This window comes from Vibrio anguillarum (assembly GCF_001989995.2).
Taxonomy (GTDB): Bacteria; Pseudomonadota; Gammaproteobacteria; order Enterobacterales; family Vibrionaceae; genus Vibrio; species Vibrio anguillarum.
In genome coordinates, this window is record NZ_JAHGUP010000041.1 from 1 (window position 1) to 57,671 (window position 57,671).

The window sequence follows — 57,671 nt, forward strand, 5'->3', positions numbered from 1 at the left end:
GACGCCTTGGTGCTCAATGATGCCACGACGCACATCAAGCACGACCAGCACCTCACGGTGGATAATGACCAGTTTACGCACGTTAAACATAACCACCACCTCACGGTGGAGGGCGAAAGCCGCGATAACATAACCAAAGATAACAGTGTAGAGATTAGCGGGTCAGTACAGCATAAAGTGGCCAAACTGACCGCGATACAGACAGGGCGCGAAATCAGTCTTAAAGCGGGAGCTAAAATCGTTGTAGAAGCTGGGGCTGAAGTGACTTTAAAAGCGGGTGGCAGCTTTGTCAAAGTGGATGCCGGTGGCGTGCACATCGTTGGTCCTGCGATTAACCTCAATGCTGGCGGAAGTGCCGGCAGCGGTAGTGCTTATGGTGGGCAATCCGCCATGTTGGCAACCCCACTACTTGATATGAAAGCTCCGGTCGAATTACAAGCGAGTGCTATTAGTGCGACCATGCAAAGCGGCCAAGCGAATGTGATCACTCATTTTGAGGCTGCCGCAGTACAATCCGCTGCGCAGAAATCATCTGCATCACCACAAAAGCAGTCAGAATCCAAGGCGGCAGAAAAGAGCGCTCAGGAAGAGAGCCAAAAAGAGGATGCACAAAACGAAGATAAAGCGTCACTGCTACAATCGGATGTGTTGAAAGCTTCAGAAGAGCTGGAAAAATTAGCGAAGAAACAAGCCAGCGCTTTCAGAAAAGGCAACAATGGCGAAGAAGTGAGCTTGATTCAGCAAGCGTTAATCAAAATGAAATTTGATTTGCAAGCCGATGGTGATTTCGGTAATAAAACCAAAACGGCCATCGAACAGTTTCAAAAAAGTTATCAACCTAGTCATCAAACGCATCCGTCATACAGCATTGGCCCCGTTGATGGTATTGTTGGCCAAGGCACTTTACTTGCACTGGATGAAGCTTTGATGGATGGTTGGATTTATGAAAATATTGATGGATATATCTATTCTCAAAATGGTGTCTTTTTAGGTAAAACATTGAACCCATCAAATGTTGTTTACATTGCAGAATCAAAAGATAATTCTGGTAATTATATTAATGCTAAAGAGTTAATAAATATAACTCATGAAGAGTTTCAAATATCGTCCGCAATTGTTAAGCATGAAGGTACAGATGATAAATATCCAGATGAGTATATTTGGATTGCTCATTCAGCTAAAAATTATGCTACAAAAAAAGGTAAATCATTGTACCAGATGCTAATGACGAGTTATTCATCTGTCCCTAAAAGTGAGAAAATACCTCTATCATATTCTAAGGAAGATGTAACTTCTAATTTTGCAAGGAAAGCAGTAGCTAGTGTATATTTGAATCCTGATCCTACTGATGGTGCAACTCTTTGGGATGGAACAGACTTTATTGCATGGGGTCTTAATTCTCCTGATGGAACACCACAAAATAAATTTGAAGAATATTATCGAATTACTATCAATTCATCGACATATCAAGGTTTTCTTTCTTCACAGTTATTAAAGTATAAAGGTGGGAAAGTAAAATATTATGGTAAGTATTATGACATTCCAAGTATGGTTTTTAAAGAGTCTAAAAATTGGACAAGCGGTGACTTTGTTTATGATACAGGCTACTCAAGACGGAAGATGATTGTAGCTACTGGAACAAAAGGGCGGTCTATTTTTTGGAGGGTAATATAGAATGAAGTTTTGTGTATTTTTGATGTCATTAGCAATATCACTTGGTAGTCAGGCTAATGATAAAGTAAGGTGTGATTCTTTAACTCATAGCCCATATGATTTTTATGATAAAGTTCCGTCTATATATCAAGGAGATATTCAAACTATATCACCATATGTTAAGGTTGATGATACTCGTAAAGATTTTCTAAAGATAAATGATAGAGCTATAGATGTATGTGAGTACGTAAATGAAGATAAGGATGAAGTAATTAGTTATTTGATATACTCTGGAGATGATGTTATTTTTTTAAATAATAATGCATTAGGAGATCTGGATTTAGAACAAGGAGTAGTTTTCCGGTATATCCAATATGATGAAAAAGAATTAAAGATTTACTTTGAGTCTTCTGGTGGTGCTAGCGAGGATTATTCATCATTCGAATTTTATTTTTTGCCATATCAAAATGACTTCTTATTAAATAAAGTAATCAATAGCTATAATATTGAGGTTTCAGATGGATTTGATTTAGCAAAAAAAGAAATAATTCTACCCGATACATATCTGAGCAAGTTTAATTTTGAATCGTTTTTAGACAGTTTATAAACTGTATTGTGGAACTTTGACATCCAGAGTTTACTCTGGGTGTCTTTTCTTCTCACAGCAAACAATATTTAACATAAGAACCAGCCTCATTCGCTGTCCAATCACCTTTTGGCTTGTCTTTCATATCTTCACACCACGCGTCGCTGCCAATTTGTGATTGGAAGACACAGTGCTTTGCATAATCCACCGCCTGCCCGGCGTTCCATTCGCCTTTTGGTTTCTCTTTCATATCTTGACACCATGCTTCGCTGCCTACTTCTGAGCAGGCGGCGAGTGAGAATGCAGTAAACAATACCAAGGCTATTTTTTTCATGTTTGAGTTCCAAATGGATGCGATTTTTGTTCGGAGTGACTATACCGAAAATCACGGTCTCAGTGTTAATCCTATGCTAAAAATGGGCATCTAATGACAAATAACTCAGTGATAGTCCTCACTCTTTTTTACTCCTCAGCTCACTAATCAACGATCAAAATCACATTACCTATTTTCGCATCGTGCAAATTATTTTTGCTACGCTAGGATTCATCGAAACGTTTCGATGAGATTTTCTTGAACGATTCAAGAGTGATAGAAAGGTGTCAAAAAGCGAAACATAAAGCCTAACGTGAAGGTATAACAATGAAAAAAAGTACCCTATTAAATTCAGAACTCTCTTACTTGGTGGCTACTTTAGGGCATACCGACGAAATCACAATTTGTGATGCCGGTTTGCCCATTCCTGATGAAGTGCAGCGTATTGATTTAGCATTAACTCACGGTATTCCCGGTTTTATTGACACGGTCCGCGTGATTCTTTCTGAATCTCAAATTGAAGGTGTGATCATTGCTGAAGAGTTTGCACAAGTAAGCCCTGAGCATCACAAAGCACTGCTTGCTGAGCTGAAAGCGGAAGAGGAGTTATGCGAGAAAGCGATTGCTGTCACTTACCTCTCTCATCAAGATTTTAAAGAGCGCACTATGCGCAGCCGCGCCGTGGTAAGAACAGGCGAATGCACGCCGTATGCGAATGTTATTTTTCAAGCAGGCGTCGTGTTTTAAGCCGCGATTGAGGATCCACTATGACTCAAGCAATTTTAGCGCTCAGTGAGATTGAAAAAGCGTTCCCCGGCGTGAAAGCGCTCGATAAAGCTAGCCTCAATGTTTACCCCGGCCGCGTGATGGCGTTGATGGGCGAAAACGGCGCGGGTAAATCAACCTTAATGAAAGTGTTGACGGGTATCTATTCATTGGATGCGGGTTCTATCACTTACCAAGGAAAACCAGCCGCCTTTAAAGGCCCACGAGATTCACAACAAGCAGGCATCAGCATTATTCACCAAGAGTTGAATTTGATTCCGGAATTAACTATTGCTGAAAACATTTTTCTAGGCAGAGAGATAACCGGTGCGATGGGGCGAATTTTATGGAATGAAATGTACCAAGCAGCCGACAAACTACTGGCTCGCTTAAATGTTAAACACAGCTCCAAGACCTTGTTGGGTGACTTAAGCCTTGGTGAGCAACAGATGGTTGAGATTGCAAAAGCGCTCTCATTTGAGTCGAAAGTGATCATCATGGATGAGCCGACGGATGCGCTGACGGATACCGAAACTGAATCGTTATTTAATGTGATTAACGAGCTGCGTGAACAAGGTTGCGGCATTGTTTATATCTCACATCGGTTGAAAGAAATTTTTGAAATTTGTGACGACATTACTGTGTTACGTGATGGCAAATTCATTGGCCAGTGCAAAGTGTCTGACACCAATGAAGATGGCCTGATTGAGATGATGGTCGGCCGGAAATTAGAAGAGCAGTACCCACGTATTGAGGTAAAGCACGGCGACACTTGCCTTGAAGTGATAGGCCTCACGGGTTCAGGTGTGCATGACATTAATTTTACGCTCAAACGAGGTGAAATCCTCGGTGTCTCGGGTTTGATGGGCGCAGGGCGCACTGAATTAATGAAAGTGATTTACGGCGCGCTGCCCAGTGAGCGAGGCGTGATTAACCTTGAGAACAAAACCATCAACCCAGTCAGCCCACAAGATGGCCTTGCAAACGGTATCGCGTATATTTCGGAAGATCGCAAAGGGGACGGTTTGGTTCTTGGCCTGTCGGTGAAAGAGAACATGTCACTGTGTGCGTTGAATAAATTTAGCAAAGGTGTACAGATTCAACACAGTGATGAAGTCATCGCAGTGGAAGATTTCATTCGCCTATTCAACATCAAAACGCCATCTCGTGATCAAATCATTGGCAATTTATCCGGTGGCAATCAGCAAAAAGTAGCGATTGCCAAAGGGTTGATGACACGCCCTAAAGTCTTGATTTTGGATGAACCCACACGCGGGGTTGACGTGGGAGCCAAAAAAGAGATTTACCAATTGATTAACCAATTTAAAGCCGAAGGGATGAGTATTATTTTGGTCTCGTCAGAGATGCCAGAAGTGCTAGGGATGAGTGACCGAATTTTGGTGATGCATGAGGGTCGAATCAGCGGCGAATTCAGTGCCAAACAAGCCAACCAAGAGATTCTACTCGCCTGTGCGGTAGGCAAAAAGATCAATGAGGAAGCAGCATGAGCAGTAACAGCATGAGTAATTCAACCCAAACTAACCGCAGAAAATGGATCAGTAAAGAGTGGCTCATTGAGCAAAAATCACTGATTGCTTTGCTTTTTTTAGTGGTCGTTGTCTCTTTTTTAAACCCTAATTTCTTCACGGTTGACAACATACTGAACATTTTGCGCCAAACCTCAGTCAACGCCATTATCGCTGTGGGGATGACCTTGGTTATTCTAACGGCAGGTATCGATTTGAGTGTTGGCTCGGTACTGGCGTTGTGCGGCGCTTTTGCTGCAACCATGATTGGTCTTGAGATTCCTGTCATTATCGCAGTCCCTACAGCGCTACTTGCTGGCGCGGCACTGGGTGCGATTAGCGGCATCATTATCGCCAAAGGTAAAGTGCAGGCGTTTATTGCCACCTTAGTCACTATGACCTTACTGCGTGGTGTGACCATGGTTTATACCGATGGGCGTCCAATTTCGACAGGTTTTACCGATACTGCAGATGCTTTTGCTTGGTTTGGTACAGGTTACGCATTGGGTATTCCCGTTCCGGTGTGGATGATGGTGGTAGTCTTTGCTGCGGTTTGGTACTTACTCAACCATACACGTTTTGGCCGCTATGTTTACGCGCTAGGTGGCAATGAGTCTGCGACGCGATTGTCAGGTATTAATGTGGATCGCGTGAAAATTGGTGTGTACGCCATCTGTGGTCTATTGGCTGCGCTGGCTGGCATCATCGTCACGTCTCGCCTCTCTTCTGCGCAACCGACTGCTGGTATGGGTTATGAGCTGGATGCCATCGCTGCCGTCGTACTTGGTGGTACCAGCTTGATGGGTGGTAAAGGACGCATTATGGGCACGTTAATTGGGGCGCTGATCATCGGCTTTCTTAATAACGCGCTGAACCTGCTTGATGTCTCTTCTTACTACCAAATGATTGCGAAAGCCGTGGTTATTTTGCTCGCGGTACTCGTGGATAACAAAAATAAGTAACACGATAGAAAACCTCCGTTTTAAAGCGAGCCATATTAGCTTTAAAACGGCCCCTACAAAAAGGACTATAAAGATGAAAAAACTTGCAACTTTAATCTCTGCTGCTCTACTTTCCACCACTGCCTCTGTGGCTGCGCATGCGCAAGACACCATGGCGATTGTACTATCCACTCTGAACAACCCATTTTTTGTCACCATGAAAGATGGCGCAGAAGCGAAAGCGAAAGAGTTAGGCTACAACCTGATCGTCTTGGATTCACAAAATGATCCAAGCAAAGAGCTATCAAACGTAGAAGACTTAACCGTTCGTGGCGTTAAAGCGATTTTGATCAACCCAACCGATTCTGATGCCGTCTCTAACGCCATCCGTATGGCCAACCGCGCTAAAGTGCCAGTGTTGACACTGGATCGCGGTGCAAGCCGTGGTGATGTTGTGAGCCACATCGCTTCTGATAACGTAGTCGGTGGTGAAATGGCCGGTCACTTTATCGTCGAAAAAATCGGTGCAAAAGCCAAAGTTATTCAACTGGAAGGGATTGCTGGCACATCGGCCGCTCGTGAGCGTGGAGAAGGTTTCATGAACGCGGTGAAAGGCAGTGAAATGGAACTGCTTGCTAGCCAGCCTGCTGATTTTGACCGCACTAAAGGTTTGAATGTAATGGAAAACCTGCTAGCGGCAAACCCAGATGTTCAAGCCGTATTTGCCCAAAATGATGAAATGGCATTGGGTGCACTTCGCGCCGTTCAAGCATCAGGCAAAGAGGTGATGATCATCGGTTTTGATGGTACCGACGATGGTATCGCGGCGGTAGAACGCGGCCAACTTGCTGCGACTGTTGCTCAACAACCAGACATGATCGGTGCACTTGGCATTGAAACGGCCGATAAAATGCTAAAAGGCGAACAAGTGGATGAGTACATTCCGGTTCCTCTAAAAATCATCAGCAAATAATCTTTGCTGTAGGTAGCTCTTTACTGGCTCGTAGAGAGCTACCTCTTCTATAACCCCTCAGCCATTAATAACCAGTAATCAGGCTCGATAGGTTTGTTTTTTCAGGTGAAGCCACAAAAGCCAAACCTCTCCAGCTCTATTTCAAACATGTTCACTCATGAACAAAGGACAAATTATGAATCAGTTAGTGGTATTAGGTAGTGTTAACGCTGACCATGTTTTGCAAGTGCCTTCATTTCCTCGCCCGGGCGAGACGCTGCATGGTCGTCATTATCAAGTTATTCCCGGTGGTAAAGGGGCCAACCAAGCTGTAGCGGCCGCGCGATTAAAAGCGGACATTGGTTTTATTGCCTGCGTGGGTGACGATGCATTCGGTATCAATATTCGTGAGAATTTTAAGCTCGATGGTATCAACATTGCGGGAGTTAAAATGCAGCCCAATTGTCCGACGGGCATCGCGATGATCCAAGTCTCGGACAGCGGAGAAAACAGCATCTGTATTTCGGCAGAGGCGAATGACAAGCTGACGGCTGATGCCATTGAAGCGGATTTAGCCGCCATTGGCGCGGCCAAATATTTGTTGATGCAACTAGAAACGCCAATCGATGGCATTATTAAAGCTGCGCAAATCGCCAAACAAAATCGTACCAATGTGATTTTAAACCCAGCGCCTGCCCGAGATCTGCCTGATACTCTGCTAGAATGTGTCGATGTGATCACGCCAAACGAAACGGAAGCGCAGCGCTTAACGGGGATCACGGTTGATGATGATCACACGGCGCAATTAGCGGCCAATGAACTGCATAAAAAAGGGATTGAAATCGTCTTGATCACCTTAGGTGCAAAAGGCGTTTGGCTAAGCCAAAATGGACGTGGTCAACTGATTGCTGGTTTTAAAGTCGATGTGACAGACACCACCGCGGCAGGTGATACGTTTAACGGTGCTTTGGTAACGGGTTTGTTGGAAGATATGCCTTTAGAATCAGCCATTAAATTTGCGCATGCTGCGGCAGCCATTTCTGTTACCCGTTTTGGCGCGCAAACCTCAATACCCACCCGAGTAGAGGTGGACGCGTTTCTCGCTCAGAATTAATAGAATAGGAAAAACAGACATGGCGACAATGAAAGATATTGCAAGATTAGCCGGCGTATCCACGTCTACCGTCAGCCATGTCATTAATAAATCTCGCTATGTGAGCGATGAAATTGCTGAGCGTGTCAATAAAGCCGCGCAAGATCTGAACTATGCCCCGTCAGCATTGGCTCGCAGTCTCAAAATGAACCGAACGCGCACCATTGGTATGTTAGTGACCACTTCGACTAACCCCTTTTTTGGCGAAGTGGTCAAAGGGGTAGAGCGCAGTTGCTATCACAAAGGTTATAACCTTATTTTGTGTAATACCGAAGGAGATAGCCAGCGGATGCAAGCCTCTATCAACACGCTGCTGCAAAAGCGCGTTGATGGCTTACTTTTGATGTGCTCCACCTTAGAAGGTGAGCGGATTGACGTTTTTGAACGCTACCCAGATATCCCTGTCGTGGTGATGGATTGGGGCCCAATGCTCTTCCCTAGCGATAAAATACAAGATAACTCTTTACGTGGTGGTTATATTGCGGCGAACTATTTGATTGAGTGCGGTCATAAAAAAATCGGTTGCATTACCGGGCCATTGATTCGTCATCAAGCTCAGATGCGTTATGAAGGTTATAAGCGCGCTGTCTTGGAAGCAGGTTTGGACATTCACCCCAATTGGATTGTGGAATCCGATTTTGAATGTGAAGGTGGCTACGAAGCGTTCAATAAAATGTTAGCCAAAGGGCCATTGCCGAGTGCGATTTTTGTCTCTAATGACATGATGGCAATGGGTGTGATTAATGCAGTTAATGAAAAAGGGATCCGCATTCCTGAAGATCTTTCGCTGATGGGGTATGACGATATTCACATCGCCCGTTTTATGTCGCCAGCTCTAACCACTATTCATCAACCCAAATATCGTTTAGGTAAAGCGGCAGTTGACACCTTACTTGCCCGTTTAGAAAACGAAGCGCTCGAACCGCAAATTGTCCAATTAGAGCCGACTTTAGTGGTGCGTAAAAGCATCAAAATGATGAACAAGTAGATGGAAAAATCCCTCTCTTTACTAAAGAGAGGGATGAGGCACTAATTACTGAGTCATCTTTTTCCAGAAATCAGCCCATTGCTGCGGTCGATTATAGAAATGGCTAACAGATACGGTTCGCCATTGCCCCTCTGCTTCATACACAATCGAGGGAAAACCAGAAAGCTGATATTGCGCCATTAAGCTTTGCGTCTGCTCTAGCTGCTCTGGTAACTGATCTTTGGCTTGCTCCATCGCTTGTTCCCATTGATTTGGCTCTAGGTCAAGCGATTGGGCTAACAGTGCCAATGTGTCAGTATCGGCCACAGGCAAACCTTGCTGGTAGTGCGCTTGTTGAATGCTTTTGAGCATAACACTTGGCGATACACCGAGTAATTGCGCTGCAATAATGGCTTGAGCAGTAACGTATGAGTCCAATATCACGGTTTCGCCACTTTTGATTTTGGCGATGTAACCTTCCCCAAATACGGCTCCTGTTTGCTGAGCAATGCGCTGATCAGCTTGCAGTACATGTTGGCGAAAACCATCTGAAAGAGGCGATCGCTCGATCATTCCACCCGGATGAAGGTGCAGTTTGACTCCGCTCATTTCATTCAACTGCTGAATCAGAGAGGTTGCTCCGTAACACCAGCCACACATTGGGTCGAAAATATAGTGGACGTTTACCATTTCATCTCACCCATGTGAACTTTGGCACCAATTTCTAAAGCCATTGGTAGGCCAGCATTAGGGTAAAGGTTTTGCATGGTTTGAATTAACTGAGCGCTGTCTTTGCTGTTTGCTTTCGCTTTAGCAAAATCCATAAGATATTGTTGTGCAAATTCAATTGAAGAAGCATCAAGCGCTGTTCCAGAAGTCATATGCCCCGGGATCACTACGTTTGGTTTGAGTGCTTTCATTTGATCAAGTTGTTGCGCCCAAGCTTGGCGGCTCGCATCACTTTGTGCATCAGCCATCCATAAATGAACATTTCCGTATACCGCGACGTTACCTAAAATCGCTTTATTGGCTGGTATCCATAAATAAGGACGATGCGCTAATTCTCCATCCGCATCGCGAATTTCAATAGTTTGCCCATCAATGGTTAAGGTTTTGCCATTATAAGCCGTTGGTAGTATTGGTTTTACAGGGGCATTTGCACCCATTTTGGGAGCCCAAAATGCCAGTTTACCTTCGAGTTTTTCTGCAATCGTTGCACGTACGCCAGGAGTCGTCAGCACTTTCGCTTGTGGAAACATGTCATGCAGTACTTCAGCGCCAAAGTAGTAATCAGGGTCAGCTTGGCTAATAAAAATCGTGGTTAAGTTTTTGCCAGAGTCTAGTACTTTTGCTGCAATACGGAGTGCGTCGGCTTTAGTAAAGCCAGTGTCAACCACCATCGCTTCTGTTTCGCCATAAACCAAAGTGGAGTTGACATGGAAGCTATTGCCATCTGCATTGTAGACGTCAAGTGTCAAAGGTTGTTGTGCTGCAAACGCGGTGCTGCTGATGAGTGTGGTTGCTGTAAGTAGAGTCATTGTTTTCATGATTATTTATCCAAAGAGTATGTTATCGGTTCGGGAGCTATCATACGAATTAGATTGGTTCGGATATATAGCGAATAACCAACATCATTGTTTCTTAATTTGAACTAATGATGAATAAATTAACCAACAAACGAGAGTTTTTGGATATAGAATTCGCTTAACGCGTTCGGACTATAGCTACAGTTAAATGGCAGAGGTTTATCGCTAGCAGTACAAGCTTTGATTGAATGTCAGAAAGAGTATTTCGTGAATCATGATTGGCAAACGATATGCCTATAGATGAGGTAGAGAGGAGTGATAAGCAGAGCGTGTTGCCACACTCTGCTTATGGATTATGCTACTGCGCCTTGTTTCTGCGCTTGTTGCACTAATGCCTGACGTTGAGCTTCCATAGCAGATTGAACTTCATTTTCCCTATGAGTGTCTTCTTCCACAGCCTGTGGGACAAATACATAGAACTTATTGATGGTCATCTTTGGATCTCATGTAGTTTTGGAAACAAAAAAATAGAGGATGTTAACCTAGTTAACATCCTCCATGACGGTCAAATTATAGGCGTAGATGAAGGGGCTTAGCTAGTCCTTTTTTCATCGTAAGCCGAATTTTTTATACGTCGTAAGTGGTAGACGCCGTATCGCCGCCTGTACCGGTCCAGTTTGTGTGGAAGAATTCACCACGTGGACGATCAGTACGCTCATAAGTGTGAGCACCAAAGTAATCACGTTGTGCTTGCAGTAAATTAGCCGGTAAGCGAGCGGTGGTGTAGCCATCTAAGAAAGTGAGCGCGGAGGTCATACATGGCATTGGAATGCCGACTTCCATTGATTTGGCCGCTACTTTACGCCAAGCCGCTAGGCAGTTATCCAAAATGCCCTTGAAGTAGGCATCTGAACCTAAGAAGGCGATTTCTGGGTTAGCTTCGAACGCATCACGAATGTTGCTCAGGAATGCGGAGCGGATGATACAACCACCACGCCACATCAATGCCACGTTACCGTAGTTAAGATTCCAACCATTTTCGTTAGACGCTTGGCGCATTAGCATAAAGCCTTGTGCGTAAGAGATGATCTTAGACGCAAGTAGCGCTTGACGAAGTGCATCAACCCACTCTTGTTTATCACCGTCGATCTGCATATTGCTCTTACCAAACAGCGCTTCGGCAGCAACGCGTTGATCTTTCAATGCTGAAAGGCAACGAGAGAAAACTGACTCAGTGATCAGCGTCAGCGGAATACCCATATCGAGTGCGTTAATGCCCGTCCATTTACCTGTGCCTTTTTGGCCAGCAGTATCGAGGATTTTCTCAACCAGAGCTTCACCATCTTCGTCTTTGTAGCCTAAGATATCAGCGGTGATTTCCACTAGGTAGCTATCGAGCTCGGTCTTGTTCCAATCAGCAAACACTTTTTGCATTTCATCATGGTTTAAACCCAAGCCGTCTTTCATAAACTGATAAGCTTCGGTAATTAGCTGCATATCGCCATATTCGATACCGTTGTGTACCATTTTAACGAAGTGGCCCGCGCCGTCGTTACCCACCCAATCACAGCAAGGCTCACCAGCTTCGGTTTTTGCTGAGATACCTTGGAAAATTGGCTTCACGGCTTCCCAAGCTTCAGGTGCGCCACCTGGCATGATAGATGGGCCAAAACGTGCCCCTTCTTCGCCGCCAGAAACGCCTGTACCGATAAAGTGAATACCTTTTTCACGCAGTGCTGCAACACGGCGGTTGGTGTCTGGGAAGTTCGTGTTACCACCATCGATAATGATGTCGCCTTTATCGAGTAGCGGAACCAGTTGGTCGATGAAATCATCCACGACTTGGCCCGCACGCACCATCAGCATCACTTTGCGAGGTGTCGCCAGTTTGTCGACTAACTCTTGCAGTGAATAAGCACCAACAATATTGGTGTCTTTCGCTGGACCTGCTAGGAACTCATCGACTTTTGCCGCGGTACGGTTGTGAGCTACCACTTTAAAACCGTGGTCGTTCATATTTAGGATAAGGTTTTGGCCCATCACTGCTAGGCCGATTACACCGATATCACCTTTCATTTATTTCTCTCCTTCACGCAATCTTTGTTGCGGCATCTGAATCTAAAAACCACTCTGTTTCGCCAGTTGTTGATTTAACTTTGGCAGCCGGATAAGGAAGATCCTCGGCTTTCGTGGTGTGAATTTCGTGTACGATCTCGGCTTTACCTGCGCCAAGAACGAGGTAACTAATGCGTTTTGCAGCTTCCAACACTTTCGCTGTTTTAGAGACACGAAGTTGGCCTGATTCCGGATGCGTTGCCACTAAAGATAAATTCTCATCCTCGTAGTCGGTCACATTAGGGAACAGGGATGCCGTATGGCCATCTGCGCCAACACCGAGCAAAATCCAATCAAAAACAGGAGTACCGTTGACGGATGGAATGACTTTTGCCATCTCATCGGCAAAGCGCTTAGCTTCGGTTTGTGGATCATCTTCGCCGCGAATACGGTGAATATTTTGAGGTGGAATGTTCACTTGGCTAAACAGCAGTGTATTGGCTTCACCAAAGTTGCTTTCGGCATCGTCAGGAGCGACACAGCGTTCATCACCCCACCAGAAATGCAGGTTTTGCCATGCAATCGCCTGTGCATAAGGTTCACTGGCCAATAATTTGAATAGCATTTTGGGTGTGCTGCCACCGGAAAGGGAGATATGAACTGGCTGACCTTGCTCGCTATAGCGTTGCATTTCATTGGCGAGCGTTTCAACCACCTGTTCTGGGGTTTGACAAATTTTATGATTGATCATAATTCGCAGTAATCCGTATCGGTCAAGTTTTTACACGGGAAGCGCCACGCGCGGCCATCATTGTGTAGCAGCAAATCGGACTCTTTTGGTCCCCACGTGCCACAGGCATAGCCAAACAGCGATTGAGGGTCTTGTTTGAAATCCAAAATAGGTTGCACGAACTTCCAACACGCTTCTACGGCATCGGTACGCGCAAATAAAGTTGCATCACCGTTGAGCGCATCCAAAAGGAGCCGTTCATAAGCGGTCAACATCTTGGTTTCTTCCAGTGATGTGTAATGGAAGTTCATGGAGACTTCTTTGGCTTTAAAGCCCGCACCTGGCTCCTTCAAACCAAAGCTCATTTGAATGCCTTCATCGGGCTGAATGCGGATGATGAGCTTGTTTTCAGGGGCATTTTGCCCAAAAACAGGGTGTGGCGTACGCTTAAAGTGAATGACCACTTCGGTGACGCGCGTTGGTAAACGTTTACCTGAACGCACATAAAATGGCACACCATTCCAGCGCCAGTTATTAATAAACATTTTCAAACCGACATAAGTTTCAGTGCGCGAATCTGCTGCCACACCATGTTCATCACGGTAACTGGGTAAAAACTGGCCACGAACTTCCGATTCCGTATATTGCCCCAGTACGAGGTTGTGGCGTAGGTCATCATCAGAAAGCGGTTGCAGGCTTTGCAGCACTTTATTGACTTCGTTACGAATTGAATCGGCATTAATGGCGGCTGGTGGTTCCATGCTAACCATAGCTAACACTTGCAGTAAATGGTTTTGGAACATATCACGCACCGCACCAGAACCGTCGTAATAGCCACCGCGTTCTTCGACGCCCAAAAATTCTGCGCCTGTAATTTCGACATAGTCAATGAAATTGCGGTTCCACAAAGGTTCGAACATCCCGTTAGCAAAACGGAAAACCAACAGGTTTTGTACCGTCTCTTTGCCTAAATAATGGTCGATACGGTAGATCTGGTGTTCTTGGAAATGGCGATGAATTTCGATATCAAGGCTTTGAGCCGATGCGAGGTCATAACCAAACGGTTTTTCGATGATCAAACGCTTCCAACCTTGCGCTTCGCTATTTAATCCATGCGCTGCGAGATTGGCCGGGATGACGCCATAAAGGCTCGGCGGCGTCGCGAGATAGAACAGAGTGTTGCGTTGCGTGAATTGGTATTGATCAGCCAAAGAGTCAAGACGCGTGGCGAGCTGCGCGTATTCTGCAACATCTGAAGTATTGATCGCTTGATAATGCAAGTGCTCGCAAAAGGCGTCGAGAATATCTGGGACGGTCTTTTCCATTTCCTGAAGAGAGCGCTTTAATTTTTCACGGTATGACTCATCGCTGTATTGGGTTCGGCTGACACCCAGAATAGCAAAGGATTTCGGCAGTTGATCACTGGCGAACAAGTGATACAGAGCAGGTATAAGCTTGCGATAGGTTAAGTCGCCTGAAGCACCAAAAATCACAATACTGCTGTTTTCAGGTATTACCATCATCTTTCCCTTAAAAACGAGGTATTTAGCATGCGCCAACGGTAGCAGCGTCATGCAAAAATAGAAAATAGGCTCTAACTATAATGTCGATAGTTAAAACCAATGCGCTCCTCCAAAAGTGCAGAACGCAGTCCAGGGATCGCCCCTAGACTCGGGTGCGTATTGTCTACGACAATTTGACATACATCAACTATTGATAACGCAATCGATTAAATTCTCATGCCATCTCGACACATTTTCAGGGTGAGAGGTTAGGTTCTGCCTAAGTCTCATCCCCTGACTACAGCACGTTACTTATAGCGGCTGTGAATGATGCTAGGTGGTCAGTCTTATCCGGAATGGTAACTCTATGGTGATTATTCAGTTGAACAATGACAGTTTGACGACGGAACTTGAGCCTGTACTTGGTTATAACGTTTGAGTTGGTTGAAATAGTGGTGCGCTTTTTGTACGTGTTCGAACTCCAACATCCAAGTCGCACTGCGCTGAGCTGAACAAAAAGCACTCATATGTTTGAGCAAGTCATCGCTTTGTTTGGTGAGTACGTTGGCAAGGCGGTTAACCAAGGCATTGGGCTCAATCGCAGTAAACTGCAGCAGAGCATAAGATTGATTTAAGACATCAAAGGCTTGTTTATGCTGGCCCAAGTGGTTGAAAATTTCAGATTGAGAAACGGCAGCATCACATAGCCCAGAGATCAAGCACACCAACTGGCAAGGTTTTGTATGTTCGCAGTTTAGCGCTGATTGAATATGACTTGGCATATGATGCAGTACATCTTCAAACAAACAGTGTGCTTGTGGCCAATGCCCCTGCGCTAATAGTTGTTCAGCCTTGAGATAGCTTGTCCAGCACTGTTGTAAGTCCATACTCAATTCTCCAGAATGACGGCGTTCACTTATTTAAATGCAATTTATTATCAAATGCAAATAATTGTTATTTGCGATTTTAAGTGTGGTGATTGTTTATTATTTGTTCGGTTAAACGCGAATAAGGTGTAACTCGCTAAAATATAAATGAATTGCTTCTACACTTAGGTCAAACTACAACAAGAATCCAAAAGCTAAGGAGCGGAGTGATGGCGATTCAACGATTGAATGCAGAGCAGCTCTACCACGTTGCCCAGTTAGAAAAACTCCCTTGTAAATCAACTAAGGAGTTAGACCCAGTTGATGAGATTGTGGGGCAAGAACGGGCGCAAAAAGCGGTCGAATTTGCAATGTCGATCAAAGAGAAGGGTTACAACATCTACGCTATTGGCCGTAATGGGTTGGGCAAACGTACGATGATTTTGCGCTATTTAAACCGCCATCAGCATGATGTCGATGCGTTGTTTGATTGGTGTTATGTGGCCAATTTCAGCGATATTCGAACCCCAAAAGTGCTGAAGTTACCTTCGGGTATTGGGGTTAAACTCAAGCAAGACATTGAAAAGTTAATGAATAAGTTGGTCAATGCGATCCCGTTAGCTTTTGATAACGAGATTTACTTTGCTCGTGCCGATAAACTGAAAAATCAGATGGCACAAAAACAGCAAAGTGAATTGGATAGCATCAGTAAAGAAGCCAAAGATAAAGGCATTAGCTTAACCATCACCACTCAAGGCGACTATCAATTTGTTGCGATGAACGGTGAAGAGATGCACACCGAAGAGTCCTTTGACGCCTTGTCTAAAAAAGAGCAAGAGCACTTTAGCCATACCATTGATGAGCTAGAAATCAGCCTACGCAATATGGTACGTCAACTGACCGAATGGGAAGACTCCTACAGTGAGAAGATCAAAAAGCTCAATGATGAAGTCACGCTTGGCGTTATTACCCACTTTATTAAGCAGCTTAAGCAAGATTATTCTGGCTACCCAGACATCAAAACGTATCTCACGGAGTTACAAAAAGACATCGTCGATAATGCAGACATTTTCTTAGATGAAGACAGTGAGCAAGGCGAAGTCGCGACAGCTTCTTTAGATAAGCGTCTGCCGCGTCGCTACAAAGTCAATGTGCTGGTCAGCCAGCCTTCAGACAAGCTACCGATCGTGGTAGAAGAGAACCCGAACTACCACTCTCTATTTGGTTATATCGAAACGGCGACTTTTAAAGGCACAGTATTTACCGATTTTTCGTTGATTCGAGCGGGTAGTTTACATAAAGCCAATGGTGGTGTGCTGTTGATGGATGCGGTGAAAGTGCTTGAACAGCCCTATGTTTGGGACGGTTTAAAGCGCGCGCTGCGTTCACGCCAAATGAGTTTTACCTCTTTGGAAAAAGAGGTCACGCTAACAGGGACGGTTTCACTTGATCCAGAGCCTATCCCGCTAAATGTGAAAATCATCCTATTTGGTGATTACCACACTTATCAGCTGCTGACTCATTACGATCCTGAATTTAGCGAATTGTTCCGAGTAACGGCCGATTTTGAAGATGAGATGAAACGTACGCCCGATACCGAGCTACATTACGCGCGTTTTATTTCGAGCATAGTGCACGACAACAATATGCTGCATTGCGACCGTAAAGCGATTGCACGCATCATTGAACACAGTTCACGTACAACGGGCGATCAAGGCAAACTGTCACTTCATTCGGCGCATATTGCCAATTTGTTACGCGAATCTAACTATGTGGCGAAGCAGGCGAATTCAAACATGATCCGCCAGAATCATGTCGAAGAGGCGCTCAGCAACCAAGAGATGCGAGTGAGCCGCCTGCAAGACAGTGTGATGGAGTCGTATGTTAACGGTACAACGCTAATCCAAACGCAAGGCATGGCGGTCGGGCAGGTGAATGCGCTGTCGGTATTGAGCACCAGCGATCATATGTTTGGTGCGCCAAACCGTATTACCGCCACCACTTCCTATGGCGATGGTGACATTATCGATATCGAGCGCAGTGTCGATCTGGGTGGCAGCATCCACTCTAAAGGTGTGATGATTTTATCCGCGTATCTCTCTTCGGTATTTGGCCGTACGGCGCGCGTACCACTCACCACGACCATCACATTTGAGCAATCATACGGTGGTGTGGATGGTGATAGTGCCAGCATGGCCGAATTCTGTGCGATTGTGTCTGCGTTTTCTAAACGGCCTAATCGCCAAGATATTGCGATCACAGGTTCGATGAACCAATTTGGTGAGTCGCAGCCGATTGGCGGTGTGAATGAGAAAATTGAAGGTTTCTTTGATGTGTGTGCAATCAAAGGGCGCACCAGCCAGCAAGGTGTCATCATTCCTCGTTCAAACATGCACAATCTGATGTTACGCGCTGACGTTGTTAAAGCGGTCGAGAAAGGGGAGTTCAATATCTGGGCTATTGAACATGTCACTGAAGCGGTTGAGCTCTTTACTGGCAAACCCGCAGGCGAAGCAACAGAAGATGGCAGCTACCCGGTTGATACCATCTTCGGTTTAGCACAAGCCAAACTGAATGCGCTTAGAAAATAGCCTTATCGAAGAATAAATTCTTCAGTACTAACCACCTCAATGACCACCTAGAAAGTGGTCATTTTTCTTCATAAATCATCATAATTTAACTTATATTGTCTTATTGGTATCTAGTCATTGTTTTGACGACCATATGCTCATAACTATATGAATTGCATTATATTATTTCATGGACAAAAATGTGAATTTTGTCTATTGTTTGCTCTTGTTTAGTCCGTGGGATTAGTCCCAAGGCATGGATGCGAATGTTATTTTAATCGAGGCTTTTAAATGCATTTTTCACTGGAAAATTTGTCAATTCGCGTACAAGTTTTATTACCCGTTTTGTTAACCACTTTCGCTTTACTTATTGCACTGTGGATAACCAAAAGTAATCTCCAAAATGAACAAATCAAAGTGTCGAACAGTACTGATCGGCTCGTTGAATATAAAGATGCTCTTGCCAGTGTGGACGATACTGTTTATCCGCTGCGTATTAGTGCGGTATACGCTATTTATGATCCCGCTCGTCGCGCCACATTCTTAGCTGAGTTAAAAAATGGCCTGGAAGAAGTAGAGCGCAATTTGAGCAAAATGCGACAAGATGAGCTTTATCGGAGCGATGTTGAGGTAGTTCATAAAAGCATCGAACATTACGTTGATATGTCGACGAAAATGGTGGAATTTTTTAACCGTCGCGATCAAGGGATGACCTCTGAAGCTGAATACACAGCATTTATTGCGCAATTTCGTCAAAGTGGTGAGCAAATGGTCAATGCGATAAATGATCTTTCGCAGCAAGTGAACCAACAAGCGACGCAGTCATTGGCTCAAAGCGACAAAGACAACATTCGCGTTATGAACACGGCTATGGTCACTGTTCTGTCTGTACTTTCGCTCTCTCTTGCGATGGCTTGGATCCTTTCAAATATGATTGTGGCCCCGATTCAGAAGCTGCAAGCTGTAATGCGTGAATTAGCGCAGGGGAACTTAACCATTCGCGCTGATGCGGATGGCGAGAATGAAATCTCAAAGTTGGGTAAAGATGTCAATACGACTACCTCTCAGTTACATGCTACGGTAGATCATTTAAACCGTATTAGTGAAGAAGTGGCGTCAGCTTCAACCGAGCTGGCTGCGGTGATGACGCAAGCAGAGTCAAATGCACAACAAGAGTTGAGTGAAATTGAACAAGTTGCGTCGGCGGTGAATGAACTTGCGAGCACAGCAAACAACGTGAGTGATAACGCAACGGTCGCTGATTCAACCGCTCGCGAAGCGGATGAACTTGCTAAATCAGGCTTAGCTATTTTTAAAGAGAGCGCCCAAGCGAGCTTACAAATGTCAGAAGCGCTGAATCATGCTGCGAGCGTAGTTCTGCGTCTAAAAGAGCAATCAGAGCAGATCAACGATGTCGTTGAAGTGATCCGAGGTGTCTCTGAGCAAACCAACTTATTGGCACTGAATGCGGCTATTGAAGCGGCACGTGCAGGTGAGACTGGTCGTGGTTTTGCGGTCGTGGCTGATGAAGTTCGCATGCTTGCTGCACGTACTGAGAGTTCAACTAAAGAGATTCGAGTTATCATTGAAGAGCTGCAAAGCCAATCGATTCTTGCAAACGATAGTATGCAAACCAGCATTGAGATGCTTGCGCGTAACGGTGAGTTAACGCAACGAGCAAATGATGCACTTGTTGGGATCACGGAATCGGTTTCAGACATCAATGATTCAAATACCCAAGTGGCGACTGCGGCAGAAGAGCAGTCGCAAGTCACGCAAGATATTAACCGTAACGTGGTTAATATGTCTGAGCTTGTAAATCAAAACGTAACGGGTATCAGCCAGAGCGCCAGTGCCAGTGCCGAACTGTCACAATTGGCCGAGAAGCAAAAAGCGCAGCTCGCCTTCTTCAAACTATAAATCGACTATTATTTCCTAGTCTCAACCGCATAACTCGAAAGGTTATGCGGTTTTTTTATGAATCAAAGAATATCTAACCATCCGAAATAACTAGGTTTTTTTGGGTTAGCTGCTTGTTTTTATGATTCGATCCCCCTCGTATAAAAAACACTATCTTTATTAACATTATCTTCATATATTGACCCAATAAGAACTAGAAATGTGATGTTCATCGTGTGAACGCATGGTCAAGTGGCTGAAAGTAAGGAGTGTTTTTATGGCGAAAGAGGAAAGCTTATTTCGTTTAGAAAGGGTAAAGAGGTTTAATTTTTCAGTGTGGACGGTATTAACCGGAACATTGATTGCTCGTACCAGTTTTTTCATGGCATGGCCATTTTTGATCGTGTTCCTTTACCAAGATTATGGTGCATCGCCGATTGAAGTGGGTGGAATGCTGGCGACCTCTGCTGTTGTAGGAGCAATTACTGGGCTGTATTCAGGGTATCTTTCCGACAAATTTGGTCGCAAGTGGGTGATGGTTCTTGGCAGTGTGATGGCTGCATTTGCCTACAGTGGCATTGGTGTGGCTGATCAAATCTGGCAGTTTTACGTGCTTATTGTCCTTACCGGTTTAATGCGACCAATGATTGAAGCGCCGGGCAAAGCGGTGATCGGTGATAACTTGCCGAATTTGAAAGATCGCGAGCTGGCGCTCAACATCCGCTATTTCCTACTCAATCTAGGTGGTGCCATTGGGCCACTGCTTGGGATTACATTTGGGCTTTCTCACCCACAAACTCTCTTTTTCTTTACCGGCGGCACGTATTTATTGTTTGGCTTTTGGCTGCTGCTCGGTATTGAACGTAAAGGGCGCTACACCAAACCCGATCGCTCTGGTTTGCCTAATTTTTCTTCGACGCTAAGAGTGATCAGTAAAGATAATATTTTTGTGAAGTTGATGGTGGCGAACTTCATCATGATGTTCATCTATGGGCAGGTAGAATCGTCTATTCCACAAGTGATTGTACGCACCAGTGCCGCCGATGCAGCGCAAATTGTCGCAGGGTTAGTGCTGGTAAATACCATGACCATTATCATCTTCCAGTTCCCAATGCTGAAGTGGTTGGAAAACGTCCCGCTGTTTGTACGAACTCGGATCGGCATGTTATTGATGGGGCTTGCGCAACTCGGCTTTCTGTTTACCCCTGCAGATTTACCGATTGGTTGGGCGCTCGCTTGCTTTGTTTTGAGTATGGGAGAAGTCATTGCTTTTCCAACCTTAAACGTACAAATAGACCGCATGGCTCCCGCCCATTTGCGTGGTTCTTACTTTGGTGCCGCCGCGCTTTATTCGTTAGGTTTTGCGATTGCACCACTGGTTGGGGGGGCGGTGATTGGATACCTCAATTCAAACTGGCTGTTTGGCCTTTGCTTTGTGCTGTGCCTAGTGATGATTTGGCTTTACTGGGTCGCAGAGCATCAGCCCGATACGGTCGAGCGTGAACCCATTACGTAAGCTTAATTTGTTCTTTTTATAAGGCTCTCATCGAGAGCCTTAACATCGCTATTTTTTTATCGCTACGCCAACTTCCAGCTTATCTAGCCATTCCAAAAATCGTTGAACATCATCGCCCCGAAAAATAGCGCCATGTTGCGGACACATCATCTCAATATCTAGCTGGCTGACTCGCTCAATCCAATCACTTTTGGCGCGGTTAGATGGCATCCAACGTTGATGAAAATAAGTCATTTTTGGAATATGGCTTTGAAAATCTTCTACAAAAAAAGAGGCGTTAGGGCTGTCGAGCGCGGCACCAATATCGCCAGACATCAATATTTTTGCATCAGGGTCGTAAACCGAAAAGTTACCAGAAGAGTGCATGTAATGTGCTGGGATAAAGTGCAGGTCGTGACCTGATAAGGACACTTTTCCACCTTCATCTTTGATGGGGGAGAATTGAATTGACTCCATACCAAAATGGCGGATAAACCCTTCCCACAACCAAGGTGAATGTAATGTTGCACTGGGCAGCGCTTTATCCCATAAACCGAGGGAAGAGATGATGTCTGGATCTTGGTGAGAGGCAAAAAGATGCTTGATATGTTCAATCGGCACTTCTTTCACGACGCAACCGAGCATCGCCGAAAACAGTTCAATGCCACCGGGGTCTAGCAATATCGCTTGATCACGATTGACTATCATATATTGGTTGGTATCAATGATTTTTTCTGGTTTGTTTGGATCGCGAGCAAACATCACCCAGCGATGATGGCCGCGTTCAAATAGTATTTTTGATTGCATAGTTCACCTGAGAAAAGAGAGAGAATGTTTTGAGCGATAGCATGACGTGAGCTTGAATTTCTTTTGCCAGTTCAGCGACGTTATTCGCAATGCTTTGCAGTTGGGCTTGATATCGCTCATCTGCTTGAGAGGCTTCCACGCTCAGCATGATCGAGATGATTTGTGCAATGCGCAGGTTGTCATACAAGGTTTGCAATAACTCGTGTAGGTTTTGAGCTTCAGAGTAGAAACTGTGACTGAGTTTGCTATATTCCTCTTGGTTCTGATGATGTACGACATCCAAACTGTGTAAATGCCGAGCGTTATGCGCTTGTATATACACATTTTCAAAACGTTCAAGCGCAGCGCGTGCACGAGTCCTTGCGGTTGCGAGTTGGCTGATACGCTGCGCTTTTAAGTTGATGGTGTGCGACGCCTCTAGCGTGACGCGGACTAAATCGTCAATCGAATCAGTAATTGGCCGAAAACCTGCGGCACTTTCGCCCGCACGCAGAGCCAGAGCTCTGGCATTGCTGGCGACAAGCAGTAATTTTTTTGCAATGAGTACGCTTTGGTTTAGCTCTGCTGCCACTTCCGCCGCAATTACGAAAACCGGTTTGTTGTCCATAGTTATCGAAAATATTCATCAACTTAACGTGTGTTAACTATAGACCAGATTCATATTTTTGAGACTAGATTGCTCGTTTTGGCTCTGTGTTACCTAAACTCAATGGTTTTTCTGCTGCTCAACTTGCCGAAGTGCACGTTGGTACATCGCCCACGCGGCAAGGCCTGCGAGGATGTTACCGACCAACGCCCCGATAAACAGGCCATGCAGTGCCGCTATTTGAGCGCCAACCCATAAACAGGGCAAGAAGAACACAAACAGGCGCAGCGCGGAAATGGTTAAGGCGGTGTATGATTTTGCTAACGCATTAGAAACCGAGACCATTAACATGCAGATACCAAGCGGCCCTAAACTGATTGGCACGATCATTAAGTGCCAGTGCAAAATGGATTCGACACTTTGTTCGCTGGTCATCAGCACTGCAAGGTGGCCGGATAATAGATAGGTCACCACGGCGATGATGAGCTGAAACCCAAGAATAAATTGGCACGCAACACGAACCAATTTTCGAATGTCTTGCAATTGGCCTGCGCCAAGCAAACGACCCACCATCGGTGGCATCGACATAGTTAATGCCAATATTGCGACCATCGCAAAAAACTCAAAACGAGATCCTAACGCCCAGGCCGCGACAGCTGCGGTGCCGAAACTGGCCAATAGTTTGGTTGCCAGCATCGAAGAAAGCGGTGGAAGAAGCTGGCTTATCATGGCCGGCCCCATGATATGGCTGATAGAGCGAATACTTTTCCCTACATCCAAATCTGACCAATCAAACAGCATCCAGTGTCTTTTCGACACCTTGGGCGCAACCACGAACACGCCAATCCCAAAGGCTAGAATGGTCGCCAGCGCTGCGCCTTCAATACCCAAATCAAAAGTGAAGATAAAAATAGGGTCTAAAATCAGGTTTAAAATGCTGGTGACCATCATCATAGTACCCGGCAACATAGTATTACCATTGGCTCGACACAGACTGTATAAAAAGTACAGCACCGCGCCCACCCAAGCACTGATTAACCAATAAATCCAGTAGCTGTCGACGATCTGATACACCGATTCAGGAGCGCTGAGTAGCGCTAAGATGGGATGACGCAGTAAATAGATAATCACTGAAAACAGAGCAACCCCAATGCTGCCAATAGCGACGACTAACCCACCAAGCTGCTTCGCGTAGCGAATTTGGTTCGCACCCAATGCGCGAGCAATCACCGCTGTGGTCGCGATGCCAAGCCCAACCTGAAGGCCGATGATGATCATCTGAATGGGTAATGTAAACCCTTGCGCGGCAAGGGGTAACACGCCAAGTTGGCCGATAAACGCACTATCAACCAGTTGGAAGCTCATAAGGGACAGCACACCAAACATCATCGGCCAAGTCATTTGCAAGAGTTGGCGTGTGAGTGAAGGTGGAGATAACGGGGTGGTGTTTGACATTGCTCGGCTCAACTATATGGGTAGAGGTTTTAATATGTGGCCTCTGCGGTGAAAAACAAGCTCAGTATGGTTTGTACGTTATGTGCGTTGAGTATGTTAACAGCTATACATGAAGAGAGCGACGTCCATCCCCAGTCTAGTTGCTCTGTGCAATGACATGAAAATCATCATATTTGTGAAATATTTCATAAAAACCTAACCATTTGGTGAATACTTGAGCGTTAATCTCGTGATGAACTCGTCCTATTTCTATGAAATGAAACCGATTTCATTTCTGTTTTGTGAATCAATTTGCGTTTAATGTATTGATGGTGTTAATAAAAAATAACAATAACGCTCTTCCTCAGTTTCATCGCCAAAAGCAGTCGAGCGCGCTGTGAAGCGACACCTAATTTTCACTTGTTTCATTTTTTAAACTGACCACAGAACAAAAACAAACCAAGTGATTAATAGGACTTAACATGAAAAATTATAAGCTTCTACCTCTATCCCTAGCTGTGGCTGCCGTACTCTCTTCTGCTCCTTCTTTTGCCAACGATCCAATGCCAAATCCTGAGGTGTTGGATAAAGAACAACAACCGCTGGTGCTGACGCCGGATATGAAAGTTCCCGCGGGTATCGTATTTTCTGGTTATGCTCGTTATGGCGCAGCCTACCAAAATGGCGATGTCAAACTGGTTGAAACCAATGGCCGTTTAAACGGTAACTCAACAGGCCGTTTAGGTAACGAAGGTAACGGTGGTGAGTTCCAATTTGGTAAAGGATTCGTCAGTGACAGCGGTGCTATTTGGGATGTGGTGGTGATGTTCAACCATTGGGGTGATGAGGTGGGTGTGCCTAAAGCTTACGCTGGCGGAACCAACATTTTTGAAAGCCAACCTGAACTTTATGTATGGGCTGGTCGAGACTTTCACCAACGTATTTCAACGAATTTGAACGACTATTTTTGGATGACGCATGATGGGCAAGGTGGTGGTTTCTACAACCTTAATCTAGGAGGCATTAAATTCGACGCCAGTGTCGTCAGTGCAACGGGGGCTTCTCCTAGCGATCATCCAGATGGTAATTACGCATTGACCACCAAAATCCACGGCATTCAATTTTCTGATACAACCAATCTCAGCATTTATGCTAACTACGGCTTTGATGACAATTCGGATCCAACGGCCAAAAAACTCAACGCGTTTCAAGTGGCGGGTGAATTGAAGTTTGGGGATGACCGTTTGGTGGTGCGTTATGCTGATAACGCCAAAGACAGTGTTTTTTGGAAAACGGAGAATCAATCAGCGTTGTTGGTGAGCTTTGATGGGAGTAAGGCGCTGGGAGACAATACGGCGATCGAATACCTAGCGGCTTATCAAGCCTACGAAGATGGCGCATATAAACAGTATGACCGTACTAACTACAACGTGTTGGTTCGCCCGATGTATTTTTGGGATGAGACCAACTCAACGTGGTTAGAAGCTGGCTATGATGTTGTAGATTTTGACAACATCGACGCCACCAACTCTTCTTGGAAAGTGACACTATCGCAGAACATTTCGTTTGGTAAAGGTGCAGGCGCTCGACCAATGCTCCGTTTCTATGCCACTTTGGGTGATGCCGATAACGAAACTGTGATCGACAAAGACGGCCTATTTAAAGCCGCAAGTAACCCAGATACGGTAACGATTGGCGCGATGTGGGAAGCGTGGTGGTAACCCCATATTTGATCATTAACTGTCCATTCTTTTTTCACGGCTCGCTCGATGCCTGCCGTGGTTTTTAACCTCCAGCGATACACTTACGCTTTCGGGTCACATTAGTGGCCCTTTTTTATTTACGGTAATCGGCCATCATCTTTTTCTCTCTTCCGATTGCCATGAAACAGTTTCATGGCTGCCTGGGAAACTGCTGTGGCTTTCAATGTTTAGATAATAGTCATTTGTGTGCCTAGTTCGATGTGATTTCTCTCACGCTAAAGCGAGGGGATATCTTGAATACTAGCTCATGAAAGCGGTTTCTTGTTGGTTTTGTCAGTAATGTTGTGAGGCGAGAGTGGCGACAATTAAAGATGTGTCTGATCATGCAGGTGTATCGCAAGCGACGGTGTCGCGGGTGATTAATGGAACTAGCCGTGTTAGCCACGATAAAAAACTCAGAGTCGAAAAGGCGATTAAAGATCTTGGTTACCGCCCCAATTCTATTGCTCAAGCACTGGCCTCAAGCCGTACGGGGAGCATCGGCATCATAGTGCCGGAATTAGGGGGCCCTTTTTATTCAAGCATTTTGCACAACATTGAAGAGCAATTGCGTAAGTTTGGCTACCACGTCGTCGTGACGGCAGGCTCGAACACAGAGCAAGGACAAAAAGAGTCGGTGCAATTTCTGCTAGGTCGCCGAGTCGATGCATTAATTCTCCATACTCAACATCTAACCGATGACTACTTGATTGAATTGGATCAACAAGGGGTTCATTTGGTGCTAGTGAACCGTTTTATTCCTGAAATGGCCAGCAGTTGTATTGACATTGATAACGAGATAGGTGGCTTTTTGGCGACACAGTATTTACTCAGTCAGGGTCATCAACGAATTGCTTGCATTACTGGGCCATTGGATAAATCTGATGCGCGAGGCCGTTTGCAAGGCTACCGAAAAGCGTTGGAAGAGGCTGGGCTTGACTATGAAGAAGCGCTCGTGTCTGAAGCTGGTTTTACCGAAGAATCCGGCGTCAAAGCGATGCGCAAATTACTGATGCGTCACTGTGAATTTAGCGCTGTATTTGCTTCAAACGATCATATGGCATTTGGTGCATTTGAAGAGTTGCGCCGTGTCGGGTTGCAAATACCACAACACATATCCTTGGTTGGATTTGACGACATTTTATTCGCGCGTTACCTCACCCCAGCGTTAACGACCGTGAATTTCCCTCTTGAACAGATGAGCTTAGAAGCGGTTCAGCTCGTTATTCAAAAGCTGCACAAAAACAAACGCGACGTGAACTTCAAATTATCCCCTTCGTTGGTGATACGAGACTCCGTCAAAAATTTACTCAACACCCTATAAACCTAACAATAAAGATATTAAGGATGAATCATGAAATTTAAGACCTTAGTGCTATCAAGCGCCGTGGCTTTAGGATTTTCTTCGCTTACATATGCTGCCGACCACACCATCCGTTTAGACGGTTTCCCCGACTTTGATAGCAGTTTGAAAGTCTTATTGCCGGACTTTGAACAAAAGAGTGGTATCAAGGTTGACTATTTAATGAATAACCACGGCGACCACCACACCAAGCTGACGACGAACCTCGCCACAGGATCCGGAGCGGGGGATGTGATTGTGGTTGATGTAGAGAAAATTGGTCCCTTTGTTGCCTCCGGTGGCTTAGTCAATTTGTCGGAAAAATATGGCGCGGACAAATTCCAAGACCGTTTCGCACCTTATGCTTGGGCACAAGGTAAGGGTGGTGATGGCCATATGTACGGCATTCCTGTCGACCTTGGCCCAGGCGTGATGTACTACCGAACCGATGTGTTTGAAAAGGCGGGGATTGACATCAATCAAGCGATAAAAGATTGGGACTCCTACATCAAAGCCGGTGAAATATTGAAGAAACAAAACGTACAGCTGATTGCATCCGCCGCTGATGTAGCACAAGCGATCATTTTTACCACGGTTCCTGACGGCGAAGGATTGTATTTTGATAGTAAGGGAAATTCAGTCGTCACTTCCGAACGTTTTGTACATGCATTTGAAGTGGCAAAAACGATTCGTGAAAAAGGGCTAGATGGCCGAATTTTGGCATGGTCTAACGAATGGTATGAAGGTTTCCGTAACGGTACTTTTGCCACTCAGCTTTCTGGTGCGTGGTTACTCGGACATCTGAAAAACTGGATTGCGCCAGATACAGCCGGCAAATGGGCCGTATCAAACCTTCCTGATGGTATTTACGGCAGTTGGGGCGGTTCATTTCTCTCAATCCCTACTCAATCAAAACATCAAGATGACGCGTGGAAGCTGATTGAGTACATGACAACCAACCGTGATGTGCAGCTTAAAGCGTTCGAAACGATTGCCGCGTTCCCCTCTAATGTCACGACTTACGATGACCCAATGTTCAAGGAAGAAATTGAATTTCTAGGTGGCCAAAAAGCGCGGTTGTTGTTTGCGAATGTGGCAAAAAACATCAAACCAGTCGCGCCTGCGAAAGGCGACCATGTGGCTCGTTCTATCATCTTAGAAAATGCACTGATGGAAGTGTTGGATGAAGGCAAAGACATCAAAGCCGCACTGAAAGATGCAGAACGTTTAATTCAGCGTCGTACCCGCAATATGCAATAGCACTTTCATCATTAAAAAGAACCGCCAGCGGTGCTGGTGGTTCACTAAGCGTAAGTTATAGAAGGCATGATGTTATGCCTAAGAGGTCGTTATTATGAATCACGTTACGAGCAACGCTGTGCAAGCGCCATCGGGTCGACGTTTTTTTTCTCACCTGAGTTTGAAAGCGCTTACACCGTACGGGTTTCTATTGCCGTTTTTGATTATTTTTTCTGTTTTTGGAGTTTTTCCTCTCCTGTTTTCTGTCTATCTCTCTTTTCATGCGTGGAACCCAGTCGAAGGGGTTGCCGCCATGAATTATGTGGGATTTGATAACTACCAAGTTGCATTGACCGACCCTTGGTTGTGGCGTTCATTAAGCAATACATTGTGGTTGGCGATAACCTCGGGCGTCGCTCAACATTTAGTGGCTATTCCAGTGGCCTATATTTTGGTTTCATTGGGCGATCGGCTGCGTCATTGGCTGACATCCGCTTATTTTTTGCCATTCATTACCTCAACGGTGGCGGCGTCGCTCATCTTCTTCAATATGTATTCACCCAATTCGGGCATCATCAACCAAAGCTTAACGGTTTTAGCTGATAGCAGTGTCTTTGGCTGGGCATTTTCTTGGCTTAATGACTATCAACCTATCCGTTGGTTAGATGATGCCAACATGATCAAACCCTCGATTGCCATCATGGTTTTTTGGAAATACACCGGTTTTAACATCGTGTTGTACACCACAGGTTTAATGACCATTCCCAAAGAAATTTTAGAAGCCGCGCGGATGGATGGCGCTAACGCTTTTCGCCGTTTTTGGAATATCTCACTGCCGATGATTCGCCCTTTCGTTTTCTTTGCCGTCACCATGACCATCATTGGCAACTTACAACTGTTTGAAGAACCGTTTGTATTAACGCGCGGCACCGGAGGCGTAGGCCAAGCAGGCTTAACCATCTCAATGTATCTCTACAAAGTGGGTTGGGAGTGGCTAGAGATGGGCACGGCATCCGCTATTTCTTGGCTGCTGTTTGCGCTGATTGCAACTTGTACTGCGATTCAGTTTTTCTTGTTTGGTAAAAAAGGGTTAGGGGAGTAATAGCATGTCAATCCACGCTTTAAAACTCAGTGATCGCAGCATTGAACTCATCACTAAAGTAATGATGGCGCTACTGGCGGTTGTATTGATTGTCTCGGCGTTGATCACAGTTTTCCCATTTTTGTGGTCGGCGCTGCTATCAACGCGCGATCGTACGGAAATCTTCGGTTCAGGCATCAGCTTTGCCATTGGAGATAGTTTGGCCATTAACTATGCAAAGCTGTTGCAGATTATGCCGTTTTGGCAGGCGATGTTTAACTCTATCTACATTGCCTTTTTAGGCACCACTATCTCACTGTTGTTTTGCAGTATGGGCGGTTACGCGTTTGCTGTGTTTCAGTTCAAAGGTAAGAACGCGCTATTTGGCATGTTGGTGGCTTCCATGATGATCCCACCCGTCTTGAGCTTGATCCCCTATTTTATGATCGTGAAATTTCTGGGTTTGATGGATAACCACATGGCAGTTTGGCTGCCGTTTACCACTACTCCGTTCGGGATTTTTCTAATGCGCCAACACGTGATGGCCTCTATTCCTAAAGAGTTATTAGAAGCGGCCAAACTCGATGGCGCGGGAGAGTTTCGTACTTACTGGAGCGTTGTTTTGCCGTTGATGAAACCAGCGTTGGCAACACTGGCGATTGTACAGTTTGTCTTTTTCTGGAACAGCTTTATGAATCCGTTAGTGGTGCTCACATCGCCAGAAAACTACGTCATTACTCAGGCGTTACGTAGCGTGCAAGGCATTCCAAATACGCCTTGGGGTGCGGTGATGCTTGGCACCACCATTTCTATATTGCCGCTGGTGACTATCTATCTCTTTGCGTCCAAACAGATGATAAGCGGCTTAACATCCGGTGCAGTAAAAGGCTGATTAGCCTTCAATCCCTCATTTTAGTTACTCATGCTGGCGTGGTTTTGTTGAAAGAAGGCGCAGTGTGAAGGAGAAAAATTATGGCAAAAGTTGAATTTAAGAATATTAAGAAGTCGTTTGGTCATGTGGATGTTGTTAGGCATTTTGATTTCACGGTGAATGATGGTGAGTTTGTGGTATTTCTTGGCCCATCGGGTTGCGGAAAATCAACCACATTACGCATGTTGGCGGGGCTGGAGTCGATTACTGCCGGTGATATTTACGTTGGTGACAAGTGGATGAATAACGTAGATGCCAAAGATAGAGACTTAGCGATGGTGTTCCAAAGTTATGCGCTTTACCCACATATGAGCGTGTATGAAAACATCGCGTTCGCATTGAAGTTAAAAGGCATGCCAAAAACTGAAATCGATAAGGAAGTGCGTAAAGCGGCAAAAATGTTAGAGCTTGATCCGCTCCTTGATCGTAAGCCTAAAGAGTTATCTGGCGGTCAACGCCAACGCGTGGCGATGGGGCGTGCCATGGTGCGTACGCCAAAAGTGTTCTTGTTTGATGAGCCACTTTCTAACTTAGATGCCAAACTTCGTGGTGTGATGCGCGAAGAGATCAAGCAGTTACATCGTCAGCTTAAAACCACCACTATTTATGTTACGCATGATCAAATTGAGGCCATGACGCTCGCTGATCGCATTGTGATCCTCAAAGATGGCTATGTTGCGCAAGTCGGTACGCCAACAGAGGTGTTTCAACGCCCGGCGAACAAATTTGTGGCGCAGTTTATTGGTAACCCTTCGATGAACATGCTTGATGCACAACTTATCCAGCAAGATGGCGAATGGCTTATCCAACTGGGTGACATCTTTATCCCGCTTCCCGAGCGATTTAAAGCGCATGCGTCTAAAAACCTCGCATTGCATGTCGGTATTCGCCCCACCGATATTCACTTACGCGCAGAACAAGTTAACCATGAACGCGTCTTGCCAATTGCCGTCACGCTCAAAGATAAAGAGTTGCTCGGTGCGAGTATTTTGTTGAAAACCCATGTTGCAGGCCAGCCTTTGATGGTGGAAACCCAAGCGGCAGAGGTAGAGGTAGAGGTGACGAAGGTTACACTCTATCTCGACCTAGATGCGATTCATATTTTTGATGCGCTGAGTGAAAACTCATTGGCCAGTTTTTAATGGTGAACAAGACGATGACAATAATAAAGCAAGCCCCTTATTTCGACGTTTGGCCCAAAATAGAATCAGCAATCAAAGCTGACCCTGAAATTGAACAGCAAGTAGCAAGAATCGTCGGGTTGATGACCTTAGAAGAAAAAATTGGCCAGATTATCCAACCAGAAATCCGCGATATTACGCCGCAAGAAATCATCGATTATAAGATTGGTACGGTACTCAATGGTGGTGGCTCTTGGCCAAACAGCAATAAACATGCACCAGCCAGTGAATGGGTAGCGAAAGCAGATGAATACTGGTTTGCCGCAGAAAAAGCTTATCAAGGTCGCCCATTTCATATTCCGTTTATGTGGGGGACTGACGCAGTACACGGCCACAATAACGTCTTTGGCGCAACCGTATTTCCGCACAATATTGGGTTGGGGTGCGCGCGCAATCCTGCCTTAATTCGCAAAATTGGCCGTATTACCGCGCTGGAAATCGCCGCGACGGGTATTGATTGGACCTTTGCACCAACCGTGGCCACCCCTCGTGATTTGCGTTGGGGGCGCTGTTATGAAGGTTACTCTGAAGACCCTGAAGTGACTTATGTTTATGCCAGCGAAATGGTCGCAGGTTTGCAAGGTGACGCCATTGACTTACAAGGTGAGCATCATGTGATCTCAAACGTCAAACATTGGGTGGGCGATGGCGGCACAGTGAATGGTGTTGATCGTGGCAGCAATACTTACAGTGAAGATCTGCTGCGTAACGTGCATGCCATGGGCTATTTCAGTGGCCTTAATGCCGGTGCGCAAGTGGTGATGTCTTCATTTAATTCGTGGGATAACCAAGCGAACTACGATCACGCGCCGCACATTTCAGGTGATTACAACCTCAAAATTCATGGCAGTAAGTATCTACTCACTGATGTTTTGAAAGATCAAATGGGCTTTGATGGATTAGTTGTAACCGATTGGCATGGTCATTCTGAAGTCAGTAAATGTACCGATGGTAATGCGACTTACGCTATCAATGCGGGTAACGATATTTTAATGATCCCTATTCGTGAGCATTGGCAATCAGCCTATCGTCAAGCGGTGAGCGATGCCAAAAGTGGAGTACTGAGCCAGAGCCGAATTGATGATGCTGTGACGCGTATTTTACGGGTGAAAATGCGCGCGGGTTTATGGAAAAAACCACATCCTTCAGCGCGAGCTTTGGCTGGTCAGCAGTCTTTGATTGGTTGCTCTGAACATCGTGCTATCGCTCGCCAAGCCGTTCAGCAATCGATGGTACTGTTGAAAAATAACAAGGGTATTTTACCGCTCAAACGTGGGTGCAAGGTTGTTTTAACGGGCAGCGGTGCCAATGATTTGCAAAAGCAAGCGGGCGGGTGGAACCTCACTTGGCAAGGGGATGAAAATAACTTAGCCGATTTCCCCGGATCCACCACAGTGAAAATGGCGTTAGAAGCCGAATTGGGCATAGATAATGTTTGCTACGATCCAGAATTAACAGGTGATTGGCAAGCGGGTGATATTGCGGTTGTGGTGTTTGGTGAAGATCCTTATTCTGAAATGATGGGTGATATCAAAGCGTGGCAATCTTTGGAGTTTTCAACCTTGAAACGTCGCTACCGAGCAGACAGCGAAAAAATCAAAGCATTTCATAAGCGCGGCGTAAAAGTGGTATCGATTTTCTTTAGCGGTCGTCCACTGTTTGTCAATGAAGAAATATCCTTGTCTGATGCTTTTGTTGCGGCATTTTTACCCGGCAGCGAAGGATGTGGCATTACTGATGTTTTAGTGGCTAAAGAGAATGGTGAAGTTAATATCGACTTCTCTGGTACCTTGTCATTCAGCTGGCCCAATAAAAAGCGCAGCACCTGTGTGAACCGTATTCCTCCTCATATTCCCAATTATGTCGTGCCTGAATGTGAGCAGTCTCCTGTTGGGGAACATGCTCCTTTATTTGAATACGGTTATGGGCTTAATTACGCTGAAAAAAAACAAACTCGAGATTTGGATAACCTTGATTTAGATATCGACTCAGAAGAAGCAAAATGGCAAGCAACACGTGCAGAGCATCTGTATGGCATTATGGCGACGATAGGCGATTATCAACTTAAAGTGTCGGATGCTGAACATTGGATGGGCGTGGATGTCTCACGCAACAACGTGATGAAACTCGGTGCTGTCCGAACTAAGCCGTATAACTACCAGCAGCAGCAAGATGCCGTTGAGGTAGACATTCTGGGGGGGGGAGCAATGGTTTATGCGCAAACGGGGCTAGGGCAAGCGGAAGATTTCAGCCATTACGATAATGCGCATGGTGTGGTCAGTTTTGAGATTAAAGTGCTCAGAGCGGCAACAGAACCTGTTTATTTGTCACTGCAACGCGCCGTTGTTCCTGGGTGTTTGGGGGATATTGATAACGTGGTTAAAGTGGACGTCAGCCACTACTTTTCCACCATCAATGATAGCTTTACGCGCGTGAACATTGCTTGTTCACATTTCTCTGAGCAGGGATTAAGTTTTACTCATCTCGACACGCCCTTCTCATTATTTACTAATGGTGAGTGTCAATTTGTGATCGCCAATATATGTTGGGATACACAGTAAAAAGAAACGATAGACTCCTTCTCCGTGTGGAGAAGGAGTGCTTCTAAAGGGCCAAACATCGCCATGAGAAAATCAAAGAAAGCACCCACTGTTTATGATGTCGCTAAGCTTGCCGAAGTTTCGGCAAGCACTGTCTCTCGTTTTTTGAATCGCACAACTTACGTATCGGATGAAAAAAGCCAAAATATTGAACGTGCAATTAAAACCCTTGGCTACAAACCTAGTTACCCAACCAGTCATCTAGGCAATAAGCGTTCGATGACTATTGGTGTATTAGTGCAGCACGCAGAGAGCCCTCACACCAGTCGAATTCTGAATGACATGGAGAAGGTATTAATGACCCAAGGGTATTCACTGGTGATTGCCACAGGTCAGTGGCAGAAAAACTTGGAAGCACATGCACTGGAGTATCTTGCTAGAAGCAATGTTGATGGAATGATCATAGTGACAGGCAGTTTAAAAAGCGATCAAATCCTCAAATATGCTCAATCGATTCCCATCATTGCTGTCGGCCACCAAATTGTTAGTAATAATGTACGTTGCATTAATGTGGACAATGTACTCGGTGGTTATATTGCCACCTTGCACCTATTGCAATTAGGGCACGTGAACATTGCTCATATAAAAGGGCTCGCTAATCAGCCTGATTCAACCGCCCGTTTCACTGGCTACCAAAAAGCGCTTCGTGAAGCGGGAATTAAGCCTATGCCTAAACTCATTAAACAAGGTGACTTTAGCTCTGAATGTGGGTATGAAAAGACGGTTGAACTGTTGCAGTCGAAAGTCCATTTCTCGGCTATTTTTGCTGCTAATGATCAAACGGCTTATGGTGCCATTAAGGCGTTAACTGACCACGGAGTGCGAGTGCCAGATGATGTTTCAGTGATTGGTTTTGATGACTTACCTGTCTCTCAGTATTTCACTCCGGCCCTGACGACATTGCGCCAACCAATTGAAGAGATCGGTGCGGTGTGTGCGCATTCCATTCTCAACTTGCTCAGTGGTGAGAGGCACGATGCTAGGTTACCCCCTATCGATTTAATTGTGCGAGAGTCCACAAAGTCTATCTACCGTTAATAAAAAGCCCTCGTTAGAGGGCTGTTTTATCCGAGTGAAATTAGTGATCGATCATATCAGCCAAAATCATGGCTGCGTGGGTTTCCACCACACCTGAATCGAAACCGTACATGTGGCTATACTTGTTCGCCATTGCGGTATGTACATTGTTAGTGATCTCATCTTGCCAGCGTTTGAACCAAACGAAGTGGTTTCCGTCACTTAAAACTGGAGTGTAGGGCGCGACTTCTAGCTGCTTGCCCACTTCAGTTCTGATGTCCGCAATATATTCCAGCAGATCTTTCACATCCTGTTTTGAACCGATATTGCCATGGCCGCCGTTAATAAAGTCCCACTGTTTGCTGAGTGGTGTGCTCAGAAGGCTTTGTAGATCCTCTTCGTAACCGTGGAAATGTTCTGCTCCCGCGAAATTATAAAACGGCAGTTGATCAGGGTTAATCATGTCTGCAAAATGCAGCACACGATCACTTGGGATGAGAATCATCGTGTTATCCGGTGTATGGCCAGAGCCTTCTGGTGCCATCATCTTTAGCTTCATTGAGCCAAATTTGACCGTTTGAGGTTTTTTTAAATCGTACACCTCATTTGGCGCTGGAACTTTAGGCGTTTTCACACCGTTTTCGCCCACTTCAGCGTGGTGGTTGATCTTGTCTGCAACGGTTTGACTAGCAATAACACGGACATTATCCACCTTTGGATAATTTTTCTTAATCAAGTCAACCAGTTGGTTACCACCACCTACATGATCTAGGTGGTAGTGCGAATACATAATGGTAGTAATTGGTTTATTGGTGATGGATTTAACTCCTTTAAAAAGAGCATCAATGCGGCCATCGCCTAGCGGATCAATCAACAATACTGAGTCTTCATTAACTACAACCGTAGCGTTGTAATAATTAACCCCGATCCAATAGGTATTTTTGCCCAATTTTTGAACGGTGGCTTTACTCTCATCAAATTGGCGCTCATACAGGTTATTGATTTTCTGTCCCAGTTTCAGAGACTGAGTGGCAGAGGGCTCAACTACGATTTTTGCTGTGTCTTGAACGGTTTCACCAGGAAAAAAAATCGCATGTTGGTTGTCGTGGTCATGGCCTTTCGCATTTACATTAAAAGTAAACAGTGCAGCAGCAATAGGGGCTAAAGCTAGGGTGGATAGTTTCATTTTTATCTCCTCAATCAGGTGAGGAGAAGATAAATTAAAAACAAACATATCAAAAATGCATGCTTGTTATAGTATATAGATCATTTACGCACGAAATTATTAGGTGATGGTATGGTCGCCCCAGAAATCAATTTGCGCAGCATTGACTTAAATTTATTGACGATTTTAGAAAAGCTATTAATTCATAAGCATATTAGTCAGGCCGCTCAAGTATTAAACATGAGTCAGCCAGCAGTCAGTCGAGCTCTGATGCGCTTGCGTGAACAATTTGGTGATCCATTGCTGGTGAAGGTGAAAAATGAGTACCGTTTGACTGTAAAAGGTGAGCGCCTTTATAGCGAATTGGAAATATCACTCAATACCATTCGTCATATGTTGGTAGATGACGAGTTTGACCCCCAACAATACTCAGGCGTGTTCACTATAGGGGCGTTGGATTTCGAAATGATGATGATTGTGCCGAAATTGTTGGCGCGTTTTCAACAGCGTGCTCCAAACTTGAAATTACAAATTGTGTCTTACAACTCGTTTATGCCGCTGCATGATTACTTGGAAAAGGTGGCGGATTTATTACTGTATTCCACCGATGAGTCACCCACTAACGTGTTTAAACAGCGTTTATTTAATGATAACTATGCCGTAGTGATGTGTTGCCAGCATAAATGGGCTCATCAGCCTATGACGTTAGAGCGCTATTGCCAGAGCCGACATCTAATCATCTCCGGTAATGGCTTGGGCAAAACGGATATGGATCATGAGCTGAAAAGACTGGGTTATCAGCGCGAAGTGGTGGCATCTTTGCCACATTTTTCGATGGTGCCGGAGTTATTGATTAACACTGATCTGATTGCCACTTTACCAAGACGTCTGGTCTCTCACCTAGGTAGACGTTATGACATCACGGTGGCCGATTTACCGTTTTACACTGCCGACTTTCGAGTTGAACAATTTTGGCATCTCATTCATCACAATAGCCCAATCCACCAGTGGGTGAGGCAGGAAATAAAAAATATGGTGGATGAAGAAATCGGGGAATCGGTGTGAGGCGACTTTATTGAGCCGCCTCTTTCTTTAGCGGATTCTAACTGGGAATATCGCAATAAATTTGAAGCCTCACACAATTGGCAGCGTAAGACTGCTTGTTAAATATAAGATACAGAGTAGGGCAAAATATAGCGATATTCCACCATATCGCTACTCCTTACTTACTTTAAACAAAGCCAAGTTAAAAACTTAAGCACCACTATAGCAGGCTGCATTGAAATCAAAAGGCTGTTTCTGCTTTCTGAAAATATGAACGTTTGGATCTGTATCAAGACCCAGCTCAGTCCACGTGCTAGAAATACCAGGCTTATTCGCTTTATTAGTAACAATGTCTTCGCTAACCAAAACGTTAATACGTTGCTCTTTTGAGAGAACGTAAGCAGTATGCCGCACACAACAATCACTGTTAAACCCCATGATGACTGCACTATCAATTTGGTTTTGGTTAATAAATTGAATGATTTTACTTTGAGAGCTGGTATCAATTTCAACCGTTTCTTTCACTATATAATGGTATCGTTCAGGTCCAAACTTATACATTTCAGATTTGAGCTTTTTAAAGGTCGGGTTGTGTTCAAGATAACGGCTTCTGTCTCCACCATAGTTATCTCGTAATGAAAAACGGTCAATGTAGTTGATATCAAAGACGTGAAGCTTGTTTTCGTTGGCAAACTTCAACATTTCTATTTGGTTTTTCCAAATTTTTTTATTGCCTGGTGCTTGTGCTGGTGACCAAGGCAACTTTGATGTCGTTTCTTGCATGTCAATCATGAGGATAACGGGTTTATCCCCCCTGTGTATACGAGACAATATGTCATTTTTTAAAGCCCCTACATCTGCCCATGATTGCGTTGAAGAAAGGATTAAGCTGAAGGTAAGCAGGACTCGTGTTGTCAAAAACTTCTTATTCATAGTGTGTATTGGTTCCATGGTTTTATTCCTACAAATACTTAGGGTTGTTAGGACTGAGATCACAAGCCACTTTACGGTCACTTTGCTGTTTCACAGCCCATTCAATGGATGCTTGTACTTCCAATTGCTGACTTGTGAGTGATGACATTAATTCATGTATAGGAGCAATCCACTCAAGCAAACTGTCGCTATTTATATCTAATAGTGCTTTTTTGACAGGAGTAAAATTGATGTAGCACTCACGTCCTGGTTGGTTGTTAAGTTGATTTGACGCATTAGCCAGAGCAGAAAATCTTTCACTGAGAACGGATTGAGGATCAAAGAGCGCTCGCAGTGAAGAGTCTAACTTTTGGTCATAATTGTATGGGGGGAGGTGAGAGATTGTATAACGAAGAACATTGCCAGGAAGCTCTTCAGTAAAGAGAACATCATTTGGCATGTCGTTGGCATGTCCGGTAGAGGTGTGCTGCTGGTGGACGATGGCTGCATATCGATGGAAGTCCCCTATCTGAGAGATAAGCCAGTCTGTGCCTTTTTGTTTTGATTGATTTATTGCTTCAATCATCTCTCTTTTTAGGATCTCTTTGGCTATTTGAAGCGAGTTTCCGGAAAGAGAAGCCAAATCCAAAGTTGAGTTTTTTAAGGCTGAAGCCATTAAAGGGGCATGCTTTTCTAAGTCAAAGCTGCCAGGGTGCGCATAGCTCAAAAACTGAGTCAGTTGAATCGCTTGCCACTCGCTTTCTAGGGCTTGAGGAATAAGCTCAGCAAGTTTGATTTCCCTGTATCTTGATACAGAGCTTGAATAATCCGCAAACCACCGACTAATGTCGGATAAAGAGGAGTGTTGAGAGATGTTTTGCCTCTCTAAGTATCCGGCATTCCATCCTTCACAATTATGTGGACACTCATCTTTTATCTGCGCATCGGAACCGAACAACCATTTGTGCACTAAAGCTCTGTCTTTTTTTGCATTATTTTTGGCGGCCTGCTGCTGCGAATAGTGAGTGATTTGTTGTTCAAACCATTGTTCTTCTTGATTCGCATCCCAGCCTATGCTGATCAAATTCAAGATGGCTGCGTCGAACTTTGTATGAAAATTTTGGCGTGGCTGAGAAGTGATTTGGCTGATAACTGCGTCTTTTGCTGGTTCAAATTTTCGTGTTTCAGCCGGTATCCATTCGTATTTTCTACATCCCTGGAAGTTAGGATCACCTGCCAATACTCCAAATGAGGTGCATTTTCTATAGCCTTCATTCAAGACGAGGGTTTTTGTTTTGAGCTCATCAGCCGTTGCTGGACGGTAAAGAACACTACGCGCCATTTCATCGATCGCATATCGGCTAGCTTGATCTTTAAAAAATTGAGTTGATTTTTCTAGAGCACCAGAATCAAACAAACGATCAACGGCTTGTCGGCCATCGATTATTATCTGCTTCTTAAGTGCTGAACTGATGTGCTCAAGATGTTCGCTTGCTGTATTTGCTATCTGCTTCTTGGTCGACAAAACGGTTTTAAAGGCCTGCGTAAACGCCTGTTGATCAATATGCCCAGTACGTAACTCATCTAGACGCTGCACAACACCGCTTAATACACTTTGCTGGCAGAGTTGTAAGTTAGTAAGTGCTCCATTAGCTTCTGAGGTCGATGGAGTGCTTGAAGAGCTATTGGAGTTTGAATTGGTATAAAGTGATGCAATCACTCGGGTTTCTGCATCACAAGCGCTAGTTAAGTCGCTAGGAAACAAGCGCGAGCCATTATGGTCAAACGAAAGAAGCGTATAAACATACTTATGTAACTCTTGATCGAGTGCGCTAATAAGCTCGTTAGACAATTTAGCTTGTGCGTAAACCATTTCCTGATAATGGTATTGATATTTAAGAGTGATATCTTTTGCGTACGCACCGACTATTTCAGTGACTAAATCCGCTTGTTTACTGGCGAGCTCTGCCCAATGTTTCTTGTTTCTTAAATCTTGTTGGGTGGCAATATCGTCGTGTATGTTGAAACTGTAATGTTGACCACTTGAAATGGCATCCCAGCGGTGACTTAATATCACTCGGTCTATTTCTCTTTCGGGTAGTTTGAGTACACCAAACCAATCCACTAGCCCCATAACCGTTGCAAATCGATCATAAGAAGTTTGGGATTCATCTTTAAATGTATTACCTATCTCTTTTGCCCAAAACCCTACCGCCGCAGCATCTCCAATAGGGCCAAGCACTTCAAGAGCGCCGGTGGCGAATTTTGAGCTTGTTCTACCTAGTGTTTGCAGCAGTCTCTTTGCTGCGTCTGCTTCTATGGTAAGTATTGAGCTAGGGCCTAGATCCAGTAAGGAAGAAGATTTTGAATACAGCTCATTAGCTTCAATAATTGAAGGTTTTAATTCAGTGAAGTGTTCTGGTGTGGAAGAAAAAAGTGCGTCAACTGTAATGTCGTCACTAAATAAGGAATAATTATCTTTGCGTAATGCCCTCATGGAGTCGTTATCGAGGATGTTGATTTCATCCCCGATTCGGCAAATCTCAAAGGCAGTAGTGGATGTAGTAAAAAATGCACTTACGAGCAGCAGTTTGGGCAACTTCATATCTCAATCCTTTGTTGACTGTTATTTATTATTAAATTTTACTGATATGTTTATTAATTCCTAACAAGAATCAAGTCTAGTGAATTATCATAAGTAAGAGTAATTTAATGAATCAATATCACGGAAAGTGAATTATTAATTAGTGTGAAAGAGTGTTTTTCAAAGTGGCTCGATTTTCCAATTAAATAACTCGTAGAGAAATACCGTACGAATGATTTAATTGGAAAATGAACACATGTAATAATTTTGGTCTGACTATATGCACAAATGATATATAGGCTATATCATTTGTGCATTGTTAATATTGATTTTATTCATCTATTTTTTATCGGATATAATAAATATTAGCATAACATAGTTAAGATTGTTTTTACTATCTTTAATTCGTAAAAGCTAATGTACTGTGGTTTAATTACTGTCGTACCGTAAAATAATGAGTTTATATAGCGTAACCATCTTATGAATATCGATAGGTTGCGTGAGTTTTTTTAATGAAAAGCTATGTAAGCACTGAAGAATTGATTTTTGTCGTTTACTTTAAAAGATCATAAAATTAAGAGGAAATTTAAATGGAAAATAAAAAATATACAAAACCAATATTAATTGGCTTGACCTTGGTGGGAGGAAGCTATTCATTGCCTGCTAGTGCTGTTGAAGGTAATGATGTCTTACCAAGTGATGCGCCATACATGGTTTATTTTAAATATGCGCATTGCTCTGGTACGTTGATTGCGCCAAAAACAGTACTTACCGCACACCATTGTGTCGGACTCGGCGCTCAAAAAGGGAATCATGCGTATCTTTTACATTCAGGATCTCAAGAGGTTGATGAGAATGGCCGTATACCGAACCCAGGTATTAAAGTTAAAATAGTAGAAGCCTATACAGCTGATCACATATTCGAACCTAGTAATGGAATAGGCCGAGATGAATTTGATGATATAGCTATCGTAGAACTTGAAAGCATGCCAGAGGGGGTTACGTTTTTACCTGTCGCAAATCAGTCAATTCCTCTCGGAGCAGAAGTTTTCCCCATCGGTTATTCAACCTCAAGTCTAAAGCGTATGCCAATTCCTGCTATTGTCGCTGCAAAGGAAAATTCTCCAGATTATGAGCGTGAAGTGGATATGGCTCAATGTAATAGTTCTAAATATTTTTCAAACAACTTTTTTACTCAGGAATATTCTCAAATAGATCAAGAAAGTTGTGATTGGGCTGAAACGCGTTATGAATATAGACAAGAACATGGGATATATAAGCCTAACCGTTATTCTATTACTATTGAAAATCCACCATTAGATTCTTCAGATTCTAGATTTGATGTCAATGAATTTGGTACTGTATTAACGAAATATTCTACTTTTAGAGGGGATAGCGGTGGTCCTTTAATTTACCAAGGAAAGGTATATGGTGTTGCCAGTACGGGAGTGAATTCCCATTCTCAGGTGCATAATCAGGCGACATTCTATGCTGGTTTTACCAGACCTGGAGTATTTAATTGGATAGTTGATACAGTGAAAAAAATTCAAAATAAATCTATGGAAAAAAATGTGAGTACGGCAGTGCTTGATGCCCCAATTGTATTTCCAATAGATTAGCGATCCCTATAAAATAGAAGCAGTAATAATTTATAAACACTGCTTTTATTTTTTAAACTGACTGGCCCTCGTTAGAGGGCTGGTAGGGCATGAAATTATAACTTTCTAAATTGGCTAACTAATTGTCCTTGAGAACCAAGGTTTTCCACTAAATTCTCACATTCATCTCGTGTATCACTGGCCAAAATATTGGTCGCAACACAGACATCACTGATCGATTGAACGCTTGAGTTCATATCTTCAGTAACGCGTGCCATCTCTTCTACGGCTGTGGCAATTTGTTCATTTCTATCCGTAATATCAATCACCTGAGTAAGTAGCATATTGAGTTTATCACCAGAGACATTGGCACTATTAACACATAATTTAGATAATTGTGTGCCTTCATGCATTGCATCGACAGCTTGGTGGGTACTGGTTTGAATCAGCGCAATGACATTTTGGATCTCTTTAGTGGACTCATGGCTGCGTTGTGCCAAGGTGCGAACTTCGTCGGCGACGACCGCAAATCCACGGCCTTGCTCGCCAGCCCGAGCAGCTTCAATAGCGGCGTTGAGTGCAAGCAGGTTGGTTTGTTCAGCGACAGATTGGATCACAATTAACACTTGGCCAATGGTTTTCCCATGTTCTGATAGTTGCGTGACAACCGATGAGGCGCTGTCTAGTTGGGTGGCGAGCTGTTGCATTGCATTCAATGTATCTTTTACCGAATCCATGCCTTCTTCGGCGGCCAATTTTGCTTTCTCTGCCGCGTCAGAAGCACTTTGCGCATTTTGTGCAATTTCATTCGCGGTAGAGTGCATTTCATTGATCGCGGCGGCAACTTGTTCTGTTTCTCGTGTTTGCCCCTCTAAATTGATCGCCGTAGTTTCGCTATTTTTAGAGGACGATTGAGCTGCATCTTTAATTTGTTGGTTTGAATCTTGGATGCGTCCAACGACCGCATTGAGTTCAGACTGGCGCATTTTTAAGGCCAATTTGATTTCAGAAATGTCATCAATATGGTTGTTATACACCAATTCCATTAGTGGGTTATTAAACACCTTGCGGGCTTCGGCACTGAGCGATTCTAAGCGGCGAGTTAAACTATAACCTGCAACCATTGACAGTAATAACATCAATACTAAACCTATGCCGGGAAGGAAAGTATCTGCAACAAAGCTGATACCCGCGATGGGTAATAAAGTTAGGGCTAAGCGCTGCCATAAACGAGTTCGAGGTAGCTTGAGTCGCCTAGGTGTTTTTCCCGCTTTGAGCTGCGCGTAGATTTTTTCTGCGTTGGTGATGTGTTCTCGACTTGGACACAAACGTACTGACTGAAACTCAACCGTTTTGCCATTTTCGACTATCGGAGAAGCAAACGCATCAACCCAATAATGATCGCCATTTTTACATCTATTTTTGACGATACCCATCCAAGATTGGCCGCGTTTTAAGTGCTCCCACATATCTTTAAACGCTTCTGCTGGCATGTCAGGGTGTCGCACCATATTGTGAGGCTGGTTTGTTAGTTCCTCTAATGAATAGCCAGCGACCTCACAAAATTCTTTACTGGCATAAGTGATATGGCTGCTTGGTTTAGTGACCGATAATAAATTATAGCTAGGTGGAAACTTGACTTCCTTTTGTGTAACAGGTTGATTGGTGCGCATGATACTGCCCCCGAATTAAATAAGTAAAAAACGAATTAAGCCAAGTTTCTCTATCGTGTGATGAGAGTTTTATTTATTTTTATTTGCATTATTTATAGAATCGAATCGGTAAAAAGGCAATGAAACTCGTCATTATCGAATAGTCAATTAGTATCATTACTTTTGATGTGGACATATGGCCGAGTTATAACGTAAATATAACTTACGGCTTGACCTTACGAGTAAGCTTGCCACAATGTGCGCATGCAATAACTGTAGGGAAAACAGTATGATATTTTATTCTTTTGGGCGGCTAAAACCCATCGCGTTACTCTTAACTTCTTTACTTTCATCAACTTCTTTCGCTGCTATCAGTGATGCGCCTGTGGTTGGCGGGCTGTTCAATTCGGCGCAAATATTAAAAAATCAAATGGCGTCGTCTTTAAGCTATTCAACGCGCTTTGCCCGTGATTCGACCTTATTTACCATCGCCGGGGTAACACTCGATAGCTATATCCTTATGTTGCCTTTAGATGCAAAAACAAAAGCTCGCGTTATTGCACAAATTTCTAACCCAACTTACGCCATCCCGCTGGGCTATTTTTTATATCAATATTATGATCGTTATACGGGGTTAGAAAATGATGATGTATTTAAACAGTATTTAAGTACTGTTTATGACGCAAAGGTTTTAAAGGGATTCGAGCATAGCCTCTACTATTATGGGGAAGAGGTGGTGAGTGAACAAAAAGAAAATATTAAAGATCAAGGGCATCATGAAGGGATTAAAGTGGATGCCCAATTTATTGCGGCCATGGTGACTGTGTATGATGCCTTGGTTGAAATTGGTGAGTGGCAACAGCTTGAGAGATTGCCGGATCACTATCAATATCTGGCGTCAAGTGAACCCGATCGATTACTGATTAATAAAATCCAACCGATAGTGATCCAAATTATTAGTCAGGCTGCTAATGGGATGGATGAAGGAGAGATGAAGCAAGCCCTTTTTGGGGTATTAGAAGATGCAAAGCCAGAAAATACAGCACGTGTGAACAACAAAGCAGAGGCAATCACGGTTACTTTGATTGATTTTGTGCGTATGAACGTATTAAAAGGCTACCGCCAATTTGTCTATCAGCAAGAGCGTGAACAAGCACTAAATTCCTGGTTACAAAAAGCATTTGATGATGATCCTCAAGCATTGATTGCGTTTCTCCGCTCTCAGCAACAACGTCGTATGGCAGTGCAGATCACCGTGGATGGTTTGCAACAAGGGCTGATCGAAGGTTTGGTTGACCCGAGTAAGCCATTTATCCGCAAAGCTCACCAAGATCACAACAATCGATTGAGTACGAAGCCCTCTTCAATGGAGGTGGTTCAACCTGAACATCAGCAACAAGTACGTTTCATGCAGATATTGGCTGAGCAGCCTTATCACGATCCACATTACTTGCCGTTTTTTAAACGCTTGTATCGTGATCATCGCGCTTCTATTACTCAAGTGGGCATTTCATCAACACCAACGATCAGTGTGCGTAATTTACCGATCATAAAAACAGGAGCTAAGGTGTCCGGCCAAGGTGGTACTGGCATACCCAATTTCCACTTTGTTGATCGCCCAACCGACCGTGCTTATTACTTTTTTGGTAATGATGCACTGCAGCTTGATCGCTTACTGGTTAAAAACCAAGTACAAACGATGTTTGATCGCCTCGCTTACCTCAATACCCTCAACTGCAATGCGCAATACGATTGGAATGCTCACACCACTTATGATGGTTTAGTGAATTTGGGGGCGGGTGAGGCACTACGTGATTTTGGTGAAAAGCGGTGTGTGCGTGAGCTGAAAGAGCGCGCGATTGTCGAACGTGAACTCCAACAGTTGCGAACGACATTAGTTGAAGAGGTCACGCGCTATCAGCAGATAAGCAAGTGGGATTTTTATACTCGCTGGACTCGCCATCAAGTACTTGCTCACCAGTTGAAACAACTTGCACAAAAAGAACTGAAAGGAATGCCCGACTATACGCTGATTTATAATCCATGGCCGGATCATTTTGCTCATTTTAGCGGCCCATTCAGCGATGAAGTCATCATGCCTACTGGGGAACTAAACCGCCTCGATTACTGGCTAGCGCAAATAGAAGCAACCTATCAAGACGCGGGAGTATATGACCGCACGTTATGGGGCATGGCTGGCGATCATGGTTTAGCGCCTGTTTATTTCTCCCTCAATCCAGAAAAACAGATCTTTGAGCCGCTAGCGTCGCAACTGGGAATAAAACTCAACGTGAAGAAAATCTCATCGGATGAGGAAGAAGGGCCAAAAATGACGAATGCGATTAACGCGCCGTCAAACAAAGGGATTGATGTGGTCGTCGCTTCCACTGCGGGTGGAAATTTTATGATGGATTTCTTTAATGCAGAAGCTGGATGGGAAGTTCAACCGGTTTATCAAGAGCTGATCCGTTGGCAACCGATTCATTCTAAGCTAGGGCAGCAGGTTGATGTGATCGATGAAACCGTAGCGCGACTTGCTGAAAGCCTAGATTATTTAGTCGTGAGAGAAAAACCATGTGATTTAACGGACTGTTCTGTACGGTTGATTGGCGAGCGGCAAGGTAAACGAGTGGATGAATGGATTGAAAAAAAGGGTGATAAACTGCGCTATTTTGCTAAATCGGAACAGCCATTGCTGCTTAGCGTTCAGCAGCTAAATGCTTATTTGTCGCCTCCTTCATCTGACGAGCTAGAACATTATGCACAACTCGTCGAACGTTGCGTTTATCACGCTAAAGCGAATCAACCTGAGACGTGGTGCTCAAGTGCGCAGTGGCGAGAGTTAACACGTTTTACGTCCCGTCCAGATTCGGTTAATCAGCTCGCTGCTATTTATGAAGACGACCGTGCGGGCACCATTAACCTATTTCCTAAAGAGGGCGTTGGCTTTAATACTAAAGTTCCGGGGCGTCATGCGGGTGAAAGCTATCTAGAAAAAGATGCTTTTATCGGTTTTTGGGGGAGCCCGATTGGCAATCAAGCCACGCCGCTCGGTTCAGTCGAAAATGGCTCACTTGCGCCCACTCTTTATCACTATTTAACGGGAGACGAAGTTAAAGTTGGCGAAGATGGTTGGGGTTATCCATCTGTTCTTAAACAGCTGGATATTCGCTAGCGAGACTTAACCGTTATGACTGCCAATGAAATAAGTGAGCGTTAGGCTCTATTGAGTGAAGAACGTTCGCTTGTTTCATTGGCTTCGATTGCAGCCTTAAGTGGCTGGTTGATCAGCACGTTTAAACTTCAAACGATTTTTCACATCTCGGCTATCGAGAATACGTTGGCTGTGGTCAATATCGAGCTTGGATTTTGCCAATCGATCATACAGCAGCACATTGACGCTCGCGGCCAAATTCATGCAACCAATCGTTGGGATGTATACAACCTCACTGGCTTGGTTGACTATCTCTTGTGGAATAGAACCATCTTCAGGGCCAAACACATACAGCGCTTTTTCCGGGTGAATAAACTCGGGCAGTGGTGTAGCCCCTTCTGCCAGTTCAACACAGACGATTTTCATCTCACTTGGCAAGTCCTGCGTGATCTCTACCATCGCGGTGAGCGGGATTTTACTTTGAATGTTTTTTGTGTCGGTTTGAAATTTCACTGCGCGATCATAACGCTCACCACTGTAGCGAACCGCGCACGCTTGGTAGCAACCTGCCGCGCGCATCACACCACCTACGTTGGTTGGGCTTTTAGGGTTACACAAACCAATGATCACTGACATTTCACGTTCCACAAAAAATCCTCTCACAATTTGGGGCGGGCAGTATAACGCTAAAATTTGCCTTGAAAGAAAAAATATCGATAAATCGTTCAATAGTTTTTATATTTTTCGTGACCTTTCTTGGAGTACTCAAACTGTCGTATTTCTTACATCAATATTTCATAGGGTGATGGCTTAATTTATTTTTTCACAGTTAAAGGATGAAAACGTGAAGATTATTAATAAAGTCATGTTATTTGGGCTGTCTCTTGCTGCTCATGCGGTATTGGCGGACACCGATATTTATTTAACCAATAACTCTGCGCTGCCAATGTCTATTGCTGTGAAACAGACCGGATCTGATCAGTTGCAACAAGGCAGTGAATGGCAGCAACACAGTGAGACGTTAGGCCCGTGGGAAACCAAAATGGTGCTCAGCTTTAACCGCTGGCAAGGGGTGAAATCTGGCAACACGTACCAATTTGAAACCATGGTGACTTTGCCGCAAGGGCAGGTTTTCTCTTTACAGCAGAAGATGGAAGGTCATTGGTATAACTCAAGCATTGAGCATGGGGTACAAGCCCGAGATGTCCCTCTTCAGTGGCAAAATGATCGTGCGGTTCACCGTTATTACTCAACGCAGTTGATTGAACGTCCAACCGAGCTTGCGTTTAAATCCGTCAGCACCACTCGTTACGACGATATTTATTACACCATTACGCCAACGAATACAGAAGAAACACCCGACGCTGAGACCTTAAAAGTGATGACCTATAACGTTTGGGCGTTACCTGTGATTGCTTCAAATATTGCCGAGCGTTTTGCTATCATCCCTCAGCATATCAAAGGATATGATGCCGTAATGCTGCAAGAAGTGTTTGCTGCGGGGCGTGATGCCTTTCTTCGAGAGCTGGCAAAAGAGTATCCGTACCAAACGAAGATGCTCGATAAGTCTGGGGTGAATATCCATGACGGTGGAGTGATCATCGTCAGCCGCTACCCAATTGTTAACCAAGGACAATATGTTTTCCCTGATTGCTCGGGAACTGACTGTTTTGCTGATAAAGGGGTGAATTATGCTGAAATCATCAAAAATGGTCAGGCGTATCATCTGTTTGCAACGCATACTGCCGCGTTTGATACCGATACCGCTCGCGATTATCGTCAACGTCAGTTCAGACAGATGCGCAGTTTTGCGCAATCGTTCTCTATTCCCAGCACAGAAATGGTGATTTATGGCGGTGATTTTAACGTGAATAAACGTAAATTTGCCGATGACTATCAAAACATGCTCGCTAATCTTGCGTCAACCGAACCTAGCTACGCAGGCTATACCGAATCAACGTTTGATCCGCGTATCAATGATTTTGCAGGAGAACCCTTATCCGGTGGTGAAAACGTGGAGTACCTTGATTATGTGGTGGTAAGCCAAGAGTTTGCACAACCAAGCGAACAACAAAATCGCAATACTGTGCTGGTGCCAAGAACCACGGACGAGCGTTTATGGCAGCATTACAATTTATCGGATCACTTTCCGGTTAAAGCTGAGATCCGCTAGATGCGTTGGGTTAGGTTATTGATCTGCGTTGCCTTAGCCGGCAGCGCAAGTTATTGGTGGGTGAAGAGGGATGAGTTTCCCACTGTCCAAACACCACCCAATAGAATTGAGGTTGCATTGCCGGGCACGGTGCGTTTGCCAGAGCAAAGTGGCGTTGCTTTGGTGGCTAATCGCGATCATCAAACCCATGAAGAGTGGACACTCGTTGGTGAAACGCTGCAAACAGAAATAGGCAAAGCGCTGAGAGAGAGAATAGAGCAGTTTTGGCAACAGTGTCGTCAGCAAAATGTGTGTGCTGCGCGGCTACAACAATTACAAGCGCAGTTGCCCCATGAACGCTATGAGCTGGTTGCACTCTATTGGCAAAAACAGGCGCAACGTGACGCGTTGCTTGGAATGGAACTCATCAGTCAGGATACGGAATTAGGTGACAAAATGGCTTATGTAAAATCGATTGATCAACAAGTATGGGGGCGACAAGCGGATATCTTGTTTACTGATCAGTACGCTTATGATGATTTTGTACAGCAACCCAATGACTACGAAGGTATTGCTTCGGTAGAAGAGGCGTTGCAGAGCATTGAACAGCGGCTTGCACAGCATCAATATCAATGGGATACATTCTCATTAAACACAGGTAATGCACGCTATGAACAAGCGATTCGGTTGATCCCTCAACATTTATCGTTAGAACAGCGCTTAGAAGTACAACAAGGTTTGGCCGAACTTTACTTAAATGAACATGAGCGCAGTGAGGTGACCCATCGCCAAATCGAGCAACAAGCGCAGGCTGCTCAAGTCATTGACTACCAGCAAGCATTAGCGCAGTTAGAAAAGACGCTCTCAAACCAGAGAAAGACAGCCTATGCCACCCTTTCGACAGAAGAGTGGGTGCGTTACGCGGCAAAGCAGCGTTATGAGTTTAGAAAAGCATTTTTTGCTCGTTAGGATGAATAAGATAACCACAGCGCTCTTTATTCACTCGCCATGAACCGTTAAACTCACCAGCAAATAACTGACTTGGATTGATCATGGCAACCTTATCTCTACAAGAGCAAATGCTAAAAGCGGGTTTAGTTAACGCCAAAAAACTCAGCAAAGCGAAAAAGAGCTCTAAAAAATCGCGCGTGCAAGCACGTGAAGTGAAAGCGGCAGTAGAAGCGAATAAAGTCGAGCAACAAGAGCGCGACAAGGCACTGAATAAACAGCAAAAAGAGCAGTTGTTGAGCAAAGAAATTCGCGCTCAAGTAAAACAACTGATTGAGATGAATAAGCTGGATCTAAAACACGGTGAAATCAAATACAACTTTGTTGATGGTAAGTTGGTGAAGTCACTTTATGTCGATTCACTGGTTCGTGATCAACTGAGTAAAGGAATTTTGGCTATCGCGCGTTATGAAGAGGGCTATGCTGTCATCCCGGGTGTGGTAGCGGATAAAATCTTCATGCGTGATGAAGAGAGCATTATCGAAAATAAAACCGCTGATGAATCTCTACCTGCTGAAGATGATCCGTACGCGGATTTCGTAGTCCCTGATGATTTGATGTGGTAATTCCTTCCGGCTCTCCTTCTCAACGGAGGAGGGCTTTTGTTCCCTCTTCCTACCTCTACTGTCCACTTAGCTTATTTCCCAATGGTTTCGCTACCAATAGACAGAGTTTGTTGACAATGTTTGATGATCAAATTAAATTCAAATCAAATATTTTGATTATCAAACTAAGTGAGTGGAATTTTGCAGTTTACTACCGAGCATCGTCATAACTTTATCGCTAGCGCAGACCAAAATGAGAAACGCACGTTTTACGTTCTTTTGCTCACGCTTGTCACCATGGTAGCGGAGATCATTGCTGGTACTATTTTCGGTTCGATGGCTCTGCTTGCCGATGGTTGGCATATGGGAACTCATGCGGCCGCTTTCTGCATTACGCTGTTTGCTTACCGTTATGCTAGAAAGCATGCACACAGTGAAAAGTTCTCATTTGGTACAGGTAAAGTGAGTGTGTTGGGAGGCTACACCAGTGCGATTGCATTAGGTATTGTGGCGTTGCTGATGGTGGTGGAATCGGTTCATCGTTTATTCAATCCCGAAGCGATTCAATTTAATGAAGCGATTATTGTCGCCATCATTGGCTTGCTGGTGAATGTAGTGAGCATGCTATTGTTGCATGATAACCATCACCACCGTCATGGTGACCATGACCATGACCATGACCATGACCATGACCATGACCATGACCATCACGATCACAATTTACGAGCGGCCTATTTGCATGTTCTTGCCGATGCCTTGACTTCTCTTTTGGCGATTGTGGCGCTCTTGTTTGGAAAATATTATGGATGGAACTGGTTAGATTCTGTTGTAGGCATCGTCGGCGCTGCCGTGATTGCTAAGTGGACAATAGGTCTTATCAAGCAGACTAGCCCCATTTTATTAGATGAAAGCATCGAGCAACCCTATCGACGTTTAATTGAAGAAGAGCTAGCCGCATTTGCGGTGATTAAAGATCTCCATATTTGGAAAATCAGTGGTCATCACTACTCAGCTGCGATTATCTTAGAATCTCATGTTGATAAAACCGTGGCAGAATATAAACAAATACTGGCGAAGTTTGATAAAATCCACCACCTTACCCTTGAAGTTCACCCGATGGCATGATGAGTAATATCGAAAAACTGAATCAACAATTAACCGAATTTTACGACAAGATGTCCTCATGGGAGCAATCTGTGGTGCGAGAAACTGGCTACTCTCTGGCGCAGATCCACACCATCGAGGTGTTAGGTATTCATGGCCCGATGAGAATGAAAGAGTTAGCGCAAAAACTCGGTATCACAACCGGTACGCTCACCGTTCAAATAGAGAAGTTAGTGAATGCCAAGTTGATTGAACGCGGCGCGCACCCGGATGACAGAAGATCGATTGTCGTGACTTTAACCGCGGAAGGTCAGAAAATTCATCGCCAGCATAATCAGTTGCATGTGGAGTTAGTGAAAGATCTGACGAGATACTTGGATGCAAACGAAGAAACAGTATTACTCAACAGCCTGCTAAAAATGAACCAAGAGTTTTAAGCTATGACCAACCACTGGCGACTTGCAAGTAGTTGGTCAGCTAATTTTCAGTTTTATTCTACCTGTAACGTTACATCAGAAAAATTCGAGTATGCGTCGATCATGATATGCAGATCCTCAGCATTTGGCTCTGCTAGACATTGCTCATTACTTCCTGATTGGTAAGGCCGACAATCAAAGACTCTTTTGGTCGGTGGATTGCCTGAAAGGGTATAGAGATCGGCATCGCCTTGCCCAGAGGTTATCGAAATTTTTACCGCTGCTTGGCGTTCTGATGCAGGTAAAATGAATCGTTTTTGTTGGCCTTTGCTCAAGGTGATGCCAGTAATACTTTGCCCACGCTGGATGACGCCATCTTGCGGAGGTGGAGTGCCTCCTTTTTTCCCTACGGGCAACTGGTTATCAAAGAATGGTGCAACCTGAGGCCAGATTTTGCTGATTTTGACCCCTTGGTTTTCACACCCCCCAAAGTGGTGTAGTGCAATGACTTTATGGCTCTCAGAGGTCAATACAGGTGAACCAGAAGAGCCGCCAATAGTGTCACAAAAATACCCTGTGTCGGTATTGGCACCGCGACCATTGGTAGAGGCTATATCAATTTGGCACATGCCTGAGCCATTTTGATCGCTTTCAATCGCCAACTCTTTGGGGTTACCAGCGCCGTGTTGTGGAATATAAATACTCGTGCCGTAGCTGGGTTCTGAATTGTCTAAGCCTAAGTAACTAAATTGTCCTAGCTGCTCGAAATTAGCCACCGTGAATAATGTGTAGTCCAAGGTATAATCGGTGCTTAATAACTGATCGCCCATGACCTTTACTGTGGTATCCAAGCTACCGCCGCAAGTTGTGCGTTGGTAATTAAACCATACTTCAGTATTTTTTAGTTCAGAGGCTGTTGATACACAGTGGTTATTGGTGATCATGTGATTATTGGGCCCGACACGCCAAGCTGTGCATAAACTACGGCCATCAATCAGTAGCCTTGCTACGGCGCTACTCCACGCCACTTTTTCAGGGTGTGAGTCGCTCCAACAAGCAACATCTTTTCTTTCATTGATGCCACAGGTTGAGAACAACCCAGAATTATCAGCGGCTAGGTTCGGTTGTGATAACGTGGCACTTTCATTCCCAGCCATAAAATAGTCAATTGAGATCTGTGCTTGGTCAGGATGTTCACCAGTTTTCCACTCCACGATAACGCTATCCCCATTAATCGAGCGGGCAAATAAAGGCCCGTTCTCTGAACTGTCGTAGGTGATACTTTCATTGCTGTGTGGAGAGCGTAGTGTGACGCTTCCCCCTTTGCTGAGTTGAAACTTATCAAAGTGGACCTTAATAAAGCTGGCTCCCGGTGAATGAATTGGATAGTGAGTGGTTAGAGATTGATGGGTTGTTAAAGAATGCGGATGGATTACTTTATCCGCAATGGTGGGTAGTGGTTCTTTTTCCGTTGAAGCTGTGGCTTGAGTAGAACTCAACACCACTGCTGCTATTAAGCCAAGTAGACGTATTGATAATTGCATTTTGATCTCCTCTATATGGCAATCAATGCCTCATAAAGCATATGAGCATATGAGCATATGAGCCTATGAGAGTATTGGCTCAAAAATAGTCTCGATATGTGTGTAAACTTAATTGTGCGTAACATTATCAATAGCAGTCCTCTCCAGTAGTCTCTCGATGATGGTAGAGGAATGGGGTCAACAAAAAGTATCACTGATCAATCATTAAAGCGTCAAAATGATACTTTCCGTCGGATGTTGTATGGGTGATGCTGCTAGACTTGTTCATGAACTTATTCATAGGAGAAAACAATGAACTCGACGATTTTTAGCTCGGCCATCGTCACCACGACGTTAACCACCAGCTTATTATTTGCAGGAATGGCAAACGCTCTGCAACTCAGCAGCCGTGATATCCAAGAAGGCCACCCGATGGCAAAAACCTTTGAATTTTCAGGCTGGGGTTGTTCTGGGGAGAATCTTTCGCCGCACTTAATTTGGACTGATGCACCACAAGGAACCAAAAGCTTTGCTATTACGGTTTTTGATCCAGATGCTCCGACAGGAAGTGGCTTTTGGCATTGGATTGCGCTGGATATTCCAGCGACAGTGAGTGAGCTATCACGTGGGGTTGAAGTCAAAAAGCTCGGTGCAATAGAAACACGTATCGATTATGGCAGCGTTGGTTTTGGTGGTGCTTGTCCGCCAGAAGGGCACGGAATGCACCGTTACCAGTTTACGGTATGGGCTCTCCCGACGGAAAAACTCAATTTGGCGGCCGATGTATCACCTGCGGTGGTTGGTTTTACCCTCAATAGTTTGGCGTTAGAAAAAGCGACGCTGACCGCAACCTATACACGCTAATTCATGGGGGAGTGATGAATCACCAATACCAAGTCACCACCTTTCGAGCCGCTCAGCAACAAAGGCTGAGAAATGTGAGGATTCACTCTCCAAGCTTGATTCAGATCCAATCTGGCAGTAAAAAACTGTTTCATAAGGAAGAGGCCATTAATCTATCGAGCACTTCGTTATTGTTGTGTGAGGCCTCAGCTTCGCTCAGTTTCGAAAATTTACCAGAGCACGGTTACTTCTCGTCAAGGCTGTTCAGTTTCACCTACCGCCCGACCGAGGCGATGCTTGCGTTAAGCGCAAGTCATGATCGCCCAGTTATGTGGCCTGTGATTTCAACCAACTCTTCACTGAAAAGTTCGCTCAATGCGCTCGCCTCGTTCGATCTTTCGTTAATCAGCCAAGAAACCCAAGCCTATCTACTGATGGTGTTATACCAACAATTGGCTGAGCAAGGTGTACTGCATTGGCTCTTTGAGAGTAATTCTCTACCCTTTGAGCAGAAGCTGAGAAACTACCTCGCCCAGTCACCAGAAGAAGAACATCCACTTGAGCGGGTAGCAACGCACTTTGCCATGAGCCGCGCGACCTTAATTCGACGCTTAAAGCAACATGGCACCCGTTACCGTGAGGTTTTGGCTGAAGTGCGTGTGAATCACGCGCTGAACTTAATGCAAAGTGGCCAACGAAATATAGCGATATTGGCACAGTGTTGCGGTTACCAATCGGAACAGCGATTTAATCAACGCTTTCGCAGTCAGTTTGGTTTAAGCCCCAAAGCGTATTTACAAACTCTTGGTATACGAGGTAAAGGTACGCCAGATAAAGAGACAAAAAAACAGCCCATTTTATCCAATGAGCTATTTTAAGATTGAGAGTAGATCAAAGCGGTTTAGACACTTCATCGACCAAATATAAAATAGATTGATATGGAATGCCGCTGTGGTGCGACAGGCCAATTTCACAGGTACGGCTATTACTGAATCCGCGTTCGCAGTGAGCAGGGACTTGCTCTTTGAGCGGATGAACGGCCGCCGCATTCAGTTCTGGCGTGGTAAAGCCTTTATCGCCCGCCCAACCGCAGCATTGAATATGCTCTGGCACAATCACCGTGCTGACGCAGGTTTGGGTCAATTTGAGCATATCGGCTTCCAATCCCATTTTGCGCGCACTGCAGGTGATATGCAGCATCACAGTTTCTTCTTTGGCTTTGATCGCTAAAGAATCCAGCAGATACTTATTGACAAAACCGACGGGTTCTAAAATCTCCAGTGGTTTAGTAAATTGTTCAATACTGCGTTTTGCACACGGGCTGGTATCCATCAATACCGGATATCGCCCTTGTTGGCTAGCTTGCCATAACGCGGCTTCTAACTGCTGCGCTTTTGACTGTGCAAGCTCATTCATTCCCTTGCTGTCATAGGGCATACCACAACATTGGCTGTTGAGCTCGTTAGGTAGGATCACCTCATATCCTGCTTTGTTAAGCAGCGATAAGGTCACTTCGGTTAATGGCCGCTGATCGCCCGCGCTGTTCTGCTGGCCCATATTTCGGCTCGCACAAGAGGGCAGATAGACAACTTTTTTCTCACGGCGCGGCAGGTTTTCTACTGCAATGGCTAAGTTCTGATGATTGGCTTGCGGCAGTTGTGGATACCAAATAGGCGTTTTGCCTTTGCTGAGTTTACGCAAGCCGTTGGTTGCGCCGCCGACTAACTTGTCGCCCAGCCATTTGCTCGCCAATTGGTTGGCACTGAGGCCGATTTTAGCCACGGCTGTGGTGGCGGCAAAGTGATCCGCCGTCCATGTAGCAATGAGGATGAATTTTTGGTATTTCGCGGTGCGCAGCTTTTTCACTAAATCACCAGTGTTGATACCAACAGGGCAGCGCTCAGCGCATAAGCCAGTTGCGGCGCAGGTGTCTAATCCTTGGTATTCAAAGACTTTTTCAAGCTCAGAAGCTTCTACCGTTTCACCTTGCGCGCGTCGACGTTGCAGCTCGCGGTACAAGACTATTCGTTGACGGGGCGAGAGTGATAGTGTGCGAGACGGACAAACAGGTTCGCAAAACCCGCATTCGATGCAGCGATCGACCAAGGCATCAGCTGCTGGCATTGGCTTTAGGTTAGCTAAGTGGGAACGCGGATCATCGTTGATTATAACGCCGGGGTTGAGCAAGCCTTGTGGGTCAAACAGGGTTTTGATTTGTTGCATTAAGGTGTAACCGTCTTTGCCCCATTCCAATTCCACATACGGTGCCATGTTACGGCCCGTGCCGTGCTCGGCTTTGAGTGAGCCTTGATATTTCACGGCCACCAGCTCGGCCACTTCATCCATAAATGCGCCGTAGTGGTCGATCTCACTTTGGCTATCAAAGCCTTGTGTAAAGACAAAATGCAAGTTGCCTTCTAGAGCGTGGCCGAAGATGATGGCTTCGTGATAGTGGTAGTGATCAAACAGAGCCTGCAAGTCGCGCACACCATTGGCAAGGCTTTCTACCGGA

General features: G+C 44.7%; 46 protein-coding genes and 1 pseudogene (1 of these 47 running past the window's edge). 29 read left to right on the forward strand and 18 right to left on the reverse strand.

The genetic code is table 11. The annotated features are described in order from the left end of the window. Positions 1 to 951 (forward strand): annotated as a pseudogene (locus PL85_RS18845) (peptidoglycan-binding domain-containing protein); the annotation flags it as partial. A gap of 724 nt (positions 952 to 1,675) precedes the next feature. Further along, positions 1,676 to 2,260, forward strand: coding sequence for a hypothetical protein (locus PL85_RS11165; protein ID WP_038198778.1), 585 nt, complete (start codon positions 1,676 to 1,678; stop codon positions 2,258 to 2,260). 52 nt (positions 2,261 to 2,312) lie between these two features. Here the strand turns inward: PL85_RS11165 and PL85_RS11170 are convergent, their stop codons facing one another. Continuing rightward, on the reverse strand, positions 2,313 to 2,573 hold the full coding sequence (locus tag PL85_RS11170) for a DUF3012 domain-containing protein (protein ID WP_115339997.1): 261 nt from the start codon (positions 2,571 to 2,573) through the stop codon (positions 2,313 to 2,315). Between the two features lie 306 nt (positions 2,574 to 2,879). On the opposite strand from PL85_RS11170, the gene rbsD reads away from it, so the two are divergent. The 6 genes from rbsD (at position 2,880) to PL85_RS11200 (ending at position 8,877) form a co-directional block, all read left to right on the forward strand. Next, a complete protein-coding gene (rbsD, locus tag PL85_RS11175; protein WP_013868176.1) occupies positions 2,880 to 3,299 on the forward strand; it encodes a D-ribose pyranase in 420 nt (139 codons plus the stop codon). Positions 3,300 to 3,319: 20 nt separating this feature from the next. Further along, the gene (rbsA, locus tag PL85_RS11180; RefSeq protein ID WP_013868175.1) at positions 3,320 to 4,825 is read left to right on the forward strand and encodes a ribose ABC transporter ATP-binding protein RbsA; all 1,506 of its coding nucleotides are present in this window, start codon (positions 3,320 to 3,322) and stop codon (positions 4,823 to 4,825) included. Positions 4,826 to 4,836: 11 nt separating this feature from the next. After that, positions 4,837 to 5,805 (forward strand): ribose ABC transporter permease, encoded by a 969-nt coding sequence (rbsC, locus tag PL85_RS11185; RefSeq protein WP_010320544.1) that lies wholly within the window; start codon positions 4,837 to 4,839, stop codon positions 5,803 to 5,805. A gap of 73 nt (positions 5,806 to 5,878) precedes the next feature. Next, positions 5,879 to 6,757, forward strand: coding sequence for a ribose ABC transporter substrate-binding protein RbsB (gene rbsB, locus PL85_RS11190; protein WP_115339998.1), 879 nt, complete (start codon positions 5,879 to 5,881; stop codon positions 6,755 to 6,757). Between the two features lie 175 nt (positions 6,758 to 6,932). After that, positions 6,933 to 7,850 (forward strand): ribokinase, encoded by a 918-nt coding sequence (gene rbsK, locus PL85_RS11195; protein WP_115339999.1) that lies wholly within the window; start codon positions 6,933 to 6,935, stop codon positions 7,848 to 7,850. Positions 7,851 to 7,869: 19 nt separating this feature from the next. After that, entirely contained in the window at positions 7,870 to 8,877 is a 1,008-nt protein-coding gene (locus tag PL85_RS11200) for a substrate-binding domain-containing protein (RefSeq protein ID WP_115340000.1), read from the forward strand. A gap of 45 nt (positions 8,878 to 8,922) precedes the next feature. On the opposite strand, the gene PL85_RS11205 is transcribed toward PL85_RS11200, so the two are convergent. From PL85_RS11205 to PL85_RS11235, 7 genes are all read right to left on the reverse strand, one after another. Beyond that, complete coding sequence (locus PL85_RS11205; protein WP_088733564.1) at positions 8,923 to 9,546, reverse strand: DsbA family protein; 624 nt, start codon at positions 9,544 to 9,546, stop codon at positions 8,923 to 8,925. After that, a complete protein-coding gene (locus tag PL85_RS11210) occupies positions 9,540 to 10,403 on the reverse strand; it encodes an MBL fold metallo-hydrolase (protein ID WP_115340001.1) in 864 nt (287 codons plus the stop codon). The genes PL85_RS11205 and PL85_RS11210 overlap by 7 nt, the downstream gene beginning before the upstream one ends. A gap of 332 nt (positions 10,404 to 10,735) precedes the next feature. Beyond that, positions 10,736 to 10,876 (reverse strand): hypothetical protein, encoded by a 141-nt coding sequence (locus tag PL85_RS11215; RefSeq protein ID WP_010320537.1) that lies wholly within the window; start codon positions 10,874 to 10,876, stop codon positions 10,736 to 10,738. A gap of 133 nt (positions 10,877 to 11,009) precedes the next feature. Continuing rightward, positions 11,010 to 12,458 (reverse strand): decarboxylating NADP(+)-dependent phosphogluconate dehydrogenase, encoded by a 1,449-nt coding sequence (gnd, locus tag PL85_RS11220; RefSeq protein ID WP_019283138.1) that lies wholly within the window; start codon positions 12,456 to 12,458, stop codon positions 11,010 to 11,012. A 13-nt stretch (positions 12,459 to 12,471) separates the two neighbouring features. Continuing rightward, complete coding sequence (gene pgl / locus PL85_RS11225; RefSeq protein ID WP_115340002.1) at positions 12,472 to 13,188, reverse strand: 6-phosphogluconolactonase; 717 nt, start codon at positions 13,186 to 13,188, stop codon at positions 12,472 to 12,474. Continuing rightward, on the reverse strand, positions 13,185 to 14,687 hold the full coding sequence (gene zwf / locus PL85_RS11230) for a glucose-6-phosphate dehydrogenase (protein WP_026027598.1): 1,503 nt from the start codon (positions 14,685 to 14,687) through the stop codon (positions 13,185 to 13,187). The genes pgl and zwf overlap by 4 nt, the downstream gene beginning before the upstream one ends. Before the next feature lie 356 nt (positions 14,688 to 15,043). Next, positions 15,044 to 15,556 (reverse strand): hypothetical protein, encoded by a 513-nt coding sequence (locus PL85_RS11235; RefSeq protein WP_064626500.1) that lies wholly within the window; start codon positions 15,554 to 15,556, stop codon positions 15,044 to 15,046. Positions 15,557 to 15,765: 209 nt separating this feature from the next. Here PL85_RS11235 and PL85_RS11240 point away from each other — a divergent pair, with 209 nt between their 5' ends. The 3 genes from PL85_RS11240 (at position 15,766) to PL85_RS11250 (ending at position 21,520) form a co-directional block, all read left to right on the forward strand. Next, positions 15,766 to 18,126, forward strand: a complete 2,361-nt coding sequence (locus PL85_RS11240) for a Lon protease family protein (RefSeq protein WP_026027772.1) — start codon at positions 15,766 to 15,768, stop codon at positions 18,124 to 18,126. A 270-nt stretch (positions 18,127 to 18,396) separates the two neighbouring features. Continuing rightward, positions 18,397 to 20,025, forward strand: a complete 1,629-nt coding sequence (locus PL85_RS11245) for a methyl-accepting chemotaxis protein (protein ID WP_115340003.1) — start codon at positions 18,397 to 18,399, stop codon at positions 20,023 to 20,025. 256 nt (positions 20,026 to 20,281) lie between these two features. Then, complete coding sequence (locus PL85_RS11250; protein WP_174223858.1) at positions 20,282 to 21,520, forward strand: MDR family MFS transporter; 1,239 nt, start codon at positions 20,282 to 20,284, stop codon at positions 21,518 to 21,520. 48 nt (positions 21,521 to 21,568) lie between these two features. On the opposite strand, the gene PL85_RS11255 is transcribed toward PL85_RS11250, so the two are convergent. The 3 genes from PL85_RS11255 to PL85_RS11265 form a co-directional block, all read right to left on the reverse strand. Beyond that, a complete protein-coding gene (locus PL85_RS11255; protein ID WP_013868161.1) occupies positions 21,569 to 22,306 on the reverse strand; it encodes an oxygen-binding di-iron domain-containing protein in 738 nt (245 codons plus the stop codon). Next, a complete protein-coding gene (locus PL85_RS11260; RefSeq protein WP_017043842.1) occupies positions 22,284 to 22,913 on the reverse strand; it encodes a hypothetical protein in 630 nt (209 codons plus the stop codon). The genes PL85_RS11255 and PL85_RS11260 overlap by 23 nt, the downstream gene beginning before the upstream one ends. A 99-nt stretch (positions 22,914 to 23,012) precedes the next feature. Next, on the reverse strand, positions 23,013 to 24,347 hold the full coding sequence (locus PL85_RS11265) for an MATE family efflux transporter (RefSeq protein WP_064626498.1): 1,335 nt from the start codon (positions 24,345 to 24,347) through the stop codon (positions 23,013 to 23,015). Between the two features lie 461 nt (positions 24,348 to 24,808). Between PL85_RS11265 and PL85_RS11270 the strand changes: the two genes are divergently transcribed. The 8 genes from PL85_RS11270 (at position 24,809) to PL85_RS11305 (ending at position 35,480) form a co-directional block, all read left to right on the forward strand. Beyond that, positions 24,809 to 26,047, forward strand: coding sequence for a carbohydrate porin (locus PL85_RS11270; protein WP_115340005.1), 1,239 nt, complete (start codon positions 24,809 to 24,811; stop codon positions 26,045 to 26,047). A gap of 337 nt (positions 26,048 to 26,384) precedes the next feature. Further along, the gene (locus PL85_RS11275) at positions 26,385 to 27,392 is read left to right on the forward strand and encodes a LacI family DNA-binding transcriptional regulator (RefSeq protein ID WP_017050242.1); all 1,008 of its coding nucleotides are present in this window, start codon (positions 26,385 to 26,387) and stop codon (positions 27,390 to 27,392) included. 30 nt (positions 27,393 to 27,422) lie between these two features. Beyond that, positions 27,423 to 28,670, forward strand: coding sequence for an extracellular solute-binding protein (locus tag PL85_RS11280; protein WP_064626495.1), 1,248 nt, complete (start codon positions 27,423 to 27,425; stop codon positions 28,668 to 28,670). A 94-nt stretch (positions 28,671 to 28,764) separates the two neighbouring features. Continuing rightward, a complete protein-coding gene (locus PL85_RS11285; RefSeq protein WP_064626494.1) occupies positions 28,765 to 29,751 on the forward strand; it encodes a carbohydrate ABC transporter permease in 987 nt (328 codons plus the stop codon). A gap of 4 nt (positions 29,752 to 29,755) precedes the next feature. Beyond that, on the forward strand, positions 29,756 to 30,622 hold the full coding sequence (locus tag PL85_RS11290) for a carbohydrate ABC transporter permease (RefSeq protein ID WP_017044900.1): 867 nt from the start codon (positions 29,756 to 29,758) through the stop codon (positions 30,620 to 30,622). A gap of 80 nt (positions 30,623 to 30,702) precedes the next feature. Next, positions 30,703 to 31,803 (forward strand): ABC transporter ATP-binding protein, encoded by a 1,101-nt coding sequence (locus tag PL85_RS11295; protein ID WP_115340006.1) that lies wholly within the window; start codon positions 30,703 to 30,705, stop codon positions 31,801 to 31,803. Further along, positions 31,803 to 34,403 carry a glycoside hydrolase family 3 protein gene (locus PL85_RS11300; protein WP_115340007.1) on the forward strand — a complete coding sequence of 867 codons (2,601 nt, stop codon included), beginning with the start codon at positions 31,803 to 31,805 and terminating at the stop codon, positions 34,401 to 34,403. The genes PL85_RS11295 and PL85_RS11300 overlap by 1 nt, the downstream gene beginning before the upstream one ends. 63 nt (positions 34,404 to 34,466) lie before the next feature. Beyond that, positions 34,467 to 35,480, forward strand: a complete 1,014-nt coding sequence (locus tag PL85_RS11305; RefSeq protein ID WP_026027775.1) for a LacI family DNA-binding transcriptional regulator — start codon at positions 34,467 to 34,469, stop codon at positions 35,478 to 35,480. A gap of 40 nt (positions 35,481 to 35,520) precedes the next feature. Here PL85_RS11305 and PL85_RS11310 read toward each other — a convergent pair whose 3' ends face one another. Continuing rightward, positions 35,521 to 36,645, reverse strand: a complete 1,125-nt coding sequence (locus tag PL85_RS11310) for a VarG family subclass B1-like metallo-beta-lactamase (protein WP_115340008.1) — start codon at positions 36,643 to 36,645, stop codon at positions 35,521 to 35,523. Between the two features lie 111 nt (positions 36,646 to 36,756). Between PL85_RS11310 and PL85_RS11315 the strand changes: the two genes are divergently transcribed. Next, on the forward strand, positions 36,757 to 37,689 hold the full coding sequence (locus tag PL85_RS11315; protein ID WP_115340009.1) for a LysR family transcriptional regulator: 933 nt from the start codon (positions 36,757 to 36,759) through the stop codon (positions 37,687 to 37,689). A 189-nt stretch (positions 37,690 to 37,878) separates the two neighbouring features. Here PL85_RS11315 and PL85_RS11320 read toward each other — a convergent pair whose 3' ends face one another. Together PL85_RS11320 and PL85_RS11325 are read right to left on the reverse strand one after the other, a co-directional pair. After that, positions 37,879 to 38,619, reverse strand: coding sequence for an isochorismatase family protein (locus tag PL85_RS11320; protein ID WP_234826580.1), 741 nt, complete (start codon positions 38,617 to 38,619; stop codon positions 37,879 to 37,881). A gap of 10 nt (positions 38,620 to 38,629) precedes the next feature. Further along, on the reverse strand, positions 38,630 to 41,185 hold the full coding sequence (locus PL85_RS11325; protein ID WP_115340011.1) for a hypothetical protein: 2,556 nt from the start codon (positions 41,183 to 41,185) through the stop codon (positions 38,630 to 38,632). A gap of 569 nt (positions 41,186 to 41,754) precedes the next feature. Here PL85_RS11325 and PL85_RS11330 point away from each other — a divergent pair. Then, positions 41,755 to 42,783 carry a trypsin-like serine protease gene (locus tag PL85_RS11330; RefSeq protein ID WP_115340012.1) on the forward strand — a complete coding sequence of 343 codons (1,029 nt, stop codon included), beginning with the start codon at positions 41,755 to 41,757 and terminating at the stop codon, positions 42,781 to 42,783. Positions 42,784 to 42,878: 95 nt separating this feature from the next. On the opposite strand, the gene PL85_RS11335 is transcribed toward PL85_RS11330, so the two are convergent. After that, complete coding sequence (locus tag PL85_RS11335) at positions 42,879 to 44,435, reverse strand: methyl-accepting chemotaxis protein (protein ID WP_115340013.1); 1,557 nt, start codon at positions 44,433 to 44,435, stop codon at positions 42,879 to 42,881. A 235-nt stretch (positions 44,436 to 44,670) separates the two neighbouring features. On the opposite strand from PL85_RS11335, the gene PL85_RS11340 reads away from it, so the two are divergent. Continuing rightward, positions 44,671 to 47,589: an alkaline phosphatase family protein gene (locus PL85_RS11340; RefSeq protein WP_115340014.1), complete on the forward strand. Its 2,919-nt coding sequence runs from the start codon at positions 44,671 to 44,673 to the stop codon at positions 47,587 to 47,589. Positions 47,590 to 47,685: 96 nt separating this feature from the next. Here PL85_RS11340 and PL85_RS11345 read toward each other — a convergent pair whose 3' ends face one another. Next, positions 47,686 to 48,216, reverse strand: coding sequence for an RNA methyltransferase (locus PL85_RS11345; protein ID WP_010320227.1), 531 nt, complete (start codon positions 48,214 to 48,216; stop codon positions 47,686 to 47,688). Positions 48,217 to 48,412: 196 nt separating this feature from the next. On the opposite strand from PL85_RS11345, the gene PL85_RS11350 reads away from it, so the two are divergent. From PL85_RS11350 to PL85_RS11370, 5 genes are all read left to right on the forward strand, one after another. Further along, complete coding sequence (locus tag PL85_RS11350; protein ID WP_115340015.1) at positions 48,413 to 49,741, forward strand: sphingomyelin phosphodiesterase; 1,329 nt, start codon at positions 48,413 to 48,415, stop codon at positions 49,739 to 49,741. Then, complete coding sequence (locus PL85_RS11355; protein ID WP_234826581.1) at positions 49,742 to 50,689, forward strand: hypothetical protein; 948 nt, start codon at positions 49,742 to 49,744, stop codon at positions 50,687 to 50,689. Between the two features lie 83 nt (positions 50,690 to 50,772). Next, on the forward strand, positions 50,773 to 51,294 hold the full coding sequence (locus tag PL85_RS11360; RefSeq protein WP_010320225.1) for a DUF2058 domain-containing protein: 522 nt from the start codon (positions 50,773 to 50,775) through the stop codon (positions 51,292 to 51,294). Between the two features lie 180 nt (positions 51,295 to 51,474). Then, the gene (dmeF, locus tag PL85_RS11365) at positions 51,475 to 52,398 is read left to right on the forward strand and encodes a CDF family Co(II)/Ni(II) efflux transporter DmeF (protein ID WP_115340016.1); all 924 of its coding nucleotides are present in this window, start codon (positions 51,475 to 51,477) and stop codon (positions 52,396 to 52,398) included. After that, entirely contained in the window at positions 52,398 to 52,814 is a 417-nt protein-coding gene (locus PL85_RS11370) for a MarR family winged helix-turn-helix transcriptional regulator (RefSeq protein WP_047687777.1), read from the forward strand. The genes dmeF and PL85_RS11370 overlap by 1 nt, the downstream gene beginning before the upstream one ends. Positions 52,815 to 52,867: 53 nt before the next feature. Here PL85_RS11370 and PL85_RS11375 read toward each other — a convergent pair whose 3' ends face one another. After that, a complete protein-coding gene (locus PL85_RS11375; protein WP_115340017.1) occupies positions 52,868 to 54,337 on the reverse strand; it encodes a serine protease in 1,470 nt (489 codons plus the stop codon). Positions 54,338 to 54,628: 291 nt separating this feature from the next. Here PL85_RS11375 and PL85_RS11380 point away from each other — a divergent pair, with 291 nt between their 5' ends. Continuing rightward, positions 54,629 to 55,180, forward strand: a complete 552-nt coding sequence (locus PL85_RS11380; RefSeq protein WP_115340018.1) for a YbhB/YbcL family Raf kinase inhibitor-like protein — start codon at positions 54,629 to 54,631, stop codon at positions 55,178 to 55,180. Positions 55,181 to 55,194: 14 nt separating this feature from the next. Then, a complete protein-coding gene (locus tag PL85_RS11385) occupies positions 55,195 to 56,037 on the forward strand; it encodes a helix-turn-helix transcriptional regulator (protein ID WP_214649630.1) in 843 nt (280 codons plus the stop codon). Between the two features lie 13 nt (positions 56,038 to 56,050). Here the strand turns inward: PL85_RS11385 and PL85_RS11390 are convergent, their stop codons facing one another. Next, positions 56,051 to 57,671, reverse strand: the 3' portion of a protein-coding gene (locus tag PL85_RS11390) for an FAD-binding and (Fe-S)-binding domain-containing protein (protein ID WP_412766529.1). It continues 1,220 nt past the right edge of the window; the window shows 1,621 of its 2,841 coding nt (coding positions 1,221–2,841); the start codon falls outside the window, past its right edge — the gene reads right to left on this strand; it ends in the stop codon at positions 56,051 to 56,053.

Coding starts and splice junctions, on each gene's coding strand:
- PL85_RS11165 (WP_038198778.1), top strand. CDS start 1,676: ATGAAGTTTTGTGTATTTTTGATGTCATTAGCAATATCACTTGGTAGT.
- PL85_RS11170 (WP_115339997.1), bottom strand. CDS start 2,573: ATGAAAAAAATAGCCTTGGTATTGTTTACTGCATTCTCACTCGCCGCC.
- rbsD (WP_013868176.1), top strand. CDS start 2,880: ATGAAAAAAAGTACCCTATTAAATTCAGAACTCTCTTACTTGGTGGCT.
- rbsA (WP_013868175.1), top strand. CDS start 3,320: ATGACTCAAGCAATTTTAGCGCTCAGTGAGATTGAAAAAGCGTTCCCC.
- rbsC (WP_010320544.1), top strand. CDS start 4,837: ATGAGTAATTCAACCCAAACTAACCGCAGAAAATGGATCAGTAAAGAG.
- rbsB (WP_115339998.1), top strand. CDS start 5,879: ATGAAAAAACTTGCAACTTTAATCTCTGCTGCTCTACTTTCCACCACT.
- rbsK (WP_115339999.1), top strand. CDS start 6,933: ATGAATCAGTTAGTGGTATTAGGTAGTGTTAACGCTGACCATGTTTTG.
- PL85_RS11200 (WP_115340000.1), top strand. CDS start 7,870: ATGGCGACAATGAAAGATATTGCAAGATTAGCCGGCGTATCCACGTCT.
- PL85_RS11205 (WP_088733564.1), bottom strand. CDS start 9,546: ATGGTAAACGTCCACTATATTTTCGACCCAATGTGTGGCTGGTGTTAC.
- PL85_RS11210 (WP_115340001.1), bottom strand. CDS start 10,403: ATGAAAACAATGACTCTACTTACAGCAACCACACTCATCAGCAGCACC.
- PL85_RS11215 (WP_010320537.1), bottom strand. CDS start 10,876: ATGACCATCAATAAGTTCTATGTATTTGTCCCACAGGCTGTGGAAGAA.
- gnd (WP_019283138.1), bottom strand. CDS start 12,458: ATGAAAGGTGATATCGGTGTAATCGGCCTAGCAGTGATGGGCCAAAAC.
- pgl (WP_115340002.1), bottom strand. CDS start 13,188: ATGATCAATCATAAAATTTGTCAAACCCCAGAACAGGTGGTTGAAACG.
- zwf (WP_026027598.1), bottom strand. CDS start 14,687: ATGGTAATACCTGAAAACAGCAGTATTGTGATTTTTGGTGCTTCAGGC.
- PL85_RS11235 (WP_064626500.1), bottom strand. CDS start 15,556: ATGGACTTACAACAGTGCTGGACAAGCTATCTCAAGGCTGAACAACTA.
- PL85_RS11240 (WP_026027772.1), top strand. CDS start 15,766: ATGGCGATTCAACGATTGAATGCAGAGCAGCTCTACCACGTTGCCCAG.
- PL85_RS11245 (WP_115340003.1), top strand. CDS start 18,397: ATGCATTTTTCACTGGAAAATTTGTCAATTCGCGTACAAGTTTTATTA.
- PL85_RS11250 (WP_174223858.1), top strand. CDS start 20,282: ATGGCGAAAGAGGAAAGCTTATTTCGTTTAGAAAGGGTAAAGAGGTTT.
- PL85_RS11255 (WP_013868161.1), bottom strand. CDS start 22,306: ATGCAATCAAAAATACTATTTGAACGCGGCCATCATCGCTGGGTGATG.
- PL85_RS11260 (WP_017043842.1), bottom strand. CDS start 22,913: ATGGACAACAAACCGGTTTTCGTAATTGCGGCGGAAGTGGCAGCAGAG.
- PL85_RS11265 (WP_064626498.1), bottom strand. CDS start 24,347: ATGTCAAACACCACCCCGTTATCTCCACCTTCACTCACACGCCAACTC.
- PL85_RS11270 (WP_115340005.1), top strand. CDS start 24,809: ATGAAAAATTATAAGCTTCTACCTCTATCCCTAGCTGTGGCTGCCGTA.
- PL85_RS11280 (WP_064626495.1), top strand. CDS start 27,423: ATGAAATTTAAGACCTTAGTGCTATCAAGCGCCGTGGCTTTAGGATTT.
- PL85_RS11285 (WP_064626494.1), top strand. CDS start 28,765: ATGAATCACGTTACGAGCAACGCTGTGCAAGCGCCATCGGGTCGACGT.
- PL85_RS11290 (WP_017044900.1), top strand. CDS start 29,756: ATGTCAATCCACGCTTTAAAACTCAGTGATCGCAGCATTGAACTCATC.
- PL85_RS11295 (WP_115340006.1), top strand. CDS start 30,703: ATGGCAAAAGTTGAATTTAAGAATATTAAGAAGTCGTTTGGTCATGTG.
- PL85_RS11300 (WP_115340007.1), top strand. CDS start 31,803: ATGGTGAACAAGACGATGACAATAATAAAGCAAGCCCCTTATTTCGAC.
- PL85_RS11305 (WP_026027775.1), top strand. CDS start 34,467: ATGAGAAAATCAAAGAAAGCACCCACTGTTTATGATGTCGCTAAGCTT.
- PL85_RS11310 (WP_115340008.1), bottom strand. CDS start 36,645: ATGAAACTATCCACCCTAGCTTTAGCCCCTATTGCTGCTGCACTGTTT.
- PL85_RS11315 (WP_115340009.1), top strand. CDS start 36,757: ATGGTCGCCCCAGAAATCAATTTGCGCAGCATTGACTTAAATTTATTG.
- PL85_RS11320 (WP_234826580.1), bottom strand. CDS start 38,619: ATGGAACCAATACACACTATGAATAAGAAGTTTTTGACAACACGAGTC.
- PL85_RS11325 (WP_115340011.1), bottom strand. CDS start 41,185: ATGAAGTTGCCCAAACTGCTGCTCGTAAGTGCATTTTTTACTACATCC.
- PL85_RS11330 (WP_115340012.1), top strand. CDS start 41,755: ATGGAAAATAAAAAATATACAAAACCAATATTAATTGGCTTGACCTTG.
- PL85_RS11335 (WP_115340013.1), bottom strand. CDS start 44,435: ATGCGCACCAATCAACCTGTTACACAAAAGGAAGTCAAGTTTCCACCT.
- PL85_RS11340 (WP_115340014.1), top strand. CDS start 44,671: ATGTGCGCATGCAATAACTGTAGGGAAAACAGTATGATATTTTATTCT.
- PL85_RS11355 (WP_234826581.1), top strand. CDS start 49,742: ATGCGTTGGGTTAGGTTATTGATCTGCGTTGCCTTAGCCGGCAGCGCA.
- PL85_RS11360 (WP_010320225.1), top strand. CDS start 50,773: ATGGCAACCTTATCTCTACAAGAGCAAATGCTAAAAGCGGGTTTAGTT.
- PL85_RS11370 (WP_047687777.1), top strand. CDS start 52,398: ATGAGTAATATCGAAAAACTGAATCAACAATTAACCGAATTTTACGAC.
- PL85_RS11375 (WP_115340017.1), bottom strand. CDS start 54,337: ATGCAATTATCAATACGTCTACTTGGCTTAATAGCAGCAGTGGTGTTG.
- PL85_RS11380 (WP_115340018.1), top strand. CDS start 54,629: ATGAACTCGACGATTTTTAGCTCGGCCATCGTCACCACGACGTTAACC.
- PL85_RS11385 (WP_214649630.1), top strand. CDS start 55,195: ATGAATCACCAATACCAAGTCACCACCTTTCGAGCCGCTCAGCAACAA.